Annotated in this window: 54 protein-coding genes and 1 riboswitch (1 of these 55 running past the window's edge); of the genes, 32 read left to right on the top strand and 22 right to left on the bottom strand. The window is 66.7% G+C overall.

All coding sequences use genetic code 11. The features are described 5' to 3' along the window. Positions 1-164: the 3' portion of a response regulator transcription factor gene (locus ABIB42_RS07380; RefSeq protein WP_071360424.1), read on the top strand. Its footprint begins 442 nt before the window's first position; the window shows 164 of its 606 coding nt (coding positions 443-606); its start codon lies off the left edge, out of view; the stop codon is at positions 162-164. A 7-nt stretch (positions 165-171) separates the two neighbouring features. Here ABIB42_RS07380 and ABIB42_RS07385 read toward each other — a convergent pair whose 3' ends face one another. From ABIB42_RS07385 to ABIB42_RS07400, 4 genes are all read right to left on the bottom strand, one after another. After that, the gene (locus ABIB42_RS07385) at positions 172-639 is read right to left on the bottom strand and encodes a hypothetical protein (RefSeq protein WP_071360423.1); all 468 of its coding nucleotides are present in this window, start codon (positions 637-639) and stop codon (positions 172-174) included. 171 nt (positions 640-810) lie between these two features. Beyond that, positions 811-1,152, bottom strand: coding sequence for an SMR family transporter (locus tag ABIB42_RS07390; protein ID WP_005667942.1), 342 nt, complete (start codon positions 1,150-1,152; stop codon positions 811-813). Positions 1,153-1,191: 39 nt separating this feature from the next. Continuing rightward, positions 1,192-1,644: a DUF2147 domain-containing protein gene (locus ABIB42_RS07395; RefSeq protein WP_273034173.1), complete on the bottom strand. Its 453-nt coding sequence runs from the start codon at positions 1,642-1,644 to the stop codon at positions 1,192-1,194. A gap of 91 nt (positions 1,645-1,735) precedes the next feature. Then, positions 1,736-1,933 carry a hypothetical protein gene (locus ABIB42_RS07400; protein WP_005667945.1) on the bottom strand — a complete coding sequence of 66 codons (198 nt, stop codon included), beginning with the start codon at positions 1,931-1,933 and terminating at the stop codon, positions 1,736-1,738. 167 nt (positions 1,934-2,100) lie between these two features. On the opposite strand from ABIB42_RS07400, the gene ABIB42_RS07405 reads away from it, so the two are divergent. Beyond that, positions 2,101-3,582 (top strand): alanine/glycine:cation symporter family protein, encoded by a 1,482-nt coding sequence (locus tag ABIB42_RS07405; protein WP_005667946.1) that lies wholly within the window; start codon positions 2,101-2,103, stop codon positions 3,580-3,582. A 4-nt stretch (positions 3,583-3,586) separates the two neighbouring features. On the opposite strand, the gene ABIB42_RS07410 is transcribed toward ABIB42_RS07405, so the two are convergent. The 3 genes from ABIB42_RS07410 to ABIB42_RS07420 are packed head-to-tail and all read right to left on the bottom strand — an operon-like array spanning position 3,587 to position 8,008. Beyond that, a complete protein-coding gene (locus ABIB42_RS07410) occupies positions 3,587-5,995 on the bottom strand; it encodes an ABC transporter permease (RefSeq protein WP_429248156.1) in 2,409 nt (802 codons plus the stop codon). A gap of 10 nt (positions 5,996-6,005) precedes the next feature. Then, on the bottom strand, positions 6,006-6,686 hold the full coding sequence (locus ABIB42_RS07415; RefSeq protein WP_005667949.1) for an ABC transporter ATP-binding protein: 681 nt from the start codon (positions 6,684-6,686) through the stop codon (positions 6,006-6,008). Positions 6,687-6,724: 38 nt separating this feature from the next. Beyond that, positions 6,725-8,008 carry an efflux RND transporter periplasmic adaptor subunit gene (locus tag ABIB42_RS07420; RefSeq protein WP_429248157.1) on the bottom strand — a complete coding sequence of 428 codons (1,284 nt, stop codon included), beginning with the start codon at positions 8,006-8,008 and terminating at the stop codon, positions 6,725-6,727. 180 nt (positions 8,009-8,188) lie between these two features. On the opposite strand from ABIB42_RS07420, the gene ABIB42_RS07425 reads away from it, so the two are divergent. After that, positions 8,189-9,523 (top strand): sigma-54-dependent transcriptional regulator, encoded by a 1,335-nt coding sequence (locus ABIB42_RS07425; protein ID WP_005667951.1) that lies wholly within the window; start codon positions 8,189-8,191, stop codon positions 9,521-9,523. Beyond that, on the top strand, positions 9,513-10,724 hold the full coding sequence (locus ABIB42_RS07430) for a sensor histidine kinase (protein WP_273163577.1): 1,212 nt from the start codon (positions 9,513-9,515) through the stop codon (positions 10,722-10,724). The genes ABIB42_RS07425 and ABIB42_RS07430 overlap by 11 nt, the downstream gene beginning before the upstream one ends. Here the strand turns inward: ABIB42_RS07430 and ABIB42_RS07435 are convergent. Continuing rightward, entirely contained in the window at positions 10,721-11,332 is a 612-nt protein-coding gene (locus tag ABIB42_RS07435; protein WP_005667954.1) for a TetR/AcrR family transcriptional regulator, read from the bottom strand. The genes ABIB42_RS07430 and ABIB42_RS07435 overlap by 4 nt on opposite strands. A gap of 129 nt (positions 11,333-11,461) precedes the next feature. On the opposite strand from ABIB42_RS07435, the gene ABIB42_RS07440 reads away from it, so the two are divergent. Both ABIB42_RS07440 and ABIB42_RS07445 read left to right on the top strand, forming a co-directional pair. Beyond that, a complete protein-coding gene (locus ABIB42_RS07440; protein ID WP_273028984.1) occupies positions 11,462-12,487 on the top strand; it encodes an MBL fold metallo-hydrolase in 1,026 nt (341 codons plus the stop codon). A 196-nt stretch (positions 12,488-12,683) separates the two neighbouring features. Then, positions 12,684-14,063 (top strand): cytochrome P450, encoded by a 1,380-nt coding sequence (locus tag ABIB42_RS07445; RefSeq protein WP_229520342.1) that lies wholly within the window; start codon positions 12,684-12,686, stop codon positions 14,061-14,063. Between the two features lie 66 nt (positions 14,064-14,129). Here ABIB42_RS07445 and ABIB42_RS07450 read toward each other — a convergent pair whose 3' ends face one another. Then, positions 14,130-16,928: a valine--tRNA ligase gene (locus ABIB42_RS07450; protein ID WP_219862572.1), complete on the bottom strand. Its 2,799-nt coding sequence runs from the start codon at positions 16,926-16,928 to the stop codon at positions 14,130-14,132. A gap of 704 nt (positions 16,929-17,632) precedes the next feature. Here ABIB42_RS07450 and ABIB42_RS07455 point away from each other — a divergent pair. From ABIB42_RS07455 to ABIB42_RS07485, 7 genes are all read left to right on the top strand, one after another. Beyond that, the gene (locus ABIB42_RS07455; protein ID WP_005667960.1) at positions 17,633-17,926 is read left to right on the top strand and encodes a hypothetical protein; all 294 of its coding nucleotides are present in this window, start codon (positions 17,633-17,635) and stop codon (positions 17,924-17,926) included. Between the two features lie 81 nt (positions 17,927-18,007). Continuing rightward, positions 18,008-18,114, top strand: a riboswitch (TPP riboswitch). 74 nt (positions 18,115-18,188) lie between these two features. Beyond that, the gene (gene thiC, locus ABIB42_RS07460) at positions 18,189-20,114 is read left to right on the top strand and encodes a phosphomethylpyrimidine synthase ThiC (RefSeq protein ID WP_005667961.1); all 1,926 of its coding nucleotides are present in this window, start codon (positions 18,189-18,191) and stop codon (positions 20,112-20,114) included. Next, on the top strand, positions 20,115-20,318 hold the full coding sequence (gene thiS / locus ABIB42_RS07465) for a sulfur carrier protein ThiS (protein ID WP_005667962.1): 204 nt from the start codon (positions 20,115-20,117) through the stop codon (positions 20,316-20,318). 13 nt (positions 20,319-20,331) lie between these two features. After that, positions 20,332-21,135 carry a thiazole synthase gene (locus ABIB42_RS07470; protein ID WP_429248158.1) on the top strand — a complete coding sequence of 268 codons (804 nt, stop codon included), beginning with the start codon at positions 20,332-20,334 and terminating at the stop codon, positions 21,133-21,135. Further along, positions 21,132-21,878, top strand: a complete 747-nt coding sequence (locus ABIB42_RS07475) for a hydroxymethylpyrimidine/phosphomethylpyrimidine kinase (RefSeq protein ID WP_429248159.1) — start codon at positions 21,132-21,134, stop codon at positions 21,876-21,878. Before ABIB42_RS07470 ends, ABIB42_RS07475 begins: the two co-directional genes overlap by 4 nt. 12 nt (positions 21,879-21,890) lie before the next feature. Next, the gene (thiE, locus tag ABIB42_RS07480) at positions 21,891-22,505 is read left to right on the top strand and encodes a thiamine phosphate synthase (protein WP_219862580.1); all 615 of its coding nucleotides are present in this window, start codon (positions 21,891-21,893) and stop codon (positions 22,503-22,505) included. Positions 22,506-22,543: 38 nt separating this feature from the next. After that, on the top strand, positions 22,544-23,257 hold the full coding sequence (locus tag ABIB42_RS07485) for an ion channel (RefSeq protein ID WP_429248160.1): 714 nt from the start codon (positions 22,544-22,546) through the stop codon (positions 23,255-23,257). Positions 23,258-23,264: 7 nt separating this feature from the next. Here the strand turns inward: ABIB42_RS07485 and ABIB42_RS07490 are convergent, their stop codons facing one another. Continuing rightward, positions 23,265-23,618 (bottom strand): nuclear transport factor 2 family protein, encoded by a 354-nt coding sequence (locus tag ABIB42_RS07490; RefSeq protein WP_429248161.1) that lies wholly within the window; start codon positions 23,616-23,618, stop codon positions 23,265-23,267. Between the two features lie 117 nt (positions 23,619-23,735). Here ABIB42_RS07490 and ABIB42_RS07495 point away from each other — a divergent pair, with 117 nt between their 5' ends. Further along, positions 23,736-24,272: a GNAT family N-acetyltransferase gene (locus tag ABIB42_RS07495; RefSeq protein ID WP_005667969.1), complete on the top strand. Its 537-nt coding sequence runs from the start codon at positions 23,736-23,738 to the stop codon at positions 24,270-24,272. Here ABIB42_RS07495 and ABIB42_RS07500 read toward each other — a convergent pair. Beyond that, positions 24,235-24,849, bottom strand: a complete 615-nt coding sequence (locus tag ABIB42_RS07500; RefSeq protein ID WP_005667970.1) for a hypothetical protein — start codon at positions 24,847-24,849, stop codon at positions 24,235-24,237. The genes ABIB42_RS07495 and ABIB42_RS07500 overlap by 38 nt on opposite strands. Positions 24,850-25,040: 191 nt before the next feature. On the opposite strand from ABIB42_RS07500, the gene ABIB42_RS07505 reads away from it, so the two are divergent. From ABIB42_RS07505 to ABIB42_RS07515, 3 genes are all read left to right on the top strand, one after another. After that, on the top strand, positions 25,041-25,688 hold the full coding sequence (locus tag ABIB42_RS07505; protein ID WP_429248162.1) for an ANTAR domain-containing response regulator: 648 nt from the start codon (positions 25,041-25,043) through the stop codon (positions 25,686-25,688). A 79-nt stretch (positions 25,689-25,767) separates the two neighbouring features. Continuing rightward, positions 25,768-26,874 carry an S-(hydroxymethyl)glutathione dehydrogenase/class III alcohol dehydrogenase gene (locus ABIB42_RS07510; RefSeq protein ID WP_040777195.1) on the top strand — a complete coding sequence of 369 codons (1,107 nt, stop codon included), beginning with the start codon at positions 25,768-25,770 and terminating at the stop codon, positions 26,872-26,874. 211 nt (positions 26,875-27,085) lie between these two features. Next, positions 27,086-27,925, top strand: coding sequence for a hypothetical protein (locus ABIB42_RS07515; protein WP_005667975.1), 840 nt, complete (start codon positions 27,086-27,088; stop codon positions 27,923-27,925). Here ABIB42_RS07515 and ABIB42_RS07520 read toward each other — a convergent pair. Both ABIB42_RS07520 and ABIB42_RS07525 read right to left on the bottom strand, forming a co-directional pair. Then, a complete protein-coding gene (locus ABIB42_RS07520; RefSeq protein ID WP_429248163.1) occupies positions 27,922-29,439 on the bottom strand; it encodes an acetyl-CoA hydrolase/transferase family protein in 1,518 nt (505 codons plus the stop codon). The two genes, ABIB42_RS07515 and ABIB42_RS07520, sit on opposite strands and share 4 nt — an antisense overlap. A gap of 54 nt (positions 29,440-29,493) precedes the next feature. After that, complete coding sequence (locus ABIB42_RS07525; protein ID WP_005667980.1) at positions 29,494-30,435, bottom strand: bestrophin family protein; 942 nt, start codon at positions 30,433-30,435, stop codon at positions 29,494-29,496. 146 nt (positions 30,436-30,581) lie between these two features. On the opposite strand from ABIB42_RS07525, the gene hpaR reads away from it, so the two are divergent. Next, a complete protein-coding gene (gene hpaR, locus ABIB42_RS07530) occupies positions 30,582-31,070 on the top strand; it encodes a homoprotocatechuate degradation operon regulator HpaR (protein WP_005667982.1) in 489 nt (162 codons plus the stop codon). A 47-nt stretch (positions 31,071-31,117) separates the two neighbouring features. On the opposite strand, the gene ABIB42_RS07535 is transcribed toward hpaR, so the two are convergent. Further along, a complete protein-coding gene (locus ABIB42_RS07535; RefSeq protein ID WP_429248164.1) occupies positions 31,118-31,663 on the bottom strand; it encodes an SRPBCC family protein in 546 nt (181 codons plus the stop codon). Between the two features lie 239 nt (positions 31,664-31,902). On the opposite strand from ABIB42_RS07535, the gene ABIB42_RS07540 reads away from it, so the two are divergent. Continuing rightward, positions 31,903-32,304: a GFA family protein gene (locus tag ABIB42_RS07540; RefSeq protein WP_429248165.1), complete on the top strand. Its 402-nt coding sequence runs from the start codon at positions 31,903-31,905 to the stop codon at positions 32,302-32,304. A 157-nt stretch (positions 32,305-32,461) separates the two neighbouring features. Then, positions 32,462-32,821 carry a hypothetical protein gene (locus tag ABIB42_RS07545; protein WP_429248166.1) on the top strand — a complete coding sequence of 120 codons (360 nt, stop codon included), beginning with the start codon at positions 32,462-32,464 and terminating at the stop codon, positions 32,819-32,821. Positions 32,822-32,842: 21 nt separating this feature from the next. Here the strand turns inward: ABIB42_RS07545 and ABIB42_RS07550 are convergent, their stop codons facing one another. Then, positions 32,843-34,255, bottom strand: coding sequence for a PLP-dependent aminotransferase family protein (locus ABIB42_RS07550; RefSeq protein ID WP_005667989.1), 1,413 nt, complete (start codon positions 34,253-34,255; stop codon positions 32,843-32,845). Positions 34,256-34,571: 316 nt separating this feature from the next. Between ABIB42_RS07550 and ABIB42_RS07555 the strand changes: the two genes are divergently transcribed. The 8 genes from ABIB42_RS07555 to ABIB42_RS07590 all read left to right on the top strand — a co-directional run bounded on the left by ABIB42_RS07555 (position 34,572) and on the right by ABIB42_RS07590 (position 42,988). Continuing rightward, positions 34,572-35,147 carry an MSMEG_0567/Sll0786 family nitrogen starvation N-acetyltransferase gene (locus ABIB42_RS07555; protein ID WP_429248167.1) on the top strand — a complete coding sequence of 192 codons (576 nt, stop codon included), beginning with the start codon at positions 34,572-34,574 and terminating at the stop codon, positions 35,145-35,147. Next, positions 35,144-36,430 carry an MSMEG_0569 family flavin-dependent oxidoreductase gene (locus tag ABIB42_RS07560; protein WP_429248168.1) on the top strand — a complete coding sequence of 429 codons (1,287 nt, stop codon included), beginning with the start codon at positions 35,144-35,146 and terminating at the stop codon, positions 36,428-36,430. Before ABIB42_RS07555 ends, ABIB42_RS07560 begins: the two co-directional genes overlap by 4 nt. A gap of 283 nt (positions 36,431-36,713) precedes the next feature. Next, the gene (locus ABIB42_RS07565) at positions 36,714-37,196 is read left to right on the top strand and encodes an MSMEG_0572/Sll0783 family nitrogen starvation response protein (protein WP_005667995.1); all 483 of its coding nucleotides are present in this window, start codon (positions 36,714-36,716) and stop codon (positions 37,194-37,196) included. Positions 37,197-37,218: 22 nt separating this feature from the next. Continuing rightward, a complete protein-coding gene (locus tag ABIB42_RS07570) occupies positions 37,219-38,211 on the top strand; it encodes a Nit6803 family nitrilase (RefSeq protein ID WP_429248169.1) in 993 nt (330 codons plus the stop codon). Then, positions 38,208-39,311: an MSMEG_0568 family radical SAM protein gene (locus ABIB42_RS07575; RefSeq protein ID WP_005667999.1), complete on the top strand. Its 1,104-nt coding sequence runs from the start codon at positions 38,208-38,210 to the stop codon at positions 39,309-39,311. The genes ABIB42_RS07570 and ABIB42_RS07575 overlap by 4 nt, the downstream gene beginning before the upstream one ends. Further along, complete coding sequence (locus ABIB42_RS07580; RefSeq protein ID WP_005668001.1) at positions 39,308-40,297, top strand: sll0787 family AIR synthase-like protein; 990 nt, start codon at positions 39,308-39,310, stop codon at positions 40,295-40,297. The genes ABIB42_RS07575 and ABIB42_RS07580 overlap by 4 nt, the downstream gene beginning before the upstream one ends. Then, complete coding sequence (locus ABIB42_RS07585; RefSeq protein WP_429248170.1) at positions 40,290-40,577, top strand: MSMEG_0570 family nitrogen starvation response protein; 288 nt, start codon at positions 40,290-40,292, stop codon at positions 40,575-40,577. The genes ABIB42_RS07580 and ABIB42_RS07585 overlap by 8 nt, the downstream gene beginning before the upstream one ends. An 83-nt stretch (positions 40,578-40,660) precedes the next feature. Continuing rightward, positions 40,661-42,988, top strand: coding sequence for a UvrD-helicase domain-containing protein (locus ABIB42_RS07590; protein WP_429248171.1), 2,328 nt, complete (start codon positions 40,661-40,663; stop codon positions 42,986-42,988). A 38-nt stretch (positions 42,989-43,026) separates the two neighbouring features. Here the strand turns inward: ABIB42_RS07590 and ABIB42_RS07595 are convergent, their stop codons facing one another. The 3 genes from ABIB42_RS07595 to ABIB42_RS07605 form a co-directional block, all read right to left on the bottom strand. After that, positions 43,027-43,806, bottom strand: a complete 780-nt coding sequence (locus ABIB42_RS07595) for a BPSS1780 family membrane protein (RefSeq protein ID WP_005668006.1) — start codon at positions 43,804-43,806, stop codon at positions 43,027-43,029. Beyond that, positions 43,807-44,775, bottom strand: coding sequence for a homoserine kinase (locus tag ABIB42_RS07600; RefSeq protein ID WP_005668007.1), 969 nt, complete (start codon positions 44,773-44,775; stop codon positions 43,807-43,809). It lies immediately after the preceding gene. Between the two features lie 61 nt (positions 44,776-44,836). After that, positions 44,837-45,340: a hypothetical protein gene (locus tag ABIB42_RS07605; protein ID WP_005668010.1), complete on the bottom strand. Its 504-nt coding sequence runs from the start codon at positions 45,338-45,340 to the stop codon at positions 44,837-44,839. 200 nt (positions 45,341-45,540) lie between these two features. Here ABIB42_RS07605 and polA point away from each other — a divergent pair, with 200 nt between their 5' ends. Together polA and ABIB42_RS07615 are read left to right on the top strand one after the other, a co-directional pair. Then, entirely contained in the window at positions 45,541-48,312 is a 2,772-nt protein-coding gene (polA, locus tag ABIB42_RS07610; protein WP_429248187.1) for a DNA polymerase I, read from the top strand. Positions 48,313-48,368: 56 nt separating this feature from the next. Continuing rightward, positions 48,369-48,659 (top strand): glutathione S-transferase N-terminal domain-containing protein, encoded by a 291-nt coding sequence (locus tag ABIB42_RS07615; protein ID WP_005668013.1) that lies wholly within the window; start codon positions 48,369-48,371, stop codon positions 48,657-48,659. 12 nt (positions 48,660-48,671) lie between these two features. Here ABIB42_RS07615 and ABIB42_RS07620 read toward each other — a convergent pair whose 3' ends face one another. After that, a complete protein-coding gene (locus ABIB42_RS07620) occupies positions 48,672-49,685 on the bottom strand; it encodes a serine hydrolase domain-containing protein (RefSeq protein ID WP_005668015.1) in 1,014 nt (337 codons plus the stop codon). A gap of 138 nt (positions 49,686-49,823) precedes the next feature. On the opposite strand from ABIB42_RS07620, the gene ABIB42_RS07625 reads away from it, so the two are divergent. After that, positions 49,824-50,708, top strand: coding sequence for a dienelactone hydrolase family protein (locus ABIB42_RS07625; protein WP_429248172.1), 885 nt, complete (start codon positions 49,824-49,826; stop codon positions 50,706-50,708). Between the two features lie 163 nt (positions 50,709-50,871). Then, positions 50,872-51,606, top strand: coding sequence for a ZIP family metal transporter (locus ABIB42_RS07630; protein ID WP_005668018.1), 735 nt, complete (start codon positions 50,872-50,874; stop codon positions 51,604-51,606). Between the two features lie 34 nt (positions 51,607-51,640). Here the strand turns inward: ABIB42_RS07630 and ABIB42_RS07635 are convergent, their stop codons facing one another. The 3 genes from ABIB42_RS07635 to ABIB42_RS07645 form a co-directional block, all read right to left on the bottom strand. After that, positions 51,641-52,495, bottom strand: a complete 855-nt coding sequence (locus ABIB42_RS07635; RefSeq protein WP_005668020.1) for a sulfurtransferase — start codon at positions 52,493-52,495, stop codon at positions 51,641-51,643. Between the two features lie 16 nt (positions 52,496-52,511). Then, positions 52,512-53,432 carry a DMT family transporter gene (locus ABIB42_RS07640; protein WP_005668022.1) on the bottom strand — a complete coding sequence of 307 codons (921 nt, stop codon included), beginning with the start codon at positions 53,430-53,432 and terminating at the stop codon, positions 52,512-52,514. 83 nt (positions 53,433-53,515) lie between these two features. Next, the gene (locus ABIB42_RS07645) at positions 53,516-54,616 is read right to left on the bottom strand and encodes an aromatic ring-hydroxylating oxygenase subunit alpha (RefSeq protein WP_005668024.1); all 1,101 of its coding nucleotides are present in this window, start codon (positions 54,614-54,616) and stop codon (positions 53,516-53,518) included. Positions 54,617-54,678: the final 62 nt, after the last annotated feature.

A 54,678-nucleotide genomic window follows, 5' to 3' on the forward strand; every position in this document is an offset into this window, starting at 1 on the left:
TGCTGCGCCTGGCGGGAGAAGGGCGCTCGAGCGTCGAGATCGCGCGCCAGGTCCACCTGTCGGAGGGGACGGTGCGCAACTATCTGTCGGAGGCGATCAGCAAGCTGGGCGCCGGGAATCGCGTGGAAGCGTACCGGATGGCGCGCGATGCGGGTTGGCTATGACGGCTGGCTATGATGGCTGCGTGAAGCGGCGTTCGCGCTGGCCGTTGCGCCGTAGCGGGACCCATTGCATAGGCTTGGGTGCACGCCGGGAAGGCGTCCTGGGCACGATCGGCTGCTGCGGCACATGGGTCAGCGGATAGATGAAGCTGAGGTACAGCAAGATCGTCAGCATCAAGAGGAAGGTGCACAGCCAGACCATCAGCATATTGCTGGCATGCCAGATCACGATGCCGCTGGCGCCGAAGGGCATCATCAGGAGCAGGGCGGCGAACGAGCGCAGCATGGCGTCGCGGTTCATGCGGTGGCCGGCCATCGCGACCAGGAAGAAGCCGCCCGAGCCGAGCGCCACGCCGACCAGCACGATATACGGCTCGATCCAGTCCGGGATGCCGTGCGCGGTCGAGGCCAGCAAGGCGGCCGGCAACAGGATGCCGAACACGCCGCCAGCCAGGCTGAGCAGGCGAATCACGCGCATGGCCCGTCCGCGGAAGACGGGTCGTGCGGCACGTGCTACGGAAGTTGGTTTCATGGCGCCTCGAAGGTGGGCAGGAAGTAACGTCCGGCAACACGTCGCGGTTGACGCGAGGTTGACACGATCTTGACGTCAGCATAGCCGACATTGCCTGGCGCGTGAACCAGGCGTGCGCTAGTGCCCGACGCTCTTCGAAAACAGGTTGATCACCAGCACCCCGGCGATGATCAGGGCCAGGCCGGCGATCGCCGCCAGGTCCAGGCTTTGCCGGAAATACAACCAGCTGACCAGGGAGATGAGCACGATGCCGACACCGGACCAGATCGCATAGGCGATGCCGGTAGGCAGCACGCGCAGGCTGAAGGTGAGCAGGTAGAACGACAGGGCGTAGCAGCCGACCGTGATCAGGCTCGGCAGCGGGCGGGTAAAACTGTCGGAGGCCTTGAGGGCGGTGGTGCCGATCACTTCGGCGACGATGGCAAAGCCAAGAAAGATATAGGCTTGATTCAGGGTCATCAGGAAGAAAAACGGCCCGTCGCCGGGCCGCGTTGAGGTTTATTGTTCGCGCTGCCAGGTCTGGGTGCGGCCGAACATCGGCGCGCCGACATAGCCGCGCACTTCGAGCTTGCTGCCGTTGTCGGCCAGGCTGGCCTTGCTCTTGTAGGTCTTGCCGTTGGACGGATCGAGGATCTGGCCGCCGGTGTATTCGTTGCCTTCTTTCTTGAGGCCGGAGAGGATCGTCATGCCGATGATCGGCTGGTCCTTGCGCGCGTCGCTGCACTTGACGCACTTGGGATTCTGGTCCTGGTCCGCCGGGCGGAACAGTTTCTCGATCTTGCCGGTCAGGACGCCGCCTTCTTCGGTGATGCGCACCAGCGCCTTCGGCTTGCCGGTTTCGTCATCGATGGTTTTCCAGGTGCCGACCGGCGAGGCGCTCTGCGCGAGGGCGGCGGTGGGCAGGGCGAGCATGGCGGCGGCGATCAGGCCGACGTGCATCAGGTGGCGCATGGTAGGTCTCCAGTATTGTTGTTGGTACGGCAGAGTGTAGCAAAGTCGCCTGGAGACAGGACGGCCTGAAATCAGAGGATTCCCTCCAAAACTACGGCGCGTTGCGCACGTCTTCCGGCGTGACCTGGTGGCGCCGCTCGGCCGGGCGGGTCAGCACCCGCATCGTCACTTCCAGCGGCACGCCGAGCTCGGCGAGCTGGCGCGCGGCGCTGGTGCGCTGGTCGATGGACGCCTCGTGAATCACGGCGTCGATGCGCAGGGAGGTCTTGTAGTCGCTTCGTCGGTCCATGGGCAGATCGTATCATGTATTTATTAGATGCCATTTCTCATGAAACGGTGCTCGATTGCGAGGCCAATCTATTTTTTTTCGATGCAAATTTCCCTCTAATTAATGTATCTTGTGGCATCTTTACCAAAGGTAAATCTTCAACCTCTCCCACGCGACAAGGACTTTGCATGAACGATCTGGTAACCGCCATCAATGGCATCATCTGGAGCCCCGCGCTGATCGCGCTGTGCCTGGGCGTGGGGCTGTATTTTTCGCTCCGGTCACGATTCCTGCAGGTGCGCCATGTGCGGGAGATGACCCGCCTGATGCTTGAAGGAAAAAGCTCGGAGCAGGGCGTGTCCTCCTTCCAGGCACTGACGATGACGCTCGCCGGCCGGGTCGGCACCGGCAACATCGCCGGCGTGGCCACCGCCATCACCTTCGGCGGTCCTGGCGCGGTGTTCTGGATGTGGGTGGTAGCCTTCCTGGGCGCCAGCTCGGCCTTCGTCGAGTCGACGCTGGGCCAGGTCTACAAGGAGCAGATCGGCAAGCAGTACCGCGGCGGTCCCGCCTTCTATATCGAAAAGGGCCTGGGCATCAAATGGTATGCCTGGACCTTCGCGATCGCGACGGTGTTCGCCACCGGCCTGCTGCTGCCCGGCGTGCAGGCCAACTCGATCGCCGAGGGGCTGAAGACGGCCGTCGGCATCGATCCGAACGTCACCGCCGCCGTCCTGGCCATTGCGCTGGCCTTCATCATTTTCGGCGGCGTCAAGCGCATCGCGACCTTCGCCGAGCTGGTGGTGCCTTTCATGGCGCTGGGCTATATCGTGGTTGCCTGCGTCATCGTGTTCCTGCACATTGAACAGTTGCCGGCGGTAATCTCGCTGATCGTCAGCTCCGCCTTCGGCCTTGACGCCGGCTTTGGCGCCATCATCGGCATGGCCATCATGTGGGGCGTCAAGCGCGGCGTGTACTCGAACGAGGCAGGCCAGGGCACCGGCCCGCACGCCTCATCCGCCGCCGAAGTCAGCCATCCGGCCAAGCAGGGCCTGGTGCAGGGCTTCTCGGTCTACATCGACACCCTGTTCGTGTGCTCGGCCACCGCCTTCATGCTCCTGATTACCGGCCAGTACAACGTCGAGGCGCCGGACGGCACCCAGATGTTCGTCGGCGTGCAGGGCGTGGCGGCCGGCCCCGGCTACGTGCAGACCGCGCTCGAGAACGTGATGCCGGGCTTCGGCGCGCTGTTCGTGGCGATCGCGCTACTGTTCTTCGCCTTCACCACGATCGTCGCCTATTACTATATCGCCGAGACCAATATCGCCTACATGGACCGCCATGCGCGCCATCCGTGGCTGAATTTCGCGCTCAAGATCGCGATCGTGGCCGCTACCGTCTACGGCGCTGTCAAGACCGCCGATGTCGCCTGGGCGCTGGGCGACATGGGCGTAGGCCTGATGGCCTGGTTGAACATCGTGGCGATCGTCCTGCTGCGCAACGTCGCTTTCAAGTGCCTGCGCGACTACGAAGCGCAGAAGAAAGCCGGCAAGGATCCGGTCTTCGATCCGGTCGCGCTCGGCATCAAGAACGCCGACTATTGGGTGCAGCGTAACGCCGCGTCGCCCACGCAGCAAGATAGCGTGCGCCTCGACACGCCGGTAAAGTAAGACGCTATTCGCGCAGCGCCTGCGCCGGCCGCAGGCGCATCGCCGCCAGCGCGTGGCGCACGGTGGCCGCCAGTGCCACCGCGCAGGCCAGCAGCAGTCCCAGCGCCAGCGTCCAGCCGCCGATCGGCGCCCGGGTGGCGAAACCTGTCAGGTAGTGCTCGATCGCGATCCAGGCCAGCGGCAGGCCGAGGGCGGCCCCGCCCGCGACCAGCAGGCCGATGTCGCGCGCCACCAGCCGGCTGATCGCGCCGCGGCTGGCGCCGTACAGCTTGCGCAGCACGATCTCCTTTTCCCGCCGTTGCACGGTGTAGGCGGCCAGCACATAGATGCCGAAGGCCGCGATGGCGCTGGCGATGGCGCTCGACGCGGCCAGCAATTGCGACAGGCGCAGGTCGTCGGCGTAGAACAGGTCCGTGGCCACCTTCTGCATGCGCATGACGCCCAGGGTCTCGTTCGGGAAGTGGCGCGGCCACAGCGCCTCGATGGCGCGTGCGGTCGCATCGGGGTTGGCGCGGGTGCGCACCGTGAACATGCCGACCCGGTCGTTCAGGACATAGGCGGCCGGCGGCTGCTCGTCGCGCGCCGAGCGGTGGCGGATGTCGGGGGCGACGCCGACGATGCGCACCGCGTCCCGGCCTGCTCCGGGCCTTAGAAGCGTCTTGCCGATCGCGTCGTGCGGGCTGGCGAAGCCCAGCCGGCGCGCGGCGCTGGCATTGATCACGACCCGGTCGGGCTGCTTCGGCTGGTCGAGCGCCGCATCGAACAGGCGTCCCGCCAGCGGCTTGACGCCGAACACGTCGAAGAATTCCGGGCTGACCGCATAGTTTTGCAGGTCGATCACCGCGCCGCCCTCGCGCCGCAGGCTGGTGATGTTGTGCCCGACGCTGAACGGCATATGCGACAGGGCCACGCCGGCCACGTCGGGCAGGCGCGCGATTTCGTCGCGCAGGGCCCGGATGCGCGCGTCGCGCGCATCGTTAATGGCCGGGAACATCAAGAGCGGCGCCATGTCGAAACCGGGATCGAGCGCGCTGGCATGCCGCGTCTGCCAGCTCACCGCCAGCGTCGTGGCCGTCAAACCCATGGCGGTCGCCAGCTGCACGACGGTCAGCGCGCGCCGCAGCCACAGGCCGCGCGCGGTCTCGCTGGCGCCGCGTCCGGCCAGCGCGGCGCCGGGGCGCACGCGCAGCGCCGACCAGGTCGGGTACGCGCCCGCGGCCAGGCCGAGCAGCAGCCCGAGGGCCAGCGTGGCGGCCAGCGCGACAGGGCTGAACATGGCATCGAACTCGCGCTGCACCAGGTCGGAAAACGCCGGCAGCAGCAGCCAGGCCAGCAACAGCCCGAGCAGGGTGGCGAGCAGGCAGATCAACACCGACTCGGCCAGGAACTGGCGCGCCACCGCCGGCGCCGATGCGCCCAGCACCTTGCGCATCGCGATCTCGCGCTGGCGCGCGAGCGTGCGCACGGTGGCCAGGTTGACGTAATTGGTCGCCGCCAGCAGCAGGATCAGGCCGGCCACCACGGCCAGGCCCAGCATGCCCTGGCGGTTGCCGTGCTCGATCATCGCGCCATCCACGTCGGGCGCCAGGTAGGCATCCGCGAGCGGGTCCAGCCGGTAGTCGATCAGGTCGCGCCCGCCCAGGGCCGCCACCTGTTCGGCGAAATTGCGCCGCACCAGGGACGACTCGCGCAGCTGGCGCCGGATGTTGTCGAGCACGCGCTCCGGGTCGGCGCCGTCCAGCAGTTTCACATAGACGGCGCCGCCGCTGAAGCCCCATGAAGTCTCCAGTTCGCGGCGCACTTCGGCGGGAAGGAAGGGCCCGTCGAAGCCGGCCAGCGCCTCGTACGGCGTCGTCGTGGCCGCGGGCTGGTCTTCCAGCACCGCCGCCACGGTATAGGTGGCGCCGTCTCCCTGCAGCGTGGCGCCGATCGCGTCGATGCGGCCGAACAGCTTGAGCGCCGTGGCGCGGCTCAGCGCCAGCGCCCCGGGCCTGGCGAGCGCGGCCTGCAGGTCGCCGGCTAGCACCCTTGGCGAGAAGATCTGCTGGAAGGCCGGATCGACCAGGGTCAGCCTGAAAGCCTTGACCTGGTTGCCGACCCGCGCATCCAGGGGGCGCGACACGAAGGCCGTGGCGAGCACCGGCTGGCCGCTGGCCAGCGCGGCGTCGCGCGCGGGCAGGCTCGCCATGGGATCCCATTTGGTCCCGAGCAGCTCCAGGTTCCAGCGTTGCAGCAGCCGGAATACCTGTTCATGCTGCGGCACGTGGCGGTCGTACGAGAACGCGTGGCGCACCAGGCCAAGCAGCAGGAAGCAGGCGGCGATGCCGGTCGCCAGCCCGAGGATCACGACCGCCGAATACGAGCGGTCCTTGGCCAGCAGTCGCCAGCCGATACGAAAGTCGCGCAGCAGCATATCGGTCTCCTCACGCCGCCTGCAGCGCGTCGACCACGATGCGCCCGTCGAGCAGGCGCACCGTGCGCGAGGCCTGGGCCGCGTGCGCGGGCGAGTGGGTGACCATCACCACCGTCGTGCCCTCGGCATTGATGGTGCGCAGCAGGCGCATCACCTCGTCGCCGTGGGCGGTGTCGAGATTGCCGGTCGGTTCGTCGGCCAGCAGGACGGCCGGCCCGGCCACCAGCGCGCGCGCGATCGCCACCCGCTGCTGCTGGCCGCCCGAGAGCTGCGACGGCCGGTGCTTGCTGCGGTGGGCCACGCCCAGGCGTTCCAGCATGGCCTGCACGCGGCGCCGGCGCTCGGCGCCCGGCACGCCGGTGTATTCGAGCGCCAGTTCGACGTTCTCGAACACGCTCAATTCCTCGATCAGGTTGAAGCTCTGGAAGATGAAGCCGACCATGCCGCGCCGCAGCCCGTTCAGGCGCGCCTCGCTCCAGCCGCTGACGTCATGGCCGTCGAACAGGAAGGCGCCCGAGGTCGGCACGTCGAGCAGGCCGAGCACCCCGAGCAGGGTCGACTTGCCGCAGCCGGAAGGGCCGGTGATGGCGACGTATTCGCCGGCGCCGATCTCGAGGTCGATGCGGTCGAGGGCCGTGGTCCGGACTTCGCCCGCCACGTGGATCTTGCTGACGCCTGAAAGTTTGAGCATAAGGAGTTTCCTGTTGAGATATCGATGATAAACCTGGTTCAATCGGTGAGCCGCAGCAGCCTGGCCTCGCCGAAGCCCGCATAGCCGGACACGATGACCCGGTCGCCCGCGGCCAGGCCGTGCAGCACCTCGACCTGGGTGTTGTTGCGCCGTCCCAGCTTCACCGCGCGCCGCTCGGCGTGGCCGCCGCCGGCGGCCAGCGCGAAGACCCAGGCGCCGCCGCCGTCGTTGGCGAAGGCGCCGTTCGGCAGCAGCAGAGCCCGGGCCGACTGGCCGAGCGTGAGTTGCACGTCCATGCCTTGCCCGGGGCTGATCACCTCCGGCTGGCGCCAGGTAAACACCAGTTCGACGCTGAAGCGGCCTTCCTTGATCTGGGGGTAGACGGTGCTGACCCGCAGCGCATGGGTCTTGCCGTCCTGGATGACGCGCCCTTCGCGGCCGGGCGTGACCCGGTTCAGGTAGAACTCGTCGACCTGGGCGCTGAGCCTGAAGCGGTTCGGATCGTCGATGCGGCCGATGGCCTGGTCCTGGCGCACGGCCTGGCCGACCAGCAGCCGGAAGTCGGTCAGCACGCCGTCGCTCGGCGCGCGCACCGCCAGCGCATCGACCGTGGCCGCCACCAGGTCGAGGCCCGAGGCCAGGCCGCGGATCGCCTGGTCCATCTGCGCCAGCGCGCGCCCGCGCACGTCCTGTTCGCGCGCCATGCCGCGTCCTTCCTCGTCCAGCGCGCGGCGCGCCCGCGCCAGCCTGTCGCCCGATTCCTCCAGCGCCACCGCCGAGATGAAGCCGGCGCGCGCCAGCCGCAGGTTGCGGGCATGCTGCTTGTCGGCCTGGTCGAGCGCGAAGGCGAGGTCGTTCAGGCGCCGCTGGTGGTCGGTGCGCACCGCTTCCTGCGCCACCTGCAGGTTGGCCAGGTTCGAGATCTGCTGCGCGTGTTCCGCCTGGCGCGCCAGCAGTTCCAGGTTGCGCTGCGGGTTCGACAGGCGAAACAGCAGCTCGCCTTTCTTCACCATCTGCCCGTCGCGGGCGAACACTTCCTCGACGCGGCCCGATTCGACCGCGTCGAGCATGACCGAATTGAGCGGCTCGGCCAGCGCACGCACGACGATCTCGTCGCGGAAGGTGCCGGCTTCGACCGTGGCGATGCGCAGGTCGCGCGTCTCGACCGCGAGGCCGCGCGGCAGCCACTGCCACAGCAGCAGGGCGCCGGCGGCGAGAACGGCGAACGACAGCGCGAGGCGCATGGCGCGGCGGCCGCGCCGTGGCGGCAACTGCATGTCCATGGCGGCGCCGGTGACGGCGGGTGGGGGTATCTGGTCCATGCCGGCATCGTTTGCAAGCGCCGTGCCAGGCGCTTTTGCGGGCCGCTGGAGATTTTTTCGCGCCCACCTGTCCGGTTCCGGACAGGTGGGGTGTGCGCTTGCGGACAGGTGCGCGGGGACGGCCGCACGGCGCCATTGCGCGCTGCTAGAATGCCTGCTGACCTGTTTTCCCGCACCTCCATGAGCCAATCCGCCGCGCGCATCCTGATCCTCGACGACGACCCCGACGTCGCCTGCGCCGCGCAGATGCTGCTGCGGCGGCGCCACGGCGCGGTGGCGACGCTCGGCGATCCGGCGCGGCTCGCGTCCGTGCTGGAGGCCGGCGTGCCGGACGTGGTCCTGCTCGACCTGAACTTCACGCCGGGCCGCATCGACGGCGCCGAGGGCCTGGCGGTGCTTGACCGCCTGCGCGCCATGGCCGCCGCGCCGGCCGTGATCGTCCTGACCGCCTATGCCGACGTGCCGCTGGCGGTGGAAGCGCTCAAGCGCGGCGCCGGCGACTTCATCACCAAGCCCTGGGACAATGCGCGCCTGCTGGCGGCGGTCGACGCCGCGCTGGCGCGCCGCGGCGCCAGGGGCGCCGGCGTCGACGCCGCCCTGATGGGCGATTCGCCGGCCATGCAGGGCGTCAAGGCGATGATCGCCAGCGTGGCGCCGACCATGGCCAACGTGATGGTGCTGGGCGAGAACGGCGTCGGCAAGGAACTGGTGGCGCGCGCCATCCACGCGGCGTCCAGCCGCGCGCACGGCGCCTTCCTGGCGGTCGACATGGGCGCCTTGCCGGAGGCGACCTTCGAGAGCGAGATGTTCGGCCACCGGCGCGGCGCCTTCACCGACGCCAGGTCCGACCGCGCGGGCCGTTTCCAGGCCGCCCACGGCGGCACGCTGTTTCTCGACGAGGTCGGCAACATGCCGCTGGGCGCCCAGGCCAAGCTGCTGACGGCGCTGGAGCGGCGCCAGGTGACGCCGGTCGGCGCCGACCGCGCCGAGCCGGTCGACGTGCGCATCGTCAGCGCCACCAATCTCGACGAGGCGAGCCTGTTCGATGCGGCGGTGTTCCGCACCGACCTGCTGTTCCGGTTGAACACGATCGTGATCCGCGTGCCGCCGCTGCGCGAACGGCGGGGCGATATCCCGGCGCTGCTGCACCACTACCTGTCGCTGTACGAAAGCCAGTATGGCCGGCCGGTGCGCGAGCTGGCGCCGGGCGCGCTCGAGCGCTTGTGCGCCTGGGACTGGCCGGGCAATGTGCGGGCGCTGCGCCACGCCTGCGAACGCGCGGTCATCCTCGGCAACCGTCCCGACTACCATGTCGACGATTTCGGCCTGGCGTCGCCGCCGCCGCCGGTAGCGGCGTGCGCGCCGGCAGGGGAAGAATTCAAGCTCGGCGCGCTGGAGCGCGAGACCATCGCGGCCGCCATGGAGCAGGCCAGGGGCAACATCAGCCTGGCAGCGCGCCTGCTGGGCCTGAGCCGCGCCGCGCTGTACCGCAAGCTGGGCAAGCATGGGATCTAGGGCCGGCATCTGGATTGCCCTGGCCGGCATGCTGGCGCTGGCGTTCGGCGCGGGCGTGCTGCGCGATTCGCCGCGCCTGCAGGTGACGTGCGCGCTGGCGGCCTTGCCGCTGCTGGCGTTGCTGTGGTGGTGCGTGGAGCATCTGGCCCGGGCGCGCCCGGCGCCGCCCGTCGTGCCGGAGGCCGGCATCGATCAGCGCGCGCTGCTCGACAGCGCGCTGGCCTTCGAGGCGCGGCTCGAGCATGCGCCGATCGCCTTGTTCTCCATCGACGCCGCCGACAGCGTGGCCCCGCTCAACGCCAGCGCGCGCAAGCTGGTCGCGCCGGGTCGCGCGCTCGACGCCGGCGCGCTGTATCGCCAGCTGGCCACGCAGGCGGGACAGCGGCGGCTGGTCGAATTCGAGTCCGAGCGCGGCGTCGAGCGGGCGCTGGCGGCGGTCTCGATGCTGACCCTGCACGGCGCGCCGCAGCGCCTCGCCGCGCTGATGCCGGTCGAGAGCGAGCTGGAGGCCGAAGCCCTCAAGTCGTGGCGCCAGCTGGTGCACGTGCTGACCCACGAGATCATGAATTCGCTGACGCCGATCGCTTCGCTGTCGCGCACCGCGCGCGACCTGCTGGACGACGCATTGGACGGATCCGCGGCCGGCCTGCCGCCGGACGTCGGCGCCGACCTGAAGACGGCGCTGGATGCGATCAACCGCCGCGCCGACAGCCTGGTCGATTTCGTCGCCAGCTACCGCAGCCTGTCGAACCTGCCGGCAGCGCGGCCCGAGCGGGTGGCGCTGGCCGCTTTGTTCGATCGGGTCGATGCGCTGGTGGGACCAGGCTGGCGCGCGCGCGGCGGGGACGTGACGTTCGCGGTCCAACCGGCCTCGCTGGAGTTGATGGTGGATCCGGGCCAGCTGGAGCAGGCGCTGATCAACCTGCTCAAGAACGCCTTCGAAGCCACCCGGGCCGGCGGGCAGGCCCGGGTCGAGGCGCGCCTGGTGCGCGGCAGCCGCCTGCGCATCGAGGTCGTGGACGATGGCGCGGGCATTCCCGAGGCCTCGGTCCCCCACATCTTCACGCCGTTCTATACGACGAAGAAGCAGGGCGGGGGGATCGGGCTGGCGATGGTGCGCCACCTGGTCCATGCCAACGGCGGCACGGTGCGCTATGCGAAATCGGTGGGCCAGGGCGCCCGCTTCGTGATCGGTTTCTAGCCGGCCGCGAAATACGACAGGAACATCGACACCGCGGCGTCGATGACGCGCTCCTGTTCTTGCGGCGCGAGCGGCGCGGCGCCCATCGCGATCTGCGGCCAGAAGGCGAAAGTCTTGATCTGGCCCTGCAGCAGCGTGGCGGCGAACGACGGGTCGCCCGCCTTGAGCTTGCCGTCGGCCTGGGCCGCGCGGATCCAGGCCGTGACGCCTTCTTCGCGCTCGCCCAGGCGCGCCAGGATGGGCAGCGTGCGCTCGGGCGCGTGGATCGCCTCGCCGATCGCCACCCGCGCCAGCGCGATGAATTCCGGATCGGCCAGGGTGCGCATCTTCAGCGCCATCAATTCGACCAGCTGCGCGCGCAGGCTGCGCTCGGGACGGTAGCCCAGTTCGAGCTCGCCGGCGCTGCTTTCGAACATCTGCATCACCGTTTCGGCGAACAGCTCTTCCTTGCTGGCGAAGTGGTTGTAGACGGTGCGCTTCGAGACTTCCGCAAGCGCCGCGATGGCATCCATGCTCGCGGCTTCGTAACCGTGGACGCGAAACTGCTCGGCAGCGGCAGCCAGGATGGCGCTGCGTTTTCGGTCGGTCAGGCGGGTCGGCGTGTGCATACGCGAATTCTACACTCAGTAGTTTACTTTCTCAAATTTCGATACTACACTGTGTAGTGTACTTTATGACTATCCATCGACACCATGCGCCTACTTCTCGGCACTCTCTTACTCGGAGCACTCGCTATCATGGCTTCCTGCACCTCCATCGCCAGCACCGCCACCGCGCCGGCCTCGCCGCAATTTCACGACGGGAAATACCGTAACCCGGTCGAGATGCACAAGATGAGTTTTGGCGAGATGGCCAAGCTGTGGTGGATCTTCCTGTTCGACAAACCAAAGGGCACGATTCCCGAGCAGGCGGTGCCGGTGCGCAGCCTGAGCCAGGCGGCATTGCTGGCCGCGCCCGACAACACGCTGTACCGCCTCGGCCACTCGACCATGCTGATCAAGCTCGGCGGCGAGTTCTATCTCACCGATCCGGTCTTCTCTGAACGCGCCTCGCCCGTGCAATGGGCCGGCCCGGCGCGCTTCCATGCGCCGCCGATCTCGATCGACGAACTGCCGCCCATCAAGGCCGTGATCCTGTCGCACGACCACTACGACCACCTCGATTACGCCGCCGTGAAGGCGCTGGCCGCGAAGACGGACCTGTTCCTGACGCCGCTGGGCGTGGGCGACCGGCTGGTCGGCTGGGGCGTGGACCAGGCCAAGGTGCGCCAGTTCGACTGGTGGCAGGGAACGGAAGTGGGCGGCGTGCGCGTCACCGCGACGCCGGCCCAGCATTTCTCGGGCCGCACCCTGGCCGATGCGAACACGACCCTGTGGGCCTCGTGGGTGATCCAGCACGACGACCTGCGCCTGTTCTTCAGCGGCGACACCGGCTACTTCAAGGGCTTCAAGGAGATCGGCGCCAGGTTCGGCCCGTTCGACGTGGCGCTGCTGGAAACCGGCGCCTACGACAAGCGCTGGCCCGACGTCCACATGCAGCCCGAGGAAACCATGCAAGCCTTCCTCGACCTGAACGCCGGCTGGCTGTTCCCCGTGCATAACGGCACCTTCGACCTGGGGATGCATCGCTGGCAGGATCCGTTCGACCGCATCGCGCAGCTGGCCGACGACAAGGGCGTCAGGCTGACCACGCCGGAGATGGGCGAGGCAGTCGACCTGCGCCAGCCGCATTCCGGGCGCGCATGGTGGCGCGCCATAAAGTAGGCGCGAAGTAGGCGCCGTGCGTCGCCATTGACGTTCTTGTCGTAAAGTCCACATGACGAACTGGACTGTCAGGCACATGCCGGGCCGTGCCCGTTCGTGACGAATCTGGAGAGTGGCTGACATGAACAAACGCAATCGGAACTTGCTGCTTGCCGGCGCGCTCGGTTTGGCCGGGGGTGTCGCAGCAGCTAAATGGATGTCCCAGTCTTCCCGCAGGGCAGGCGCGGCAAGACATGGTGGCCTGGCCACCGCCGGCGCGATCGACACGGCGGCCCTGGCCGTGGAGGTGCTGGCCCCGACCTTTGCCAAGGGCGTGATCGTGCGCCGCCCCAAGATGGTGGCGCTGGCCGAGCGCCTTGGGCTGGACGCGCGTGCGGTGCGCCGCATGCAGAAGCTGCGCGACAAGTATGGAGACGGGCCGCTGATGCTGCCGCTGCCGATCCGCAAGCAGGCCGTCCTGCTGGCGCCGGAACACGTGCGCCGGGTGCTGGACGAATCGCCGGAACCGTTCAGCGCCGCCAGCAGCGAAAAGCGCGCCGCGCTGTCGCATTTCGAGCCCGAAGGAGCATTGATTTCGTGCGGCCGCGAGCGCGCCGAGCGGCGCCGCTTCAACGAGGAAGTGCTCGAGCACGAACGCGCCGTCCATCACATGGTGGGCCAGTTCCTGCCGGCCGTCGACGATGAGGCCGGGCGCATCCTGGACCGCGCGCGTCGCCAGGGAAAACTCGACTGGGATGGCTTCAACGCCGGCTGGACCCGCCTGGTGCGGCGCATCGTCTTCGGCGACGCCGCAGCCGGCGACCAGGAAATCAGCGACATGATCATCGCGCTGCGCCAGGCGGCCAACTGGGCATTCATGCGTCCCAGGAAGACCGTTACGCGCCAACGCTTCCTCGCGCGCATCCAGGCCTACCTCGAGCGCGCCGAACCCGGCAGCCTGGCAGCGGTCGCGGCGAGCGTTCCCAGGACGCCCGATGCGGCGCCGAACCAGCAGGTGCCGCAATGGCTGTTTGCCTTCGACGCCGCCGGCATGGCCACCTTCCGCGCGCTGGCGCTGCTGGCGGCACATCCTGAGCAGGCGGAGCGCGCGCGCGAAGAACTGCGCAGCCATCCCGGCATGGCGCGGCAATATCTGCCGTTCCTGCGCGCCACCGTGCTGGAATCGCTGCGCCTGTGGCCGACGACGCCGGCGATCCTGCGCCAGACGACGCGCGATACCGACTGGAGCGGAGACACGATGCCGGCAGGGACCGGGGTGCTGGTGTTCACGCCGTTCTTCCATCGGGATGACCGGCGCATGGCATGCGCCAACCGGTTTGCGCCCGAGTTGTGGTTGAAGGACGATAAGGTGAGGGATGCGCAGGATCGCGATTGGCCCTTGATTCCGTTCAGCAGCGGACCGGTGACGTGCCCGGCGCGCAATCTGGTGCTGATGCTGACCAGCGTGATGCTGGGGGCCTTGATCGATGCGGGCGCGGACGGGAAAACCTTGCGGCTGCTGCCGCAAGGTCGACTGGACCCGGCGCAGCTGCCGGGGACGCTGGACAATTACGGCTTGCGCTTCGCGTTACGATAACGCCGCCACGCCGTCCCCCAACAAAAAACGCGGCCGAAGCCGCGTTTGAACCGGGTGCAAGTCCGGTCAAGCCGCCGGCAGCTTCGCCAACTGCTCCTGCATCTTGGCCAAGGTGGCCGAGAAGTTCGCCACGCGCTCCTTCTCTTGCGCCACCACGGCGGCCGGCGCGCGCGCAACGAAGCTCTCGTTCGACAGCTTGCCCTCGGCCTTGGCGATCTCGCCGGAGACGCGCGCGATCTCCTTCGACAGGCGCTCGCGTTCGGCGGCGACGTCGATCTCGACCTTCAGCATCAGCTTGGTGGTGCCGACGATCGACACCGCGGCCGGCGATTCCGGCAGCGCGTCCACGATCTGCACTTCGGCGAGCTTGCCCAGCAGCTGGATGTACGGCGCGAACACCGCCATCCTGGCGCGGTCTTCCTCGTTGCCCGGCTCGACGATCAGCGGCACGCGCACCGACGGCGACAGCGACATCTCGCCGCGCAGGTTGCGGGTGGCGTCGGTCAGCGCCTTGAACTGCTCCATCCACGCTTCGGCGTCCTCGTCGATCAGCGAGGTGTCGGCCAGCGGATACGGCTGCAGCATGATGGTCTCGCCGGATTTGCCGGCCAGCGGCGCGATGCTCTGCCACAGGGCTTCGGTCACGAACGGGATGATCGGATGCGCCAGGCGCAGGATCACTTCCAGCACGCGCAGCAGGGTGTGGCGGGTGGCGCGCTGCTGCGCTTCCGTGCCCTGCTGGACGCGCACCTTGGCGACTTCGAGGTACCAATCGCAGTACTCGTCCCACACGAACTTGTAGATGCTGCTGGCGATATTGTCGAAGCGGTAGTCGGCGAAACCTTTCGCGACGTCGAGCTCGACGCGGTTCATCAGCGAGATGATCCAGCGGTCGGCCGGAGACAGGTCCTCGGCAGCCGGGGCGCCGCAGTCCTTGCCTTCGGTGTTCATCATCACGAAGCGGGTCGCGTTCCACAGCTTGTTGCAGAAGTTGCGATAACCCTCGGCGCGGCCCAGGTCGAAGTTGATGTTGCGGCCCAGCGAAGCGTAGCTCGCCATGGTGAAGCGCACGGCGTCGGTGCCGAAGGCCGGGATCCCTTCCGGGAACTCCTTGCGGGTCGCCTTGGCAATCTTCTCGGCCGCGCGCGGGTCCATCAGGCCGGTGGTGCGCTTGGCGACCAGGCTATCGAGATCTATCCCATCAATCAGGTCGATCGGGTCGAGCGTATTGCCCTTCGACTTCGACATCTTCTGGCCCTGCGAGTCGCGCACGAGGCCGTGCACGTACACGGTCTCGAACGGCACCTTGCCGGTGAAGTGGGCGGTCATCATGACCATGCGCGCCACCCAGAAGAAGATGATGTCGAAGCCGGTGACCAGCACCGACGACGGCAGGAACATCTTCATGTCCGGCGTTTCCTCCGGCCAGCCCATGGTCGAGAAGGGCACCAGCGCCGACGAGAACCAGGTGTCGAGCACGTCGTCGTCACGGCGCAATGCGCCGGTGATGCCTTGCGCGGCGGCCTTGGCCTGGGCTTCTTCTTCATTGCGCGCGACGATGATGGAGCCGTCTTCGGCGAACCAGGCCGGGATGCGGTGGCCCCACCACAACTGGCGCGAGATGCACCAGTCCTGGATATTGCCCAGCCACTGGTTGTAGGTGGTGCTCCAGTTCTCGGGCACGAACTTGATCTCGCCGCTGGCGACTTTTTCCAGCGCCACTTCGGTGATCGACTTGCCCGGATTGAAGGTGCCTTCCGGCGCCGGCTTGGTCATGGCGACGAACCACTGGTCGGTCAGCATCGGCTCGATCACGACGTTGGTGCGGTCGCCGCGCGGGACCATCAGCTTGTGCGGCTTGATCTGTTCCATCAGGCCGAGCGCTTCCAGGTCGGCGACGATCTGCTTGCGCGCGGCGAAGCGGTCCAGGCCGCGATACTGTTCCGGCGCGTTCTCGTTGATCTTCGCGTCGAGCGTGAAGATGTTGATCGGCGCTAGGTTCGCGCGCTGGCCGACCGCGTAGTCGTTGAAGTCGTGGGCCGGGGTGATCTTGACGCAGCCGGTGCCGAATTCCTTGTCGACGTAGCTGTCGGCGATGATCGGGATCTCGCGGCCGGTGAGCGGCAGCTTGATCAGTTTGCCCACGAGGCTCGTATACCGTTCATCGGTCGGGTCGACCGCGACCGCGACGTCGCCCAGCATCGTCTCGGGACGGGTGGTGGCGACCGTCAGGTGGCCGCTGCCGTCGGCCAATGGGTACTGGATGTACCACATCGAGCCGTCTTCTTCCTGCGAATCGACTTCGAGGTCGGACACGGCCGTGCCCAGCACCGGGTCCCAGTTGACCAGGCGCTTGCCGCGGTAGATCAGGCCCTGCTCGTACAGGCGCACGAAGACTTCGACCACCGACTTCGAGCGCACGTCGTCCATCGTGAAGTATTCGCGCTGCCAGTCGGCCGAGGCGCCCAGGCGGCGCATCTGGCCGGTGATGGTGTTGCCCGACTTTTCCTTCCACTCCCAGACCTTTTCCAGGAACGCGTCGCGGCCGAGGTCGTGGCGCGAGATCTTCTGGGCGTCGAGCTGGCGCTCGACCACGATCTGGGTCGCGATGCCGGCGTGGTCGGTGCCCGGCACCCAGGCGGTGTTATAGCCGCGCATGCGGTAGTAGCGGGTCAGGCCGTCCATGACGGTCTGGTTGAACGCGTGGCCCATGTGCAGGGTGCCGGTCACGTTCGGCGGCGGCAGCTGGATGCTGAAGGACGGCTTGCCCTCGTCCATGGTGGCGGCGAAATAACCGCGCTTTTCCCACTCGGCGCGCCAGAACTGTTCAATATCGGCTGGCTCGAAAGACTTGGCTAATTCCATGATGTGGTGGTAGGTGAAATTTTTTGCGAAAGAACCATTATAGGTCACCTTGCATCGCCAGCCTATCCCGGCGGCATCGTGCAACGGGGGGCATGCGCGGCCACATCGCTGCTGGTGCTGCTCGATTACGAAGATTGTCTGATGTCCTCCGAGCGGATATCTGATCGCAACGAACTCTGGCGGCCTGGGCGAATCGCACGCGACATTCCCGGCAGCGACTTGGCATGAAGGAAGGATAAGCCTGAAAGCCCAGGGAAAGGCATCAGCGTTTCACCGGAATGCCGTCAATGCACACCACCGGGGAGCGGAACTCTCGTCCTGCCTGCGCTGTCTGAACGACGTACGCTGGTTGGACGGTGCACTATCGAGACAACTCGTCCGCGTCACGAAAACCAAGTGCCGCAGATAGGTAGTTTACTGTCCAGTTCTGCTTCTCGATGATTGCTGGTGACGGTCATGAGCAAACAACGCATCACGTCGGTTGCAAGTCGTGGAATTGCAACGGTTCGCCACCGTGCCTCATGGCGAGAACGGCGCTACCCGTGGCGAGTCTGGCGGCAATGTCAGACACTGCCGCCAGCTCATGTCTGGCGGGAGGCGGGAAAGTAACGCCTGTCAGATACGAGAACGGTTAGCAAGACGGCTCGGGGCAGGAAGAGGACGTTGGGCAAATTTGTTCACATCTTCAATAGCAGAAGAAGGTCATGACATTACGCGTGAGGCTGGGCGAAGGCTTCCAGAACAATACCGTGAGCGTGCGGGTCGACGGCAAGCAGGTGTACCAGCGGTCCGGCGTCAGCACCGACTGGACGATCTCGCGTGCGGACGCGGTCGACGTCCACACCGCGGCCGACAGCGTGCAGCTCGAAGTGTCGGTCGACGGCGGGCCGCCGGTCGCGCAAGCCATTGCGCCGGCGCGCACACCGTTCGTCGAGGTGCGTTCCGTGAACGGCGAGCTGCAGCTGCATGCGCTGGAACAGGAGCCGCCGATGCTGTGATAAAACCACATTCATTTTCCGCCCATCGAAAATCGATTGGGCTATAATCGGCTGGCTGTCCGGGCGCTCATGCGCCCTGACGGCAAACGCTAGGGGTCCTATGCGTCGCCACAACGGCGCGTGGGTGAGAAATACCCTCCGAACCTGATCTGGATAATGCCAGCGAAGGGAAGCAGCCGAATCGATGCAAGCGTGCGCACACCCGCGTCCGCCTTGCCTCACCCGGCACCTCCTTTGCTGGCTCCGCAAGCAAGGGAGCCACATGAACGCACCTCTGAAGTCATCCCGGATATTCGACGCCGCCACCGCCACGGTGGACCACGCCGCAATCAATCCGCTACCCAATTCGCGCAAGGTCTATATCGAAGGCAGCCGGCCCGACATCCGCGTGCCGATGCGCGAAATCAGCCAGTCGCCCACGCCCGACAGCTTCGGCGGCGAGCCGAATCCGCCCCTGTTCGTCTATGACACCTCCGGCCCGTACACCGAGCCGGGCGCGGCGATCGACATCCGCAGCGGCCTGGCGCCCATGCGCCAGGCATGGATCGCCGAACGGGGCGACACCGAGCAGCTGGACGGCCCCACCTCGCACTACGGCCAGGCGCGGCTGAACGATCCGCAACTGGCCGCGCTGCGCTTCAACCTGCAGCGCGCGCCGCGCCGCGCGAAGAGCGGTTCCAACGTCAGCCAGATGCATTACGCGCGCCAGGGAATCATCACCCCGGAGATGGAATTCATCGCCCTGCGCGAAAACATGCAGCGCAAGGAATACATCGCCTCGCTGGAATCCTCGGGGCCGATGGGCCAGCGGGTGGCGGCGCTGCTCGGCCGCCAGCATCCGGGCCAGTCCTTCGGCGCCAGCATCCCGCACGAGATCACGCCGGAATTCGTGCGCTCGGAAGTGGCGCGCGGCCGCGCCGTCATCCCCGCCAACATCAACCACCCGGAGCTGGAGCCGATGATCATCGGCCGCAACTTCCTGGTGAAGGTCAACGCCAATATCGGCAACTCGGCCGTCACCTCGTCGATCGGCGAGGAAGTGGAAAAGATGACCTGGGCCATCCGCTGGGGCGCCGACACGGTGATGGACCTGTCGACCGGCAAGCACATCCACGAGACGCGCGAATGGATCCTCCGTAACAGCCCGGTGCCGATCGGCACGGTGCCGATCTACCAGGCGCTGGAAAAGGTCAATGGCAAGGCCGAGGAGCTGAGCTGGGAAATCTTCCGCGACACCCTGATCGAACAGGCCGAGCAGGGCGTCGATTACTTCACCATCCATGCCGGCGTGCTGCTGCGCTACGTGCCAATGACGGCCAACCGCCTGACGGGGATCGTCTCGCGCGGCGGCTCGATCATGGCCAAGTGGTGCCTGGCCCACCACCGCGAATCCTTCCTGTACACGCACTTCGAGGACATCTGCGACATCATGAAGGCGTATGACGTCTCGTTCAGCCTGGGCGACGGTCTGCGTCCCGGCTCGATCTACGACGCCAACGACGAAGCCCAGCTGGCCGAACTCAAGACGCTGGGCGAGCTGACCCAGATCGCCTGGAAGCACGACGTGCAGACCATCATCGAGGGCCCCGGCCACGTGCCGCTGCACCTGATCAAGGAAAACATGGACCTGCAGCTGGAGCAGTGCCACGAGGCGCCGTTCTACACGCTGGGACCGCTCACCACCGACATCGCGCCAGGCTACGACCACATCACCTCGGGCATCGGCGCCGCCAATATCGGCTGGTACGGCACCGCCATGCTGTGCTACGTGACGCCCAAGGAGCACCTGGGCCTGCCCGACAAGAACGACGTCAAGGACGGCATCATCACTTACAAGATCGCCGCGCACGCGGCCGACCTGGCCAAGGGCCATCCGGGAGCCCAACTGCGCGACAACGCGCTGTCGAAAGCGCGCTTCGAGTTCCGCTGGGAAGACCAGTTCAACCTGGGGCTCGATCCGGACAAGGCGCGCGAATTCCACGACGAGACCCTGCCGAAGGATTCGGCCAAGGTGGCCCACTTCTGCTCGATGTGCGGCCCGCATTTCTGCTCGATGAAGATCACCCAGGAAGTGCGCGAATATGCCGCCGCCAAGGGCGTGCAAGGGGAGACAGCGCTGGCCCAGGGCATGCAGGAAAAGGCGATCGAGTTCGTGAAGAACGGCGCCCAGCTGTACCGGGAGGTGTGAATGACGCCGATCGAAGTCAACGGCGCGCCGTGCCAGGTGCCGCCGGGGCAAACCCTGTTCGGCCTGCTGGAACAGCTGGGCCTGAGCGGACAGGGGATGGCGCTGGCGGTCAACCGCGAGGTGGTGCCGCGCCAGCAGTGGCTGCACCGGCGCCTGCATGAGCAGGACCGGGTCGATATCGTGCGCGCCATCGGTGGCGGCTGACAGGAGACGAGACATGAATGCAATGAACGACATCAAACAGGACGTGCTGACGATTGCCGGCCGCGCCTACCAATCGCGCCTGCTGGTCGGCAGCGGCAAGTACCGCGACCTGGAGCAGACCCGCGAAGCCACGCTGGCCGCCGGCGCCGAGATCATCACGGTGGCGATCCGCCGCGTGAACATCGGCCAGGACCCGAGCGCGCCGAGCCTGCTGGACGTGCTGCCGCCGAACGAGTTCACCATCCTGCCGAATACGGCTGGCTGCTACACCGCCAAGGATGCGATCTACACCTTGCAGATGGCGCGCGAGCTGCTGGGAGGGCACAAGCTGGTCAAGCTCGAGGTGCTGGGCGACCAGAAGACGCTGTTCCCGCATATGCCCGAGACCCTGGTCGCGGCCGAGGCCCTGGTGAAGGATGGATTCGACGTCATGGTCTACTGCAGCGACGACCCGATCCAGGCGCGCATCCTGCAGGAGATCGGCTGCGTGGCGGTGATGCCGCTGGCCTCCCTGATCGGCTCGGGCATGGGCATCCTCAACCCATGGAACCTGTCCCTGATCATCGAGCAGGCCACGGTGCCGGTGCTGGTCGACGCCGGCGTCGGCACGGCGTCGGACGCCGCGATCGCGATGGAACTGGGTTGCGACGGCGTGTTGATGAACACCGCGATCGCCGCCGCGGGCGACCCGGTGCGCATGGCGCGCGCCATGAAGCATGCGGTGATGGCGGGGCGCGATGCCTATCTTGCCGGCCGCATGCCGAAGCGTTTCGCCGCCTCGCCCTCGTCGCCCGTCGAAGGAAAGATCACCGGATGACGGCCTGCGTGCTGGTGTTCGCCGGGCTCGATCCCGGCGGCGGCGCCGGCCTGGCCGCCGACATCCTGGCGATTTCGGCGCAGGGTGCGCACCCGCTGCCCGTGGCCACCGCCATCACGGCGCAGGACAATAACCGGGTCCATGCGGCGAGCCCGGTGGATGCCGAATGGATCGCGCGCCAGGCGGCGCCGCTTCTGGCCGCCTTCGAGATCGGGGCGGTCAAGCTCGGCATCCCCGGCAACGCCGCCAATGCGGCGGCGATCGCGGACGTCATCCGGACTTTGCGCGCGCGCCGGCCCACCTTGCCGGTGGTGCTCGATCCGGTGCTGGCCAGCGGCCATGGCGATGCGCTGGGGCAGGGCGACGCTATCAAAGCGCTGCGCGAACTGCTGGCGCTGGCGACGATCGTGCTGCCCAACCTGCCCGAACACGAAGCACTGGGCGAGATCCACGGCGCGCAGGTGCTGGTGACCGGCGGCCACGCCGCAGGCGACACCGTCGTCAACCGCTGGCTGGTCGACGGCGTCGAGCGACGCGCCTGGCACTGGCCGCGCCTGCCGCACGGCTACCACGGCAGCGGCTGCACCCTGGCCGCGGCGCTGGCGGCGCGGCTGGCGCTGGGCGAGCGCATGGAGGCGGCGCTCGACACGGCCCAGACCTATACCCACCATGCGCTGGCGCAGTCGTATGCGCTGGCGCTAGGGCAGCGCATCCCGCGCCGCCTGTTGCAATCGACAAGCTGAAAGGAGTCCGCCATGCGCGGCTTGTACCTCGTTACCCCGAACTGGGACGATACGGAAAAACTGATCGCCGCGACCGACGCTGCCCTTGGCGCCGGCGCCGCGCTGGTTCAGTACCGCCACAAGGAAGCCGGTCCCGACCTGCGCAAGGAGCAGGCAGCGGCGCTGCTCGCGCTGTGCCGCCGTCACGGCCGGCCGCTCGTCATCAACGACCACCTCGACCTGTGCCAGGCGATCGACGCCGACGGCGTGCACCTGGGCCATACCGATGACGGCGTTCAGGAGGCGCGCGCGCTGCTGGGGAAGGACAAGATCGTCGGCGCCTCGTGCTACGGCGAGCTGGCCCTGGCGCGCGCGGCAGTCGAAGCCGGCGCCAGCTACGTCGCCTTCGGCGGCTTCTATCCGTCGCCGGTCAAGAAGTACACTTTTGTCACGCCACCCGAGCTGCTGGACCAGGCGCGCGCCGAGTTCAGCCTGCCGATCGTCGTCATCGGCGGCATGACACCGAGCAATGCGGCGCCGCTGGTGACGCGCGGGATCGACCTGGTGGCGGCGATCACGAGCGTCTATGGTTCGCGCGATCCCGGCGCGGCGGCGCGCGCATTCGGCGCGCTGTTTCCGCCCGCCTGAACCTACAATGGGCGCATCGCGATCACCGTCGTCCATCCATGCGCCCCTTGCTCCTGTTCGTCCACACCCGCCGCCACCCGTCCGCCATCCTGTTGCTGGTCCAGCTGATCGGCATGCTGGCCTATCCCTTCATCGAGGGCACGCCGGCCGGCCAGGTGGCCTTCAATGCCTTCGGCATCGTGGTGCTGGCCTTCACCATCCGCATGGTGCGGCGCACGCCGGGCGAGGTGCGGGTCAGCCTGGCGCTGGCGCTGCCGATCATCGCGCTGCTGCTGGCGCAGATCCTGTTCGGGCTGCGCGAACTGCTGGCCTGGTCGTCGGGGCTCGAGGCGCTGTTCTATTTCTATGCGGCGGGCAGCCTGATCGCCTATATGATGGACGACGAGCTGGCCACCACCGACGAGCTGTTCGCGGCCGGCGCCACCTTCACCCTGCTCGCATGGGGCTTCACCCACATGTACATCCTGGTGCAGGAACTCCATCCCGGCAGCTTCGCTGCTGCCGTCAACTCCGGCGCGCCGCGCACCTGGACCGAATTGAACTACCTGAGCTTCGCGCTGCTGTCGAGCACCGGCATCGGCGACGTGATCCCGCTGACCGTGCATGCGCGGGCGCTGGCCAGCGTCGAGATGCTGGTCGGGCTGATGTACCTGGCGGTGGTGGTGGCGCGGTTGATTGCGTTTACCACGCGTAACCGGATCGCGGTCGGAAGGGCGCGCAAGCGCCGCATGGAGGATTGGGAGAGGGATTAGACCCGTCTCACTCCTTGAACGGCACCACGAAGGCGCGCAATTCGGCCATCTTGCCATCCCGGAAACGCCAGACGTCGCTATAGGCATTTTGCACCGTGTTGCCTTGCTCGTCCTTCGATTCGATGTCGCCCAAAGCGACCACGAGGTCGCCTTCCGCGACCAGTTCGCGCACGGTGAACTTGGGCGGCTCGGCATAGCCATCCACCATCCAGGCGCGCACTGCTTCCTTGCCGCGCAGGGTTTCGCCGCCGACCGTCGACCAGACGAGGTCGTCGGTGCAGAACGCCAGGAATCCTTCGTTGTCGCCGCGGGTCACCGCCGCATTCGCCTGTTGCAGGATGCTCTTGTTCAGTTCGGACATGAAGTCTCTCCCTGGTTAGAAGCTTCAATGTACCAATTGTCGTTCGTTAGGGGCGCTCGGCAATGAGCCGGATGCGGCCTGCTAAAATCGGTTTCCTGGAATAAACGAGAGTTCGTCATGACCCGCTCTGCATTCTCCATCAGGCCATTCGTGGCCGACGAATGGCAGGCCTACCGCGCGATCCGCCTGCGCGCGCTCGCCGACGCGCCGGACGCCTTCGGCAGCACCCTGGCCGCCGAGGAAGCGCTGGCGCCCGAGACCTGGGCCGCGCGCCTGGCGCGCTCGACCACGTCCGGCATCGACCGCGCGCTGGCCGCCGAGATGGATGGCGCCCTGGTCGGCCTGGCCTGGGCCAAGGAGGACGGCGACGACGCAACCATCGTCAACCTGTTCCAGATGTGGGTTGCTCCCGAGGCGCGCGGACGGGGCGTGGCCGGCGCCTTGCTGGATGACGCGGTGCGCTGGGCCACGGAGCGCGGCGCGCAGGCGATGCAACTGGGCGTCACCTGCACCAATGCCGACGCCCTGCGCCTCTACGAGCGCGCCGGTTTCGTCGAGGCCGGCGTGCGCGAGCCCTTGCGGCCGGGCTCGGACCTGATGGAGCAGCGCATGCGGCTCACGCTTCCCGGCCCAGCGCGCGCAGGCAGGCCATGACGCGCTTGCCCGGATAGCTCTCCGACGCAGGGCAAAGGTAGGGCCGGTAGCTGACGGTGCGGCGCTCGATCGTGTCCAGATAGCGCGGATTTTCGCGCACGAAGGCGGCGAGGGCGGCCCGCATGTCGGGCGCGAGGTCCGGCAGCGCCGCCTCGATCCGCTGCACGATCTCGTCTACGTATTCGCCCACCAGATGCACGATGAAGGGCGCCATCCAGCCTTGCGGCGCCGCCAGCAGCCGCGTCAGGCATGCTTCGCGCACATGGCCGTCGTGGTGGCGAGTGCCGAGGCACCATGCTATGCCGCGTCCGGTGGCGTCGCGGCCGGCATCGTCCCACAGCAGGCCGCGGTCAACGTAGAGTCGCAAAGGAATCGTCAGTGTGTCGCCGCCGAGCATGACGTGATAGGTATAGTGGCGTATTTCGGGGCGCCAGCCCGCGCTGTCGGTCAGCGCGGCGACCGCTGGCCGCAAGGCGGCGGGGAAGGCGAGTGACAGGTCGAGCGCAAGAAGTGCCGGTCGCGGGATCGCGGGCGTGGCGTCGAGATGCGCGGCGCGCACCTTCGCGGAATCGGGCATGGTGTTCTCCATTTGGCCCTGCAAAGGTGCAGGGAACGATGGTATCCCAAGAAATTCATCGGCGCCAGCCATTCCATGAATCTGACATTGTGTCGTTTCCAACTGGCGCGTTCACAATCTTGCGTGCTATATTTTTTTCATGCTCCAGCACGTCAGCGGCGCTGACGTCCCATGTATAGACAGGAGGAAGCATGAACCCACAACCACCAGCGCGCCGCCTGGTACTGATCGTCGACGACGATGCGCTGCTGCGCGAATACCTGGCCGAAGTGCTGCAGCACGCCGGCCACGATACCCTCGACGCCGGCACCGCGGCCGAGGCCCTGCGCACGATCGAGGAGCACGCGGACGGGATCGCCCTGGTCCTGCTCGACATCGAGATGCCCGGCATGTCGGGCCTGGCGCTGGCGCGCCTGCTGCGCGAAGAGACGACCATCCCCTTCATGTTCCTGTCCGCCAGCGACGATGCGGCGACGGCGCGCGCCGCCGCCGATGCCGGCGCGGTCGGTTACCTGGTCAAGCCGGTCGACGGCGCGCAGCTGTTGCCGGCATTCGCCGCGGCGCTGGCGCGCGGCGACGACATCCGGCGCCTGCGCCGCAGCGAGGAAAGCCTGACCTCGGCGCTGGCGGCGGGACGCGAGACCAGCATCGCGGTCGGCGTGCTGATGGCGCGCTTTCACATCGACCGCCACCTGGCCTTCGACGTGCTGCGCGACGAGGCGCGCTCGCAGCGGCGCAAGATGGGCGAGGTGGCCGAGCAGATCCTGGCCGCCGAGGAAACCCTCAACGGGTTGCATGGCGCCATCGGCGAACGATTGCGGGGCCGCGGCCGGACGTGATTTCACAAGCTTGTTATCATGTCACCTTTGCGGCGCGCTCATGGACGCGCGGTTTTTCTTCAAGCAACGGGAATACGACATGAAAACGAAGGCAGCAATTGCATGGAAGGCGGGCCACCCGCTCACGATCGAAGAGGTCGAACTCGAAGGTCCGAAGGCCGGCGAGGTGCTGGTCGAGGTCAAGGCCACCGGCATCTGCCACACCGACTACTACACGCTGTCGGGCGCCGATCCCGAAGGCATCTTCCCGGCCATCCTGGGCCATGAAGGCGCCGGCGTGGTGGTCGACGTCGGTCCCGGCGTGACGAGTTTGCGCCGCGACGATCACGTGATTCCGCTGTACACGCCGGAATGCCGCCAGTGCAAATTCTGCCTGTCGCAGAAGACCAACCTGTGCCAGGCGATCCGCTCGACGCAGGGCCGCGGCCTGATGCCCGATGCGACGTCCCGTTTTTCGCTGGACGGCCAGCCGATCTACCACTACATGGGCACCTCGACCTTCTCGAACTACATCGTGGTTCCCGAAATCGCCCTGGCCAAGGTGCGTAATGACGCGCCATTCGACAAGATCTGCTACATCGGTTGCGGCGTCACCACCGGCATCGGCGCCGTGATCTTCACCGCCAAGGTCGAAGCGGGCGCCAACGTGGTCGTGTTCGGCCTGGGCGGCATCGGCCTGAACGTGATCCAGGCGGCCAGGATGGTGGGCGCCGACAAGATCATCGGCGTCGACCTGAACCCGGAACGCGAAGCCATGGCGCGCAAGTTCGGCATGACCCATTTCATCAACCCGACCAAGGTCGAGAACGTCGTCGACAGCATCATCCAGCTGACCGACGGCGGCGCCGACTACAGCTTCGAGTGCGTGGGCAACGTCAACACCATGCGCCAGGCGCTCGAGTGCTGCCACAAGGGTTGGGGCCAGTCGATCATCATCGGCGTGGCGGCGGCCGGCCAGGAGATTTCCACCCGTCCGTTCCAGCTGGTGACCGGCCGCGAATGGAAAGGTTCGGCCTTCGGCGGCGCACGCGGCCGTACCGACGTGCCGAAGATCGTCGACTGGTATATGGAAAACAAGATCAATATCGACGACCTGATCACCCACCACCTGCCGCTCGACCGCATCAACGAAGGCTTCGACCTGATGAAGTCGGGCGAGTCGATCCGTTCGGTCGTGGTGTATTAATTATCCCGGCGGGCCGCCCGGCCTGCCGCATATGCACCGTTCCAGCGCGGCCTTCGGGCCGCGTCGTCGTTCTGGCGGCGGCTTCGGCGCCTGTTCCACCGCCTGTTCCGCGATTTCGACCGTCTGTCGCAGCGCGCTGGGCGGCGCATGCCGTCTTGTCTACAGTGTTTTCATCGCCGGCCGCGCCCGGCCCACCACTGGAGACTAGCCCATGTCACGCACCGCATCGCCCCACTGGAAGCTGGCGCTTCCACTCCTCGGCCTCGCTACCCTGGCGGCGTTCGCCATGCCGACCCAGGCGGCGGCCGACGGCAAGCCGCGCGTGGTGCGCGTGGCGGCGGCGGACGAGCCCTACGCCCTGGTACGCGAGACGTCGGGCAGTTTCGACATCAGCGGCAGCAGCGACGACTGGGACGAGGTGCGCGCGGCCCAGCGCGCCATCCAGGGCGAATTCATCTGGTTCCGCGCGGATGGGCGTGGCTACGTGATCCAGGATCCGGACACGGTCAAGCGGGCGCGCGCCGCCTGGGCGCCGCTCGACCGTCTCGGCGAGATGATGAAGGTCCACGGCAAGGAAATGGAAAAGCACGGCAAGAAGATGGAAGCGCTGGGCCGTGACATGGAGCGCGCCGCAGCCAAGCCGGCGAACCTGCCGAGCGAGCGCGACATGCGCGAAGTCGACGACGGCATGCAGGCGCTGAGCAAGCACATGGACCTGCTGAGCCGGCAAATGGCGGCGGCGCGCGACGATGCGGAGCGCCGCATCATCCAGCAGAAGATGGCCGAGACCGGCAAGCGCATGTCCGACGCCGGCGAGCGCATCGGCGAAGCCTACAACGGTCCGCAGGCGCGCCAGCAGCGCGCCTCGATGGAAGACATCAGCCGCCAGATGGAAATCGCCAACCAGCCGATGGAAAGGCTGGGCAAGCGCATGGGCGAGCTGGGCAAGGAGATGGAACGCGAGAGCAAGGCCGCCGACAAGACGGTGCGCGCCCTGATCAGGGACGCGCGCGCGAAAGGACTCGCCAGGCCCGTGCCGACGGCAAGTTAATCCGCAACCGGCAGCATCGAACCGGTTTCGCGGTACCGCACGTGCCACGAATACGCCTTTTCCAGCACGTGCGGCGTGTGGCCGCCGCGCGCATTCGCTTCTTCGACGTAGTCGCGCAGCATCTGCTTGTACGGCTCGGCCACGCAGTGGTCGATGATGCGCTGGGCGCGTTCGCGCGGGGCCAGGCCGCGCAGGTCGGCCAGGCCGACTTCGGTCACCACGATATCGACGTCGTGCTCGGTGTGGTCGACGTGCGAGACCATCGGCACGATGCTCGAGATCTTGCCGCCCTTGGCCACCGACTTGGTCGCGAACACCGACAGATAGGCGTTGCGCGCGAAGTCGCCCGAGCCGCCGATGCCGTTCATCATGTGGGTGCCGCCCACGTGGGTCGAGTTGATATTGCCGTAGATGTCGAACTCGAGCGCCGTGTTGATGGCGATGAGTCCCAGGCGGCGGATGACTTCCGGATGGTTGCTCACTTCCTGCGGACGCAGCACCAGGCGGTCCTTGTACTTTTCCAGCTCGGCGAACACCTGCCGTCCCTTTCCCTCGGACAGCGTGATCGACGAACCCGAGGCGAAATCGAGCTTGCCGGCGTCGAACAGGTCGAAGGTCGAATCCTGCAGCACCTCGGAGTACATGGTCAGGCCCTTGAACGGACCGTCGATCAGGCCGGCCAGCACGGCGTTGGCGATGGTGCCAATGCCGGCCTGGATCGGCATCAAGCGCTCGGTCAGGCGGCCGGCGGCGATCTCGGCGTTGAAGAAATCGGTCAGGTGGCCGGCGATGGCGGCGGTGTCGTCGTCCGGCGGCTGGATGGTGGAAGCGCTGTCGTGCTTCTCGGTCATGACGATGGCCACGATCTTCTCGGGCGGGATGGCGATCGCCGTGGCGCCGATGCGGTCGCTGACGTTCATCAGCGGCATCGGTTCGCGCTGCGGGCGGTGCTTGGGGATGAAGACGTCGTGCAGGCCTTCGAGCGCCGGCGACTGCGAGAGGTTGATCTCGACGATCACCTTGTCGGCCAGGATCGCGAAGCTGGCGCTGTTGCCGACCGAGGTGGTCGGGATGATGGCGCCGCTCTCGGTGATCGCGATCGCCTCGATGATGGCGACGTCCACCGGCGCGAGCTGGCGCGTGCGCAGCAGCTCGACGGTCTCGGACAGGTGCTGGTCGGTGAACATCACCTCGCCGCGGTTGATCGCGGCGCGCAGGGTAGGGTCGGTCTGGAACGGCATGCGGCGCGCCAGCGCGCCGGCCTGGGTCAGCGCCGCGTCGGTCTCGCCGCCGAGCGAGGCGCCGGTGATCAGGGTGATCGCCAGCGGCGCGCTGCGTGCGCGTTCGGCCAGCGCCAGCGGCACCGCCTTGGCGTCGCCGGCGCGGGTGAAGCCGCTGGTGCCGACGGTCATGCCGTCCTGGATCCATTCGGCGGCATGGGCGGCGCTGGTGATGCGCTCGCGCAGTTGCGGCAGGCGGACGCGGTCGTGGGCAAGGTGGTGATCGTGATGCATGGTTTCTCCTCAGGTTCAGGCTTGGTGTGGTCTTGTTTTTCTTGAAGGGGGGGATCAGGTCAGGCAGTAGGCGACCGGCTGCAGAGGCGGCGGCACGTGTTCGTCACGCAACGCGTTGCGCAGGTCGATCTCGATGGCGCGGCACATGGCGTCCAGCGGCAGGTCGTTGTGTTCGATGCCGAACGGCTCTTCCAGCTCGTCGCCCAGCGCATCCAGGCCGAAGAAGGTGTAGGCCACGATGGCGACCACGAACGGCGTCATGAAGCCGATCGAATCGACCAGGCCGAAGGGCAGCAGGAAGCAGTAGATATAGGCGGTGCGGTGCAGCAGCAGCGTGTACGAAAAGGGGATGGGCGTGTTCTTGATGCGCTCGCACGACGCGGCGGCGGCGGTCAGGCTTGAGAGGGTGTTGTCGATGTTGGCCGCCAGGCAGGCTTCGATGCGCCCCTCCTTGATGCAGCGTTGCAGGTCGTCACCCATGTGGCGCATCAGGCTGTCGGGCTTGTTGCGGGCGCGCGCCATGTCTTCGTATTCGTCCGGCAGCAGGAAGGTGGCCACGTAGGGCGAGCCGGGCTGGTCGCGCAGATGGTCGCGCAGCGCGTGGACAAAGGCGATCGCGCGGTAGATGATGCGAACCCGTGTATCCTGCAAGCCATTGCTTGCGAGGGCAGGCCGTGGGTCGTCGATCAGGCTCATGGTCTGGCGCGCCAGGTTCCGGCAGCGCAGCACCAGCTCGCCCCACAGCTTGCGGCCTTCCCAGAAGCGGTCATAGGCCGAGTTGTTGCGAAAGCCGAGGAAGATCGCGATCGGCAGCCCGATCAGCGTGAAGGGGATCGTGGTGAGGGTGATCTTGAGGTCCCACAGGTCGCCGTGCGACCAGGTGACCAGGGTCGCCACCGCAATATTGACCAGCAGGACAGGCAGGATGCGGGGCAGGACCGAGCCGCGCAACAGGAGGAACAGCTTGAGCCCGGAAGGGCGCTCTCGGATAATCACGGTACCGACCGCATTCGCAAAAAAATAGACGGAGTCAAGGAAAACTCACTAATATATTCGCAGTAAATCACTAATATCTTAGTCAGTCAAGCGCTTGTGCTTGTGCGATCATTCTTGACGTAGACACACTTAACACGGAGCACGCATTGGCCCGCCGTATCACTCACCGCAACCTGCCCCAACTTTTCCTGAAAGCGCGCGAATCGCTGATGTCGCATTTTCGCCCCATCCTCAACCACTTTGGCGTGACCGAGCAGCAGTGGCGCATCCTGCGCGTGCTGGACGAGCACGGGCAGCTGGAACCGCGCGAGATGTGCGACCTGTGCCAGATCCTGAGTCCGAGCATGACCGGCGTGCTGTCGCGGATGGAAGAACTGGGCCTGATCGAGCGCCAGCGCGTGGCGGCCGACCAGCGCCGCATCTGGGTGCGGCTGGCGCCGAAGGGCGACAAGTTGATCGACGAGATCGCACCGCTGATCGAGCAGCAGTACACATTGATCGAGGGAGCGTATGGCAGCCAGGTCGTCGACGACCTGTCGCGGGCGCTGGAGGGTTTCATCGAGGCGCAGGCGACGCCGGTGGAGAGGGTGGAGTTGCCGGCGACGACGAAGGCGGTGAATAGCCGTCGGCCGTGAACGTGCGGGATCGGCGGCCGCGCCGCCGATCCCGCGTCAGCCAGCAATCAATGCTGGTCGATCTTGCCGCGCCAGCCGCCGGTCTCGCTGCCGCGCTTCTCGAGCAGCTCCTTGAAGTTGGCCAGGTTCGAACGCGCTTCCATGCGCACGGCGCCCAGGGCGTCGCCCAGGGTTTCCAATGGGCCTTCCGGCTCGTAGTCCATCTGCAGCGCGATGCGCGTGACGGTGTCCGAGATCTTGTGGAAGGTGACCACGCCGCCGTTCTTGACGCCGGTGACGCTGCGCCAGGCGATGCGGTTGTCCGGGATCTGCTCGGTGATCTCGGCATCCCATTCCTTGTCTTCGCCGGCCACATTGGCCTTCCAGTGCAGGTGCTTGTCGTCCAGCTGGCGAATTTCTTTCACGCTCTTCATGAATTGCGGGAAGTCTTCGAACTGGGTGAACTGGTTATAGGCAGTGCGCACAGGCACGTTGACTTCGATCGTCTCGACGATCGACGAGCTGGCGCCAAAGCCACGGTTTTGCTTGAGTTTCTTCGACAGCATTGCGCCGCCGACGGCCAGGGCGGCCACGGTAACTACACGACCCAACATAGTGTTCTCCTTAGGTTTCGCCCGGGCGCGCCGCGCCGGCACGATGGCCGGCCCACGCGCCTGGGCTCGAATGAATGCACATGCGACGGGGTTCGCGACCTTGTCGCGAATCTGTCATTAAAATAAGCGAAAAGACAAGATGGGGGCGCGCGGCTGGGAAATCCCATTTATGAGAAGTTGCGCGACGTTAACGTGGTTTCCTGTGTGAAATCGAAGACGATGAAGTCGGGGAGAATCAGATGAGCTTGCAAGGTGGATGCTTCTGCGGGGCGGTGCGCTACGAGGCGCACGGCGAACCATTCAACAGCACGTTGTGCCATTGCCTTGATTGCCGCAAGGTGTCGGGGGCCCCGGCTTTCGCCTGGTTCAGCGTCAGGACGACCAGCCTGCACTGGACCGCCAGCGCGCCGCAACGCTTCCGTTCCAGCGAACATGCGCTGCGCAGTTTCTGCCCGTCGTGCGGCGCCACGCTCACCTGGCACGATGAACGCTGGCCGGACGAGATCGACCTCGCCACCGCCAGCCTCGACGATCCGGAACTGGTGCCGCCGGCCGATCACACTTTTGTCCGCAGCCGGCTGGGCTGGCTGAAGCTGCAGGACGGCTTGCCGCAGTACCAGAAGACGCGGTCGGAAGGTTAATAGCGAATTTCATGCGGACGGCATTGTGATCCATGCAGGAAGATGCGAGTATGGAATCATCGTGACTTCCCGGAAAGCTACCGCCATGAGCACACCATCTTCCAGTCGCCTGCGCCGCCGACTTTGCCTCGCCCTGCCTGTTGCCGCACTCGCGGGAATGGTCGGCTCCGCTGCGCAAGCCCGCCCCTTGCCTCCGGCCGGGGTTGGTCACACCACCCGCCATACGGGATTCGAGGTGGCGCTGAAGCTGGACATGTTCGGCCAAGTCAGCAAGCCGGTCGTGGTCGCGCAGAATGCCGAGCGCATCACCTTGCGTGGCGTCCATGGCGATACGCCGTGGGCCCTGGAGTTCACGATCGCCCGCATGGACTACGAGGGCAATCTGCGTGTGCAGGCCAGGCTGACCAGCAACGACGAAGTCCTGGCGGCGCCGATCCGCACCGCCGTGATCGGCCAGCGAGTGGTCGTGCGCGCCGACGACCAGATCGACGTCGCGCTGCTCGTCAGGCGCGTCTAGCGGCGGCAAGCGCGCCGGCGTTCACACGCCATGCGCGACGCACGGGGGCGGATGGCGCAGCGCCTGCCCCATGAGCTCCAGCGCGTGCTGGATCTGGTAGCGGTCGGCCATGCCGCCCACGCACACCCGCACCGCCTCCGGCGCCATGCCTGGCGCCCCGACGGCGAACGCATCGCTGGCGACCACCGCCACCCCGGCCGCGGCCATCGTCTCGGCGAATTGCCGGCGCCCCCACGGCGCGGGTAGCCGCAGCCATAGATGAAAACTGTCCGGCGTGGCGTCGACGCTCGCGTCGGGCAGGGCGCGCAGCGCGATCTTGTGGCGCACCGCGCATTCCTTGCGGATGGCGGCCAGCATCAGGTCGGCCGTGCCGTCGCGGATCCAGCGCGTCGCCAGCGCCGCCGTGATCGGCGAGACCATGGTCGTGGTGGCGCGGATGGCGGCCGTCAGGCGCGCCGTGTAATGGGCGTCAGGGGCGACCAGGAAGCCGACGCGCAGGCCCGCGCCCACGCATTTGGCGAGGCCGGCGATATAAAAGGTGATGTCCGGCCCCATGCTGGCCAGCGGCGGCGGGCCGGAACGCGGCAGGAAGCCGTAGGCGTCGTCCTCGATGATCGCCACGCCATGAAAGCGCGCCACCTCCACCAGCGCCTGGCGCCGCTGCGCCGACATCACCGCCGTGGTCGGATTGAGCAGGGTCGGATTGCAATACAGCGCCTTCGGCGCGTACTGGGCGCAGGCGGCGGCGAAGGCGACCGCATCGATGCCTTCGCCGTCCATCGGCAACCCCACCAGTTTCAGGCCCAGCTGGCCGGCCAGCGCGCGCAACCCCGGATAGGTCAGCTCTTCGCAGCACACGACCGAGCCCGCGGGCGCGATCGCGCCCAGCACCGCCAGCAGCGCGCACTGGGCGCCCGGCGTGACCAGCACCCGTTCCTGGGGAACCACCAGGCCGCGCCGGCGCAGCCACAGCGCACCGGCCTCGCGATCGGCGCGCGAGCCGCAGAAGTCCTGGTAGCGCAGCAGGTCGCGCAGGTGGGCGCCGACTTCCGCATAGCCGGCCTGCATCAGCTGCGCCAGTTCGGGCGACGCCGGCTCGGGCGGCATGTTCATCGACAGGTCGATGTTCGGCCGCCCTTCGACCGCGCGCGGGATGGCGGGACGGCGCTTGCCGCACACGAAGGTGCCGCGGCCCACCGTGGAATCGACCAGCCCGCGCCGCTGCGCCTCGACATAGGCGCGCGCCACCGTGGTGAAGTCGATCCCGAGGCCGGCGGCCAGCCGGCGCTGGGCCGGCAAGCGCTGCTCCGGCATCAGGCGCCCGGTCGTGATGTCGTCGGCGATCGCATTCGCGATCTGCTGGTAGAAGGGCAGGGCGCCGGGCGTGTTCGCCTTCTTCAGCCTGGGCATCCAGCCATCGAATTTCTTGCTCATTGCTGCCGGCCTCCATGACGTTGTTGCGGGCGCGCGCAGGCACCGAAAAGGCTCAACGCGCACCCGGATGATGCGATATCCGCGACCTCGTGTGGCGGCCCCTGGCGCCGATTGTATGGAGCGAATGTATGGAGCCCGCGGACGACGCAAAAAGCCGCCTCCCTCGTCTGTCCCGATGCAAGGCGCGTGCCAGAAGGGGCGGGCGCGCCGTGCCTGCAAATGACCGCAGGCGTGTGCAGTCAAGTCGAGCCTCCGGCGCGATTGATTGGCACGCCCCATGCATTCAATCCAGGCATCGCCCGCCAGGAGAACGATCATGATGAACGAGCTGCCTCTCGCCTATCTGCCCAGCGAGTTTCGCGTCAAATGGGTCACCCTGCCATGGGAGGCGGAGCAGGCCTACCGCCTGCGCCGCGCCGTGTTCTGCGAAGAGCAGGGCATCTTCGCGCACGACGACCGCGACGCGGTCGACGAACGCGCGCAGCTGCTGGTCGCGCTGTCGTGCCTGGCCGGCCTGCCCGACCAGGTGATCGGCACCGTGCGCATCCATGACGAAGGCGACGGCCTGTGGTTCGGTTCGCGGCTGGCCGTCGATCCCGCATGGCGCAAGCACGCCCGGCTCGGCATCACCCTCATCCGCCTGGCGGTCGCCAGCGCCGGCGCGCTGGGCTGCCGCGTGTTTCGCGCCCACGTGCAAAGCCAGAACGTGCCCCTGTTCCAGCGCCTCGACTGGCATGTGCTGCACGAGGAAACCCTGCTGGGACGGCCGCATCACCTGATGCAGGCCGACCTGGCCAGCTATCCGCCCTGCCACACCCCGCAAGCCGGCTATGCCGGGCTGGCGGCCAGGCCGGCGTCGCCTTCCAACCTTCCCACCGGAGAAACCGCATGACCACCCCCACCATCCTGCCTGCGCTCGATGCGCACTACGACGTCGCCATCGTCGGCGGTGGCCAGGCCGGCCTGTCCATGAGCTACTACCTGCAGCAGGCCGGCATCGGGCACATCGTGTTCGAAAAACACGTGCAGGCGCACGCCTGGCGCACCCAGCGCTGGGACGCGTTCTCGCTGGTGACCCCGAACTGGCAATGCCGGCTGCCCGGTCATCCGTATGCCGGCGACGATCCGCACGGCTTCATGCGGCGCGAACAGATCGTCGAGTACCTGGACGGCTTCATCGCCAAGGTGAATGCGCCGGTGCGCGAAGGCGTCGAGGTGCGCGAGGTGGCGCCTTTGGCGAGCGGCGGCTTCGCGCTGCGCACCAGCATCGGCGACACCACCGCGGGCCAGGTCGTAGTGGCTTCGGGCTGCTACCAGGAGCCGATCGTGCCGCGCCTGGCCGAGCGCCTGCCGGCCGACATCGTGCAGCTGCACTCGGCCGACTACCGCAATCCGGACGGCCTGCCCGACGGCGCGGTGCTGGTGGTCGGCTCCGGCCAGTCCGGCGCGCAGATCGCGGAAGACCTGCACCTGGCCGGCCGCCGCGTCCACCTGGCCACCGGCGACGCGCCGCGCTGCGCGCGCTTCTACCGCGGCCGCGACGTGGTCGACTGGCTGGCCGACATGGGCTACTACGACAAGGCGGTGAGCGAACACCCCTTGCGCGAAGGCGTGCGCGACAACACCAACCATTACGTCACGGGCCGCGACGGCGGCCGCGACATCGACCTGCGCGCCTTCGCGCTGCAGGGCATGCGGCTGCACGGCACCCTGACCGGCCTGGAGGGCACGCGGCTCGCCTTCGCCCCCGACCTGAAGGCCAACCTGGACCAGGCCGACGCGGTCTACAACCGCATCAACGCCTCGATCGACAACTGGATCGCGTCCCAGGGCATCGATGCCCCGCCCGGCGCCGCCTACGTGGCGCCATGGGAGCCGGACGGCGCGCTGGCCGACACGCTCGATCTGCGCGCCGAGGGCATCGCAGCCGTGGTCTGGTGCATCGGCTTCGCGCCGGATTTCAAATGGGTCAATGCGCCGGTCTTCAACGGGCGCGGCCATCCGGTCCACGCGCGCGGCGTCAGCGGCCAGCCGGGCCTGTACTTCCTGGGCCTGCCCTGGCTGCACACCTGGGGTTCGGGCCGCTTCTCGGGCGTGGCGCGCGATGCCGAGTACCTGGCGGCGCACATCGGCGCGCTGGCGCAAGGCGGCGCCCCGGCGCTGAGGTATGCCTGACATGCGCCGGTGCAGCGCGCGCCGTGATGTGGCATGCGCCGCACCGCCGCGACGCAACCCCGGCACGCTGTGCTTCGATCCCGCCGCCGTCATTGACTGGACGGTTTGACCGGATCGCTGCCCCGCACCGCGCCGGCATGCCTCTTGGACGGCGGCTTGAATGGAAAACGCTCCATTCAATGTCCGCGCGCCAGGGCATTGACTGGCACGGAGCATGCAATCAATCCCCCTGTGCGGACCGCGTTTTTCCGCGCCAATTCAACCACTAGACAGGAGCACTACCATGCCAGCAGTTACCCAAGCCAAGCACCAGAAAGGCGACTTCTTCGTGGACTACGAGGAGAAGGTGTTCGAGGACGTCAAGGCGAAGCCGGGCGAGAAAGCGCTGGTAACCTTCCACACGGTGGCCTATGAAGGCTCGATCGGTTTCGTCAACATGCTGCAGGCCACCCGCCTGCAGCGCAAGGGATACGAAACCTCGATCCTGATGTACGGGCCGGGCGTCACCCTGGGCATCCAGCGCGGCTTCCCGACCATCGGCGACGAAGCCTTCCCCGGCCACCAGAACTACAGCAAGCAGCTCACCAAATTCATGGAAGAGGGCGGCAAGGTCTATGCCTGCCGCTTCGCGCTGCAGGCGCTGTACGGCCATGGTGAGCCGGCGCTGATCGAAGGCATCCGCCCCATCAGCCCGCTCGACGTGCTCGACCTGAAGCTGCTGCACCTGCGCGACAACGCGGTCGTCATCGATACCTGGACCCTGTAGTCAGCGACAGGAGGGCGGCACCATGAACCAAGCGAACAGGGTGGTCAGGGCGGCGGCGGTGCAGATCGCACCATGCCTGGACAGCGCCGACGGCACCGTCGCGAAGGTCTGCGACGCCATCGCCGAGGCCGCGTCGCGGGGCGCGCAACTGGCGGTGTTCCCGGAGACCTTCGTGCCCTACTACCCCTATTTCTCCTTCATCCGGCCGCCCTTCGAGCAAGGTCCCGAGCACTTGCTGTTGTACGAGCGCGCGGTGGCGGTGCCGGGTCCGGTGACCCACGCCGTCGGCGCCGCGGCGCGGCGCCATGGCGTCGTGGTGGTGCTCGGCGTGAACGAGCGTGACCACGGCTCGCTGTACAACACCCAGCTGGTGTTCGACGCCGACGGCGAGTTGATCCTCAAGCGGCGCAAGATCACGCCGACCTACCACGAGCGCATGGTCTGGGGCCAGGGCGACGCCAGCGGCCTGAAGGTGGTGGACAGTGCGGTCGGCCGCCTCGGCGCGCTGGCCTGCTGGGAACACTACAACCCGCTGGCGCGCTACGCGCTGATGGCGCAGCACGAGGAAATCCATGCCGCCCAGTTCCCCGGCTCGATGGTGGGGCAGGTCTTCGCCGACCAGATGGAAGTGACCATCCGCCACCATGCGCTGGAATCGGGCTGCTTCGTCGTGAACGCCACCGGCTGGCTCACCGACGCCCAGGTCGAGGCGATCACGCCGGACCCGGAGCGCCGCAAGGCGCTGCGCGGCGGCTGCTTCACAGCCATCGTCTCGCCCGAAGGCAAGCTGCTGGCCGAGCCGCTGCGCAGCGGCGAAGGCATGGTCGTGGCCGACCTGGACCTGGCCCTGATCACGAAACGCAAGCGCATGATGGATTCGGTGGGCCACTACGCGCGGCCCGAACTCCTGAGCCTCATGATCGATCCGCGCCAGACGTCTCCCATGCAATCGCAGGTCCAGGCGATGGAGACACGCGGCGCGGAACCTTCTTCCCAACCACTGGAGCAGCCATGAACCCCATGAACCAGCAGTTGATTGCCGAGCTGCAGTCGGTCGGACTGCGGCTGGGCGACACCAGCATCGGCGCGCCGAGCCGGCGCGGCGGCGCCGGCCCGACCGACCACAAGGCGGTCACGATCGATGGCCACACGGTGATGATCCCGGTGCACACGGCGGGCGCCTGGAGCTCGCCCTATGTCGCCGCGCCGCGCGCCGACGGCTCGACGCGCATCGTGCGCGACGGGATCGAGCTGGCCGTGGTGTCCTTCCCGCGCCAGCCGCGCTTTTACAAGCTGCAGACCTACGATGGCGTGCCGTACTCCAAGATCGCCACCCTGCACGGCGCCGACGTGCTGGCGACCACGGTCCTGCAAAGCTGCATCCGCTACGAAAGCCGGCGCAAGTCCTGCCAGTTCTGCGCGATCGGCCAGTCGCTGGCGGCCGGCCGCACGATCCTGCGCAAGACGCCGGAACAGCTGGCCGAGGTGGCGCGCGCCGCGGTGCTGCTCGACGGCGTGAAGCACATGGTCATGACCACCGGCACGCCGAACGCGACCGATCGTGGCGCGCAGATCCTGTGCGAGAGCGCGTTCGCGGTCAAGGCGGCGGTGGACCTGCCGATCCAGGGCCAGTGCGAGCCGCCCGACGACGACGCGTGGTTCCGGCGCATGCGCGATGCCGGCGTCGATTCATTGGGCATGCACCTGGAAGCCGTGACGCCGGCGGTGCGCGCGCGCATCATGCCGGGCAAGGCGAGCGTGCCGCTCAAGCGCTATTTCAGCGCCTTCGAGGCGGCGGTCGCGGTGTTCGGCCCGGGCCAGGTCAGCACCTACATCCTGGCCGGGCTGGGCGACACGCCGGAGGCGATCCTCGCCATGAGCGAGCGTCTGGTGGACATGGGCGTGTATCCCTTCGTGGTGCCGTTCGTGCCCGTCACCGGCACCCCGCTCGAAGACCATCCGGCGCCCGACGCCGCCTTCATGCGCGCCGTCCTGGCGCCGCTGGCCGGGATCCTTGAGCGCGGCAATCTGCGCGCGGCCGACATCAAGGCGGGTTGCGGACGCTGCGGCGCCTGCTCGACCCTGTCCACCTACGAAAAGCGGCCGGCGGCATGAGCGACTCCACACTGGAAGCGCTCGCCGCATCCCTGCGCGCGAGTCCCGGCTTCGCGCACAAGCGCGACATCGAGGGCGTGCTGCCGGCCCTGCGCGGGGCCGCGCCCAGCGGCGTCGCCATCGGCGACGATTGCGCGGCGATCCCCGACGGCGACGGCTACCTGCTGTTCGCGATCGAAGGCTTCCTGAACGAATTCGTCGAGCGCGAACCCTGGTTCGCCGGCTATTGCGGCGTGATGGTCAACGTGAGCGACATCCATGCCATGGGCGGACGGCCCACCGCCGTCGTGGATGCGCTGTGGAGCCGCGGCGGCGACGCCGCCACCCCGGTGCTGGAGGGGATGGCGGCGGCCTCCCTCGCGTATGGCGTTCCCATCGTCGGCGGCCACAGCAACCGGCGCACCGACCGCGAACAGCTGTCGGTCGCCATCGTCGGCCGCGCGCACCGCCTGCTGACCAGCTTCGATGCGCGACCTGGCCAGCACCTGGTCGCCGCGATCGACCTGCGCGGACGCTTCCAGGAGCCGTATGCCTACTGGAACACGAGCCTCGGCGCGCCGCCGGAGCGCCTGCGCGCCGACCTCGAGATCCTGCCGGCGCTGGCCGAGGACGGCCTGGCGGCGGCGGCCAAGGACATCAGCATGGCGGGCGTGGTCGGGACGGCGCTGATGCTGCTCGAATGCTCGGGCATCGGCGCCGTCATCGACGTCGACCTGGTGCCGCGTCCGGACGGCGTCGACCTGGCGCGCTGGCTGGGCGTCTTCCCCAGCTACGGCTTCTTGCTCAGCGTCGCCGACGAGCACCTGGACGCCGTGCTGGCGCGCTTCGCGGCGCGCGGCATCGCCTGCGCCGCGATCGGCCGCACGGAAGCGGGCAGCGCCGTCACGCTGCGGCGCGGCGCCGAACGGGTCACGCTGTGGGATTTCGAACGGGAAGCCTTCATCGGCTGCGGTGAAGAACGCGATAGGGGAGCAAACCATGCCTGAAGTACGTTTTCTGGTCCGCTGGCCGGATGCCAGCACCGACGACTGCTATTCTCCGTCGACGGCCATCAAGGAGCACCTGGCCGCCGGCACGCCGTATGCGCTGGCCGACTTCCTGGCGCGCAGCCGCCGCGGGCTGGGCGCCGCCAGCGAGCGGGTGCGCGCCAAATATGGTTTCGCCTGCTCGTCGGCCATGGACCAGCTGGCGCGCATCGAGACGAAGGCCGCTGCCTTCCAGGGCGATGGCGACGCGGTCGTGCGGGTCGAGCGGTTTTCACCTTGAGCTCGCCCTGAGCGTAGCCGGCAAACGTTGCGGCGGCGCGAACTGGATGGGCATACAGTAAATCGCGGCGGTATAATGGCCGGATGCAGACCCTTCTTCACAACCTCAATCCCGAACAACTTGCCGCAGTTACACTGCCTTCGCAGAGCGCGCTGATCCTTGCCGGCGCCGGTTCCGGCAAGACGCGCGTGCTGACCACGCGCATCGCCTGGCTGATCCAGACCAACCAGGTGTCGCCGGCCGGCATCATGGCGGTGACGTTCACGAACAAGGCGGCGAAGGAGATGCTCACGCGTTTGTCGGCCATGCTGCCGATTAATACGCGCGGCATGTGGATCGGCACCTTCCACGGCCTGTGCAACCGGCTGCTGCGCACGCACTACCGCGACGCCGCGTTGCCGCAGACGTTCCAGATCCTCGACTCGCAAGACCAGCTGTCGCTGATCAAGCGCATGCTCAAGGCGCACAATGTCGACGACGAGAAGTATCCGGCCAAGAACCTGATGTACTTCATCAACAACGCCAAGGACCAGGGCCTGCGCGCCTCGCAGGTCGAAGCGTATGACCCGATCGAGCGCCGCATGGTCGAGTTGTATGAGTTGTACGATCAGCAATGCCAGCGCGAAGGCGTGGTCGATTTCGCCGAGCTGCTGCTGCGTTCCTATGAACTGCTGGCGCGCAATGGCCCGCTGCGCCATCACTACCAGATGCGTTTCCGCCACATCCTGGTCGACGAGTTCCAGGATACCAATGACTTGCAATACAACCTGCTGAAATTGCTGGCGGGGCAGGGCGAGACCGGCGGCGGCGCCATCTTCGCCGTCGGCGACGACGACCAGAGCATCTATGCCTTCCGCGGCGCCAACGTCGGCAATATGTCGGCCTTCGAGCGCGACTACCAGGTCAAGAACCTGATCAAGCTGGAGCAGAACTACCGCTCGCACGGCCACATCCTCGACAGCGCCAACTACCTGATCGCCAATAACACCAAGCGTCTGGGCAAGAACCTGCGCACGGATGCGGGCCAGGGCGAGCCGGTGCGCGTGTACGAGGCGTCGTCCGACCTCGAAGAAGCGCAGTGGATCATCGAAGAAGCGAAAAGCCTCATGAACGAGGGCATGCCGCGCAACGAGATCGCGATCCTGTACCGCAGCAATGCCCAGAGCCGGGTGATCGAGCACGCGCTGTTCGCCGCCGGCCTGCCGTACACCGTGTACGGCGGCCTGCGCTACTTCCAGCGCGCCGAGGTCAAGCACGCCATCGCCTACCTGCAGCTGATGGATAATCCGCACAACGATTCGGCCTTCCTGCGCGTGGTGAACTTCCCCACCCGCGGCATCGGCGCGCGCTCGATCGAGCAGCTGCAGATGGCGGCCGACAGCTACGGCATCTCGCTGTATGCGGCCGTGCCCTATATGTCCGGCAAGGCCGGCACGTCGCTGGGCGCCTTCGTCAAATTGATCGAAGGCGCGCGTTTCGAGACCCAGCAATTGCCGCTGCCCGAGCTGGTGCGCGTGGTGCTCGAGCGCAGCACCCTGCTCACGCATTACGCCAACGAGAAGGAAGGAGCCGACCGCATCGAGAACCTGGAGCAGATGGTCAACGCCGCGACCCAGTTCGTGCAAGAAGAAGGCTTCGGCGTCCAGGCGCCGGCCCATCTGGGCCCGCCATCTCAGGCCCAGGCCGGCAAGGCGGTGGTCTACCAGGACGGCATCGAGGTCATCGACGGCGGCGCGCCGCTGCCGACCGTGATGTCGCCCTTGTCCGCCTTCCTGTCGCATGCTTCGCTCGAGGCGGGCGATGCCCAGGCCCAGGCCGGGCAAGAGGCATTGCAGCTGATGACGGTGCACTCGGCCAAGGGCCTGGAATTCGACGCGGTGTTCATCACCGGCCTCGAAGAAGGCCTGTTCCCGCACGAGAGCAGCGCGCGCGAAGCCGAGGGCGTGGACGAAGAACGGCGCCTGATGTACGTGGCGATCACGCGCGCGCGCCGGCGCCTGTACATGAGCTTTACCCAGCAGCGCATGCTGCACGGCCAGACCCGCTTCAACATGAAGTCGCGCTTCTTCGACGAGTTGCCCGAAGAAGCGCTCAAGTGGCTGTCGCCGCGCGTGCAGACCGCCTGGTTCGCTGGCCGCAAGCAGACGACGGCCTGGGACGACGCCAAGTTCCGCGAAGGCGGCAGCGACAACAAGATCGCGCAGCAGATCACGCAGAAGTCGAAGTCGGATAACGGCCGCGGCACCGGCTGGCGCGTGGGTGAATCCGTGTCGCACGCCAAGTTCGGCGAAGGCGTGATCGTCAATATCGAAGGCGGCGCCGGCGCGGCGCGGGCCCAGATCAATTTCGGTTCGGCCGGGATGAAGGTGCTGGACTTGTCGATCGCGAAGCTGGAGAAGATCGGGCGCTGAGCTTCATGGTGGATGGCGGCGCCATCCACCCGCCGACATCATTTCTCGAGGCTGACCTTGTCAGCCGGCGCCGTGTCCGGCTTGCCGAAAATCTCCCGATACCCCGCATACATCGCGCACTGCAGCAGCAGGATGAACAGGAAGATCACCCACATGATCACCACCCGCGCGATATTATTCCCGCCCAGCAGCATGGCGATCACCATGCACACCGCGAAGAAGATCGCGAACCAGGCCAGCAGCAAGACCAGGAACACGCCGGCACTGCGTTTCACCGCAAAGAAGCTGTAGAACACGGCCTTGAACGGCGGCATCTTTTGCCAGTAGGTGAGCGGGGCGGCGAAGCACAGCGAGATCAGCGCCGCGACGTCGACCGCAAAGATCAGGAACATCGCCAGCACGTCCGATCCCGCCAGCACGGCCGGGGTGCCGGTCGTGCCCTGGGCCCGGACCTGCTCCCAGAACGTTTCATCGACGGCGAGGCGGGTGATCAGCGCCAGCACCAGCGACACGGCCAGGTAGACCACCCCGACCTTGCACAATTCGCGGAATACCGGCTTGCGGAATCCCGTCAGCAGCACCGCGGGCGAGACGCGCTGCCCGCTCTCGATCATCGAGCAACCCATCATGAAAGCCATCGAGAACGACGGAATCAGGACCACCGCCACCATCGGTCCCAGCAGCGGCACGGAGCTGATCAGGATGCTGATGAGGATGTTGGCGAACAGCAGCGTGGTGAGGGCCGCGGGTTGTTGACGGAACAGGCTGGCGCCGCGTTTGAGCCAGATCCAGCCGGTGATAGCAGGCAAATTGTTCATTTAGGGCAAATTCGGCGCCGGGCAAGCGATGCGCTCGCGCAGGATGCGTTCGAAATGGGTCGGATCGTGCGGCGTCAACAGCTCGGCCGCACGGGGAAGATGCAGATCATACAGGCGCGACAGCCAGAAGCGAAGCGCGCCGGCGCGCAGCATCGGCTGCCAGGCGGCTTGTTCGTCTGCGGTGAATGGCCGCACCTCATGGTAGGCGTCCAGCAACGCACGCACCCGGGCTGCGTCAAGAACGCCGGTGGCCAGGTCGACGCACCAGTCGTTGACGGTCACGGCGACGTCGTACAGCCAGGTGTCGACGCCGGCAAAATAAAAGTCGAAGCAGCCGCTCAGGCGCTCGCCCTCGAACATCACGTTGTTGCGGAACAGGTCGGCGTGTACGGGCCCGCGCGCCAGTTGCGCATAGGTGGCGCCGGCGGCGAACTCGCTCTGGTAGGCCACTTCGCTGCGCAGCAGCGCGGCTTCGGCTTCATTCAAGAACGGCAGGACGGCCGGCGCGGTCTCCACCCACCAGTCCAGGCCACGCAAATTGGGTTGATGCAGGGTGAAATCCTGGGCCGCCAGGTGCATGCGCGCCAGCATGCGACCCACTTCGGCGCAGTGCACCGGCTGCGGGTCGAGCTGCGAGCTGCCTTGCAGGCGGCTGACGATGATCGCCGGCTTGCCGTGCAGCGCGACCACCAGTTCATCGTCCGTGTTCGGCACCGGCGCCGGCACCGGAATGCCGCGTTCGGCCAGGTGGGCCATCAGCTTGACGTAGAAGGGGAGCTGGTCGAAGCGCAGGTTCTCGAAGATCGTGAGCACATACTCGCCAGACCGTGGACCATGCGCAGTGCTCAAGAAAAAATTGCTGTTGTCGATGCCGGATGAAATGCCTTCGAGCCCGACGGCCTGGCCGAGCGGGTACTGCTTGATCCACTGGTGAAGGTCATCCAGCGAGACCGCGGTAAATACTGCCATGTGCTAACAAAAGAGAAGGTGAGAACCCGCCGCCGCGACACAAGCGCCGCGGCCAGTGGGATCATTGTTTGGTGGTCGGCTCCAGCGCGGGCGGTGGCGGCACGTCGGCGCGGGCGGGCACGCCCGGACGCGCGGGGGCCGGCGCGACCGGCTGATCGGCTGTGTCCTGCTTCTTGGGATTGCCAAAGTCGAATTCCATCACCGTCCATTGTGGGGCACGGATGTTGTTGCTGGTGGCATCGCCGGGTTGGGCGTTACCTGGTGCAACGTTGGGCTTCATGGTGTAGCGGCTCGGGCCGCTTTCTACCTCGACCTGGGTGACCGTGCCGTCATTGCTGCGGCGCTCCGTGATCTTGGTGCGCTGGCGTGGCGGAATCGTGGTGGCCGGCGTGTCGCTGCCCGGCTCGATGCGTTCGAGTTCGGGCGGCGCATCGCTGGGCCGCTGCTGGTTCTGCGGCGGCGTCGGCGTCGGTTGCGTCGGGGGCAACGCCGACTGCTGGGCCGCGGCCGAGCCGGCGAGCAGGCAAAGCGTCAGGAGGGCGAAGCGGGATGTCGAGCGCAGCATGATGGTCACCTAATGTCGTTTAGTCCATTGTAGCAAACAGCGTCCCTGCCCAGTGAAAAGTGTGCCAAAACCTTATGTTTACAGAGGGGCAAGTGCCTTGAAGCTCAGGCGCGGCTGCTGATGCGGATTCTGCGATAATGGCGCTTACCCTGGCGCCACCGATGGCGCCGCCTGCCGAACTCCTGAATGTCGCCCCCCTTATGGACAATACCCTGCTGCTCGTTGACGGTTCCAGTTATCTTTATCGCGCCTACCACGCGCTGCCCGACCTGCGCAGCCCGGACGGCTTCCCGACCGGCGCCATGCACGGCATGGTCAATATGCTGCGCCGCCTGCGCGCCGACTTTCCGGCCGCCTACATCGCCTGCGTCTTCGATGCCAAGGGCAAGACGTTCCGCGACGACCTGTATCCCGAATACAAGGCGACGCGCGCCTCGATGCCGGAAGACCTGGGCAAGCAGATCGAACCGATCCACGAAGTGGTGCGCTACATGGGCTGGCCGATCCTGATGGTGGATGGTGTCGAAGCGGATGACGTGATCGGCACCCTGGCGGTGCAGGCCACCGCGCGCGGCATGAACACCGTGGTCTCGACCGGCGACAAGGACCTGGCCCAGCTGGTCAATGACAAGGTCATGCTGATCAATACCATGACCAACGAGCGCATGGACGAGGCCGGCGTGCTGGCCAAGTTCGGCGTGGCGCCGAACCGCATCATCGACTACCTGACCCTGATCGGCGACACCGTCGACAACGTGCCGGGCGTGGCCAAGTGCGGCCCCAAGACGGCCGTCAAGTGGCTCACCCTGCACGGCTCGCTCGATGGCGTGATCGAGAACGCGGCCAGCATCGGCGGCGCCGTCGGCGCCAACCTGCAGGCGGCCCTGGAGTGGCTGCCGAAGGGGCGCGAACTGATCACCGTCAAGACCGACTGCGACCTGGTCAAGCACGTGATCTCGTTCGAAGAGTCGCTGGTCGGCCGTCCGGAAGACGCCGAGGCGCTGCGCGACTTTTTCCAGCGCTATGGTTTCAAGACCATGCTGCGCGACCTGGGCGGCGCCAAGGCGACCGATGGCAGCGTGCGTCCGGCCGCCGGCAGCGCGCCGGGCGGCGGGCCGCTGAACTCGCCGGAAGGCGCGGCCACCCTGGCCGGCATGCCGGTCATCAAGGGTGAATACGAAACGATTCTCACCGACGAGCAGCTCGACAAATGGCTGGCGCTGGTCGACGCGGCCGAGCTGACCTCGGTCGACACCGAAACCACCTCGCTCGACCCGATGGCGGCCGAGATGGTCGGCATCTCGCTGTCGGTCGAGGTGGGCAAGGGCGCCTACATCCCGGTGGCGCACCGCTATGCCGGCGCGCCGGACCAGCTGTCGCGCGAGCACGTGCTGGAAAAGATGCGCGGCTGGCTCGAGAATCCAGCCAAGCCGAAGGTGGGCCAGAACCTCAAGTACGATATGCACATCTTCGCCAACCATGGCGTGACCTTGAAGGGCATCGTGCACGACACGCTGCTGCAATCGTATGTGTTCGAGTCGCACAAGCCGCACGATATGGACACGATGGCGATGCGCCACCTCGGCTACACCACGATTCCCTACGTGGACGTGTGCGGCAAGGGCGCCAAGCAGATCTGCTTCGACCAGGTCGAGCTGGCGCGCGCCACCGAGTACGCCGGCGAGGATTCGGACATCACCCTGCGCCTGCACCAGAGCATGCTGCCGGAAGTCGAGAAGGACAAGGGCCTCGCCTACATCTACCGCGAGATCGAGATGCCGACCATGGAAGTGCTGCACAAGATCGAGCGCAACGGCGTGCTGATCGACAGCGCGCTGCTCGACGTGCAATCGGGCGAGCTGGGCAAGCGCATGATGGAACTGGAACAGCAGGCCTATGAAGCGGCCGGCGGCCCGTTCAACCTGGGTTCGCCGAAACAGATCGGCGAGATTTTCTTCGGCAAGCTCGGCCTGCCGGTGATCAAGAAGACCGCCACCGGCGCGCCGTCGACCGACGAAGAGGTGCTGCAAAAGCTGGCCGAAGATTATCCGCTGCCGAAGATCCTGCTCGAGCACCGCGGCATGTCGAAGCTGAAGTCGACCTATACCGACAAGCTGCCGAAGATGGTCAACCCGAACACCGGCCGCGTGCACACGAACTATGCGCAGGCGGTGGCGATCACCGGCCGCCTGTCGTCGAACGAGCCGAACCTGCAGAACATCCCGGTGCGTAACGCCGAAGGCCGCCGCATCCGCGAAGCCTTCATTGCCGCCCCCGGCCACGTGATCGTCTCGGCCGACTATTCGCAGATCGAGCTGCGCATCATGGCGCATATCTCGGGCGACGCGGCCATGCTCAAGGCTTTCGCCGACGGCGAGGACATCCACCGCGCCACCGCCGCCGAGATCTTCGGCATCCCGCCGGCCGACGTGCAGAGCGAGCAGCGCCGCTACGCGAAGGTGATCAACTTCGGCCTGATCTATGGCATGAGCGCCTTCGGCCTGGCCCAGAACCTGGGCATCGAGCGTTCGGCCGCCTCGAGCTACATCGACCGCTATTTCGCGCGCTTCTCGGGCGTGAAGCAGTACATGGACAACACGCGCCTGGAAGCGAAGGCGCGCGGCTACGTCGAGACCGTGTTCGGCCGCCGCCTGTGGCTGCCCGAGATCAATTCGCCGAACGGCCCGCGCCGCGCCGGCGCCGAACGCGCGGCGATCAATGCGCCGATGCAGGGCACGGCGGCCGACCTGATCAAGCTGGCGATGATCGCGGTGCAGGGCTGGATCGAGAACGAGAAGCTGGGCACGCGCATGATCATGCAGGTGCACGACGAACTGGTGCTCGAGGTGCCGGAAGCCGAGCTGGAACTGGTGCGGGTCAAGCTGCCGGAGCTGATGGCGGGTGTGGCCAAGCTCGACGTGCCGCTGCTGGCCGAGACCGGTGTCGGCAAGAACTGGGAAGAGGCGCACTGATAGCGTACTGATGTAGGGACGCGGCCAGGCGCCTGCACATCGTCCATGGAGGACTCTTGAAACTCTATATAGACGAGCATTGCCCTTTCTGCAGCCGCGCGCGGCTGGCCCTGGGCCTGAAGAATCTGCCCTTCGAGATCATCGTCGTCATGGAAGACGATGCCGAGACGCCCACGCGCCTGGTCGGCAAGAAGGCCGTGCCGATCATCGGCGACGCCAAGCTGTGGCCGATTCTGCGTTCGCTGAGCATCGTCGACGGGCTACAGTTCCCGCCGGCGGTGCGCAGCGATATGGAACGGCTCGCAGTCGACGGCGAGATGCCGCTGCTGTTCGACCAGGCCAGGTAGGCGCCGTTCCGATCATTGTTGATCAAGGGCGGCAGCCACGATCTTTTCCATATCGGATTGCGCCGCCTCGCAGTTCGCCAGCTGGATGACCGACATGCGGTGGGCCGGTATCCTGAGGATCAGCGTGTCGAATCCCCACAGGCCGCCGCTGTGGAATACGACGTCATGGCCTGCGCGCTGGATCACCTCCAGCCCGAAGCGGTAAGCCGGCACCGAACCGTCCAGCAAGGGCGAAGCCTGCAGCATCGCGCGCAACAGACTCGCTGGATCGGCCCATTGGCGATGCCATTCTTTTTCCCAGCGCAGCAGTTCATTGACGCTCGCGTAGACGCCGCCATCTCCAACCGTGTTGGCATTGCCCAGGTGCTGCTTGTAGCCGAAGGGACGCGCGCGATCGGCTTCATAGCTGAAGACCCGGTGTTCGATGATACTGAAGCGGTCCTCGTCGAACACGATGCGCCGCATTCCCAGCGGATCGAACAGCTTTTCTCGCGCATAGCGGCCGAGCGACCTGCCGCTCAGGCGCTCCACCAGGGTGGCAAGCAGGATGTAGTTGCTATTGCTGTAGCGGTATCCGGTCGACGTGGGGAAGGTGACGGTGTCGAGACGAGCGATCACCTGCAGGATCATCCGGTTGTCGAAATAGTCGGCCTCGTGGCGCGACAACTGGGATTCGATGAACTGGAAATAGTCCGGGATGCCGCTGCTGTGATTGAGCAGGCTGCGCAGCGGGAAGGGTTGTTCGAACTTCGCCAGTTCCGGCAGGTGGATGCAAACGTCGTCATCGAGCCCGATGGCGCCCGCGCGCACCAGCGACAGCACGCAGGCGGCGGTGAACTGCTTGGATTCGGAGGCGAGGTAATACGCCGAGTCGGAGCCCAAGGGCACCTTCAGTTCGAGCGAGGCCATGCCGTGGTGAAGCTCGAATACGGCCTTGCCGTCGCACAGGACGGCGGCGCTGAAGCCCGGGCCGTCCGGCGGTAAGGTCGATTGCAGTTGCGTGAAATGGTCTTCCAGCCGGTGCACGAAAATCCCTGTCTTGTCCACTATGAGCCGACAAGTATAAGCTCAGCCGCCTGACGCTCGTCCGTGCCGCGCGTGCAGTCGCCGCAAGCGATGCTAAACTGGCAAGCCTGTCCAACTCTGACCAGAAAGGGGATGTCCATGAAAGATCTCGTCAACGATGCCCACAGCCTGCTGGGCGCCAGCGCCTACGACGACGGCGTGAAGCGGCGCGACTTCCTGAAGGCGGCGGTCGGCACCGGTTTCGCCGCGGCCGCGCTGCCGGTGGTCGCGCAGACCCGGATCCAGACCGATGCCGAGGGCCTCGACGCCGCTGACAGCATCCTGGTCATCGAAGGCCAGGACGTGCCCGTCTACCGCGCCCAGCCGCGCGGCAAGACCAACGTCCCGGTCATCCTGGTGGTGTCCGAGATCTTCGGCGTGCATGAGCACATCAAGGACGTGGCGCGCCGCTTCGCCAAGCAGGGCTATATGGCGATCGCGCCCGACCTGTTCGTGCGCCAGGGCGACGCGACCAAGGTCGAGGCCATTCCGGACCTGATCAAGAACATCGTCTCCAAAACGCCGGACGCGCAAGTCATGTCCGACCTCGACACCGTCGTGGCCTGGGCCAAGCAGCGTGGCGGCGACACCACCAAACTGGGGATCACCGGTTTCTGCTGGGGCGGACGCATCACCTGGCTGTACGCCGCGCACAACCTGGACGTCAAGGCCGGCGTGGCCTGGTACGGCCGCCTGGTGGGCGAGGCGACCCCGAACACGCCGAAGCACCCGATCGACGTGGCCCAGAACCTCAAGGTGCCGGTGCTGGGCCTGTACGGCGGCAAGGACGACGGCATCCCGCTGGACACGGTCAAGCGCATGCAGGCCGCCCTGGACAAGGGCAACAGCCGCTCGACGATCCACGTGTATCCGGACGCCGACCACGCTTTCCACGCCGACTACCGCCCGACCTACAACGAGGCCGACGCCAAGGACGGCTGGAACCGCGCGCTGGCCTGGTTCCGCAAGCACGGCGTCGCCTGACGGGCGACGGCCTGCGAGCCTGCCGCTTTGGGCAGGCTCTTGGACGAGCGCGGGCCGGGAGCGGTACAATGCCCGGTTTGCGGATCGTCGCAAGAACAGAACAAGAGGCTTTCAAATCGACCCGCTTATCGACCCGACCCTGAGTTCCATCCTGCTGGCGACCGTGATCGCCGGCGTCGTCAGCATTTCCGGGGCTGCGCTTTTCTCGTTCGCCCTGCTGTCGAAAGTGGTCGAAAAGATGGTCAGCCTGTCGGTCGGCATCATGCTGGCGACGTCGCTGCTGCACGCGCTGCCGGAAGCGTTCGAATCGGGCGCCGACATCAAGAGCCTGTTCGCCACCCTGCTGGCGGGCCTGCTGGCCTTCTTTTTATTGGAAAAAGTGGCGCTGCTGCGCCATTCGCACCACCACGAGGGCGACGGACACCACCACGCCCACGGCCATGACGCGCGCGAGGCCGGCAAGTCGGGCTGGATGATCCTGCTTGGCGACGGCATGCACAACTTCACCGACGGCATCCTGATCGCGGCGGCCTTCCTGGCCGACCCGGAGGTGGGCATCGTGACCGCGCTGGCCATCGTCGCCCACGAAATCCCGCAAGAGATCGGCGACTTCATCGTGCTGCTCAACGCCGGCTTCTCGCGCCTGCGCGCCTATGTGTTCAACCTGCTGTGCAGCCTGCTGGCGGTGGCGGGCGGCCTGCTGGGCTACTTCACGCTGGACCAGGCCAGCGGCCTGATTCCCTATGTGCTGGTGTTCGCCTCGTCGGGCTTCATCTATATCGCGGTGAGCGACCTGATGCCGCAGATGCAGCGCCGCGCGACCCTGAAGGAGTCGGTGCCGCAGGTGTTCCTGATCGCCCTCGGGGTGGCGATCGTGGTGGCGCTGCACGCCTTCTAAAGAAAAAGGGCTTCGCGAAGAAGCCCTTTGTCGTTCAATCCGCGCCTTTCGCGACCGGCCGCGAGGCGTCGCCCACCCACTCGCTCCACGATCCCGGATACAGGCTGGCGCCCGGCAGGCCCGCCACTTCCAGCGCCAGCAGGTTGTGGCAGGCGGTCACGCCCGATCCGCACTGCATGATGGCGCGCTGCGGATCGTCGACCAGGGCGCCGAACTCCGCGCGCAGGTCTTCCGGGGCCTTGAAGCGGCCGTCCGCCTGCAGGTTGTCCTTGAAGAAGCGGTTCTTCGCGCCCGGGATGTGGCCGCCCACCGGGTCGATCGTTTCGTTCTCGCCGCGGAAGCGGTCGGCCGCGCGGGCGTCGATCACGATGCGCTGGCCGCTTTCCAGGTTGTCCATCACTTCGCGCACCGTCACGGTCGGCACGAAGGGCGCACGCACGCTCAAGCTGCCGCGCGGCCTGGCGGGCGTCTCGGTCGACAAGGGCTGGCCCAGCGCCTGCCAGGCCGCCATGCCGCCGTCGAGCACCGCCACCGCCTCGTGGCCCAGCCAGCGCAGCAGCCACCACAGGCGCGCCGCGAACATGCCGCCGTGGGCGTCGTAGGCGACCACTTGCGTGTCGTCATCAATGCCGAAAGCCTGCAGGGCCTGCGCCAGCGCTTCCTTCTCGGGCAGCGGATGGCGGCCGAGGAACACGCCGTCAGGCCCGCGCTTGGCGCCCGACAGCACGGTCTCGATGTCGGCGAACACCGCGTTCGGCAGGTGGCCGGCGGCATAGCCGTCACGGCCGGCGGCGAGGTTCACCAGGTCGTGGCGGCAGTCCACCACCACCCATTTCGGGTCGTCGATATGGGCGGCCAGCTGGCTGGCCGAAATCAGGGTCTTGAACATGGCGTTAAGTCTCCTTCTACGATTCGCTGACCACGGGGTCCTGGTCCTTGACGACGGCGCCGCGCGCCGTCTTGCGGGTATTGTAGAACGTCGCGGCCAGTCCCGAGAGCAGGATCACGCCGATGCCCAGCCACACGTGCCAGTCGAAGGCGTCGCCCCACAGGATCAGGCCCCACAGGGTGGAAAACACGATGCCGGTGTACTGCAGGTTGGCCACCACCAGCACCTTGCCCACGCGGTAGGCGCGGGTCATGCACATCTGGGCGATCAGGGCGGCGCCGCCGATTCCCAGCAGCAGCAGGAAGCCGTAGGCCGTGTGCCCATGGAACAGGGCGCCTTGCGGGCCGTCGCCGGCCAGTGTGGCGGCGAGGCCGACCAGGGTCGTGGTCAGCGAGAAGTAGAACACCACGCGGTATTCGGGTTCGCCCAGTTGGCCGAGCTTGCGCACCTGCATATAGGCCATGGCCGAGATCATCGACGAGCACACGCCGGCCAGGCCGCCCAGCCACTGGTTGCTCTCGACCGCCGGCTGCAGCACCATGGTCACGCCGAAGAAGCTGGAGGCGATCGCCACCACCAGCGGCCACTCGGCATGCTTGGTCTTGGTCCACCAGCCCATGACGAACATCCCGGCCGCGATCCAGATCGGCGCCATGTAGTTGAGCGTCATCGCCGTGGCCAGCGGCAGGCGGCCGATCGCGAAGAACCACAGCCACAGCGAGGTCACGCCGACCAGGCTGCGCCACAGGTGGGCCTTGCCGAAATCCGTCTTGAAGGTGCCGCCCTGGCGGCGCACCATGAACAGCAGGATGAGGGTGCCGATCAGGCCCCGGTACATCAGGAGTTCGGAGGTGGAATAGAACTCGGAAGCCAGCTTCACGCCCGCGCCCATGGCGGCGAACGCGAAGCTGGCGTACAACATCCAGAGGGAAGCCATCGGATTTCCAGTGAAGGACCATGCGGCATCGCCGCCGCGCGGTCCGGGCGCCGGGGTGCGGCGCCGGTTTTACGACTTGAAGGTTACAACGCGATCCTGCTGCGATACCACTCATGGAAGTGCTGCATGCCGTCTTCCATGGGCGACTGGTACGGACCGACCTCGTTGACGCCGCGCGCCAGCAGGATCTTGCGGCCGGCGTCCATGCGCAGGCCGATCTCGTCGTCCTCGACCGCCGTTTCCATATAGGCGGCGCGCTCGGCCTCGACGAATTCGCGCTCGAACAGCACGATCTCTTCGGGGTAGTAGAACTCGACCACGTTGCGGGTCTTCTGCGGGCCGTCCGGCCACAGGGTCGACACCACCAGCACGTTCGGATACCACTCGACCATGATGTTCGGGTACAGCGTCAGCCAGATCGCGCCGTACTTCGGTGGCTGGCCGTTGTTGAACTTCAGGACCTGCTCCTGCCAGCGTTTATAGGCCGGCGAGCCGGCCTTCTGCAGCGCGCGGTTCACGCCCACGGTCTGCACGCTGTAGTCGCTGCCGAATTCCCATTTCAGGTCGTCGCACGAGACGAAGTTGCCCAGGCCCGGGTGGAACGGCTCGACGTGGTAATCCTCCAGGTAGACCTCGATGAAGGTCTTCCAGTTGTAGTCGCACTCGTGGATCTCGACGTGGTCGAACATATAGCCCGAGAAGTCGAGGTCTTTCGTCACCGACAGCTTGCCGAGCTTTTCCATCACGTTGTAGCCGTTCTGTTCGAACAGCAGGCCGTTCCAGTTCTGCAGCGGGGTTTTCGACAGGTTCAGGCACGGCGTGTCCGCGAAATGCGGTGCGCCGATCAATTCGCCTTTCAGGTCATAGGTCCAGCGGTGCAGCGGGCACACGATGTTCTTCGCGTTGCCGCGGCCATTGAACATCAGCGCCTGGCGGTGGCGGCAGACGTTGGAAAGCACTTCGATGCCGCCCGCGTTACGCACCAGCATGCGGCCTTCGTGTTCGGAGGCGAGCGTCGCGAAGTCTCCGGTTTCCGGCACCATCAATTCATGGCCGATGTAGCGCGGGCCATTGTGGAACAGTTGCTGCATCTCGCGCTTGAGGAGCGCGTCGTCAAAATAAACATTTACCGGAAGCTGTGCGTTCGAGCGCGCCAGCTTGGCGTGGGTAGCCAGATCGGACATCCCAACCCCCCTTTAAGGTAGCTTCCAAAGAAGAGAAAGAATCCAAAGACCAGTATTTAAGT

Origin of the sequence: Massilia sp. UYP32 (assembly GCF_050434365.1) — a bacterium.
Classification (GTDB): Bacteria; Pseudomonadota; Gammaproteobacteria; order Burkholderiales; family Burkholderiaceae_D; genus Telluria; species Telluria timonae.

Excerpts from the sequence above, each read along its gene's own strand:
- ABIB42_RS07385 (WP_071360423.1), bottom strand. The coding sequence starts at position 639 with ATGCGCGTGATTCGCCTGCTCAGCCTGGCTGGCGGCGTGTTCGGCATC.
- ABIB42_RS07390 (WP_005667942.1), bottom strand. The coding sequence starts at position 1,152 with ATGACCCTGAATCAAGCCTATATCTTTCTTGGCTTTGCCATCGTCGCC.
- ABIB42_RS07395 (WP_273034173.1), bottom strand. The coding sequence starts at position 1,644 with ATGCGCCACCTGATGCACGTCGGCCTGATCGCCGCCGCCATGCTCGCC.
- ABIB42_RS07400 (WP_005667945.1), bottom strand. The coding sequence starts at position 1,933 with ATGGACCGACGAAGCGACTACAAGACCTCCCTGCGCATCGACGCCGTG.
- ABIB42_RS07405 (WP_005667946.1), top strand. The coding sequence starts at position 2,101 with ATGAACGATCTGGTAACCGCCATCAATGGCATCATCTGGAGCCCCGCG.
- ABIB42_RS07410 (WP_429248156.1), bottom strand. The coding sequence starts at position 5,995 with ATGCTGCTGCGCGACTTTCGTATCGGCTGGCGACTGCTGGCCAAGGAC.
- ABIB42_RS07415 (WP_005667949.1), bottom strand. The coding sequence starts at position 6,686 with ATGCTCAAACTTTCAGGCGTCAGCAAGATCCACGTGGCGGGCGAAGTC.
- ABIB42_RS07420 (WP_429248157.1), bottom strand. The coding sequence starts at position 8,008 with ATGGACCAGATACCCCCACCCGCCGTCACCGGCGCCGCCATGGACATG.
- ABIB42_RS07425 (WP_005667951.1), top strand. The coding sequence starts at position 8,189 with ATGAGCCAATCCGCCGCGCGCATCCTGATCCTCGACGACGACCCCGAC.
- ABIB42_RS07430 (WP_273163577.1), top strand. The coding sequence starts at position 9,513 with ATGGGATCTAGGGCCGGCATCTGGATTGCCCTGGCCGGCATGCTGGCG.
- ABIB42_RS07435 (WP_005667954.1), bottom strand. The coding sequence starts at position 11,332 with ATGCACACGCCGACCCGCCTGACCGACCGAAAACGCAGCGCCATCCTG.
- ABIB42_RS07440 (WP_273028984.1), top strand. The coding sequence starts at position 11,462 with ATGGCTTCCTGCACCTCCATCGCCAGCACCGCCACCGCGCCGGCCTCG.
- ABIB42_RS07445 (WP_229520342.1), top strand. The coding sequence starts at position 12,684 with ATGTCCCAGTCTTCCCGCAGGGCAGGCGCGGCAAGACATGGTGGCCTG.
- ABIB42_RS07450 (WP_219862572.1), bottom strand. The coding sequence starts at position 16,928 with ATGGAATTAGCCAAGTCTTTCGAGCCAGCCGATATTGAACAGTTCTGG.
- ABIB42_RS07455 (WP_005667960.1), top strand. The coding sequence starts at position 17,633 with ATGACATTACGCGTGAGGCTGGGCGAAGGCTTCCAGAACAATACCGTG.
- thiC (WP_005667961.1), top strand. The coding sequence starts at position 18,189 with ATGAACGCACCTCTGAAGTCATCCCGGATATTCGACGCCGCCACCGCC.
- thiS (WP_005667962.1), top strand. The coding sequence starts at position 20,115 with ATGACGCCGATCGAAGTCAACGGCGCGCCGTGCCAGGTGCCGCCGGGG.
- ABIB42_RS07470 (WP_429248158.1), top strand. The coding sequence starts at position 20,332 with ATGAATGCAATGAACGACATCAAACAGGACGTGCTGACGATTGCCGGC.
- ABIB42_RS07475 (WP_429248159.1), top strand. The coding sequence starts at position 21,132 with ATGACGGCCTGCGTGCTGGTGTTCGCCGGGCTCGATCCCGGCGGCGGC.
- thiE (WP_219862580.1), top strand. The coding sequence starts at position 21,891 with ATGCGCGGCTTGTACCTCGTTACCCCGAACTGGGACGATACGGAAAAA.
- ABIB42_RS07485 (WP_429248160.1), top strand. The coding sequence starts at position 22,544 with ATGCGCCCCTTGCTCCTGTTCGTCCACACCCGCCGCCACCCGTCCGCC.
- ABIB42_RS07490 (WP_429248161.1), bottom strand. The coding sequence starts at position 23,618 with ATGTCCGAACTGAACAAGAGCATCCTGCAACAGGCGAATGCGGCGGTG.
- ABIB42_RS07495 (WP_005667969.1), top strand. The coding sequence starts at position 23,736 with ATGACCCGCTCTGCATTCTCCATCAGGCCATTCGTGGCCGACGAATGG.
- ABIB42_RS07500 (WP_005667970.1), bottom strand. The coding sequence starts at position 24,849 with ATGCCCGATTCCGCGAAGGTGCGCGCCGCGCATCTCGACGCCACGCCC.
- ABIB42_RS07505 (WP_429248162.1), top strand. The coding sequence starts at position 25,041 with ATGAACCCACAACCACCAGCGCGCCGCCTGGTACTGATCGTCGACGAC.
- ABIB42_RS07510 (WP_040777195.1), top strand. The coding sequence starts at position 25,768 with ATGAAAACGAAGGCAGCAATTGCATGGAAGGCGGGCCACCCGCTCACG.
- ABIB42_RS07515 (WP_005667975.1), top strand. The coding sequence starts at position 27,086 with ATGTCACGCACCGCATCGCCCCACTGGAAGCTGGCGCTTCCACTCCTC.
- ABIB42_RS07520 (WP_429248163.1), bottom strand. The coding sequence starts at position 29,439 with ATGCATCACGATCACCACCTTGCCCACGACCGCGTCCGCCTGCCGCAA.
- ABIB42_RS07535 (WP_429248164.1), bottom strand. The coding sequence starts at position 31,663 with ATGTTGGGTCGTGTAGTTACCGTGGCCGCCCTGGCCGTCGGCGGCGCA.
- ABIB42_RS07540 (WP_429248165.1), top strand. The coding sequence starts at position 31,903 with ATGAGCTTGCAAGGTGGATGCTTCTGCGGGGCGGTGCGCTACGAGGCG.
- ABIB42_RS07545 (WP_429248166.1), top strand. The coding sequence starts at position 32,462 with ATGGTCGGCTCCGCTGCGCAAGCCCGCCCCTTGCCTCCGGCCGGGGTT.
- ABIB42_RS07550 (WP_005667989.1), bottom strand. The coding sequence starts at position 34,255 with ATGAGCAAGAAATTCGATGGCTGGATGCCCAGGCTGAAGAAGGCGAAC.
- ABIB42_RS07555 (WP_429248167.1), top strand. The coding sequence starts at position 34,572 with ATGATGAACGAGCTGCCTCTCGCCTATCTGCCCAGCGAGTTTCGCGTC.
- ABIB42_RS07560 (WP_429248168.1), top strand. The coding sequence starts at position 35,144 with ATGACCACCCCCACCATCCTGCCTGCGCTCGATGCGCACTACGACGTC.
- ABIB42_RS07565 (WP_005667995.1), top strand. The coding sequence starts at position 36,714 with ATGCCAGCAGTTACCCAAGCCAAGCACCAGAAAGGCGACTTCTTCGTG.
- ABIB42_RS07570 (WP_429248169.1), top strand. The coding sequence starts at position 37,219 with ATGAACCAAGCGAACAGGGTGGTCAGGGCGGCGGCGGTGCAGATCGCA.
- ABIB42_RS07575 (WP_005667999.1), top strand. The coding sequence starts at position 38,208 with ATGAACCCCATGAACCAGCAGTTGATTGCCGAGCTGCAGTCGGTCGGA.
- ABIB42_RS07580 (WP_005668001.1), top strand. The coding sequence starts at position 39,308 with ATGAGCGACTCCACACTGGAAGCGCTCGCCGCATCCCTGCGCGCGAGT.
- ABIB42_RS07585 (WP_429248170.1), top strand. The coding sequence starts at position 40,290 with ATGCCTGAAGTACGTTTTCTGGTCCGCTGGCCGGATGCCAGCACCGAC.
- ABIB42_RS07590 (WP_429248171.1), top strand. The coding sequence starts at position 40,661 with ATGCAGACCCTTCTTCACAACCTCAATCCCGAACAACTTGCCGCAGTT.
- ABIB42_RS07595 (WP_005668006.1), bottom strand. The coding sequence starts at position 43,806 with ATGAACAATTTGCCTGCTATCACCGGCTGGATCTGGCTCAAACGCGGC.
- ABIB42_RS07600 (WP_005668007.1), bottom strand. The coding sequence starts at position 44,775 with ATGGCAGTATTTACCGCGGTCTCGCTGGATGACCTTCACCAGTGGATC.
- ABIB42_RS07605 (WP_005668010.1), bottom strand. The coding sequence starts at position 45,340 with ATGCTGCGCTCGACATCCCGCTTCGCCCTCCTGACGCTTTGCCTGCTC.
- polA (WP_429248187.1), top strand. The coding sequence starts at position 45,541 with ATGGACAATACCCTGCTGCTCGTTGACGGTTCCAGTTATCTTTATCGC.
- ABIB42_RS07625 (WP_429248172.1), top strand. The coding sequence starts at position 49,824 with ATGAAAGATCTCGTCAACGATGCCCACAGCCTGCTGGGCGCCAGCGCC.
- ABIB42_RS07635 (WP_005668020.1), bottom strand. The coding sequence starts at position 52,495 with ATGTTCAAGACCCTGATTTCGGCCAGCCAGCTGGCCGCCCATATCGAC.
- ABIB42_RS07640 (WP_005668022.1), bottom strand. The coding sequence starts at position 53,432 with ATGGCTTCCCTCTGGATGTTGTACGCCAGCTTCGCGTTCGCCGCCATG.
- ABIB42_RS07645 (WP_005668024.1), bottom strand. The coding sequence starts at position 54,616 with ATGTCCGATCTGGCTACCCACGCCAAGCTGGCGCGCTCGAACGCACAG.